The organism is Streptomyces sp. NPDC093109 (genome assembly GCF_040701725.1).
Lineage (GTDB): Bacteria > Actinomycetota > Actinomycetes > Streptomycetales > Streptomycetaceae > Streptomyces.
The window spans coordinates 230,137-287,807 of sequence record NZ_JBFBEZ010000001.1 but is presented as its reverse complement, the minus strand read 5'-3'; the positions used below and the strand labels follow the sequence as shown (position 1 = coordinate 287,807).

At 70.8% G+C, this 57,671-nt stretch carries 47 protein-coding genes and 3 pseudogenes (2 of these 50 only partly in view); 17 read left to right on the top strand and 33 right to left on the bottom strand.

Features of this window, described 5'->3' with window-relative positions; translation table 11 throughout:
* Positions 1-1,073 carry the 5' portion of an extracellular solute-binding protein gene (locus AB0389_RS01270; protein WP_366393211.1) on the bottom strand. Its footprint begins 145 nt before the window's first position, so the window shows 1,073 of its 1,218 coding nt (coding positions 1-1,073); the start codon lies at positions 1,071-1,073; the stop codon falls past the left edge of the window.
* A 232-nt stretch (positions 1,074-1,305) separates the two neighbouring features.
* The gene (locus tag AB0389_RS01265; RefSeq protein ID WP_366393210.1) at positions 1,306-2,421 is read right to left on the bottom strand and encodes an enolase C-terminal domain-like protein; all 1,116 of its coding nucleotides are present in this window, start codon (positions 2,419-2,421) and stop codon (positions 1,306-1,308) included.
* A 120-nt stretch (positions 2,422-2,541) separates the two neighbouring features.
* On the opposite strand from AB0389_RS01265, the gene AB0389_RS01260 reads away from it, so the two are divergent.
* Together AB0389_RS01260 and AB0389_RS01255 are read left to right on the top strand one after the other, a co-directional pair.
* Positions 2,542-3,309, top strand: coding sequence for a FadR/GntR family transcriptional regulator (locus AB0389_RS01260; protein WP_366393209.1), 768 nt, complete (start codon positions 2,542-2,544; stop codon positions 3,307-3,309).
* Positions 3,310-3,406: 97 nt separating this feature from the next.
* Positions 3,407-5,416 (top strand): right-handed parallel beta-helix repeat-containing protein, encoded by a 2,010-nt coding sequence (locus AB0389_RS01255; RefSeq protein WP_366393208.1) that lies wholly within the window; start codon positions 3,407-3,409, stop codon positions 5,414-5,416.
* Between the two features lie 13 nt (positions 5,417-5,429).
* Here the strand turns inward: AB0389_RS01255 and AB0389_RS01250 are convergent, their stop codons facing one another.
* Entirely contained in the window at positions 5,430-6,425 is a 996-nt protein-coding gene (locus tag AB0389_RS01250; RefSeq protein WP_366393207.1) for a helix-turn-helix domain-containing protein, read from the bottom strand.
* Positions 6,426-6,554: 129 nt separating this feature from the next.
* Entirely contained in the window at positions 6,555-9,935 is a 3,381-nt protein-coding gene (locus tag AB0389_RS01245) for a S8 family serine peptidase (RefSeq protein ID WP_366393206.1), read from the bottom strand.
* A 307-nt stretch (positions 9,936-10,242) separates the two neighbouring features.
* On the opposite strand from AB0389_RS01245, the gene AB0389_RS01240 reads away from it, so the two are divergent.
* Entirely contained in the window at positions 10,243-13,458 is a 3,216-nt protein-coding gene (locus AB0389_RS01240; RefSeq protein WP_366393205.1) for a glycoside hydrolase N-terminal domain-containing protein, read from the top strand.
* Between the two features lie 45 nt (positions 13,459-13,503).
* Here the strand turns inward: AB0389_RS01240 and AB0389_RS01235 are convergent.
* Positions 13,504-13,608: pseudogene (locus tag AB0389_RS01235) on the bottom strand (transcriptional regulator); the annotation flags it as partial.
* A gap of 217 nt (positions 13,609-13,825) precedes the next feature.
* On the opposite strand from AB0389_RS01235, the pseudogene AB0389_RS01230 reads away from it, so the two are divergent.
* Positions 13,826-13,951, top strand: a pseudogene (locus AB0389_RS01230) (SDR family oxidoreductase); the annotation flags it as partial.
* A gap of 60 nt (positions 13,952-14,011) precedes the next feature.
* Here the strand turns inward: AB0389_RS01230 and AB0389_RS01225 are convergent.
* From AB0389_RS01225 to AB0389_RS01210, 4 genes are all read right to left on the bottom strand, one after another.
* On the bottom strand, positions 14,012-15,031 hold the full coding sequence (locus AB0389_RS01225) for an aldo/keto reductase (RefSeq protein WP_366393204.1): 1,020 nt from the start codon (positions 15,029-15,031) through the stop codon (positions 14,012-14,014).
* Between the two features lie 29 nt (positions 15,032-15,060).
* Positions 15,061-15,960, bottom strand: a complete 900-nt coding sequence (locus AB0389_RS01220; RefSeq protein ID WP_366393203.1) for a helix-turn-helix transcriptional regulator — start codon at positions 15,958-15,960, stop codon at positions 15,061-15,063.
* Between the two features lie 239 nt (positions 15,961-16,199).
* Entirely contained in the window at positions 16,200-16,337 is a 138-nt protein-coding gene (locus AB0389_RS01215; RefSeq protein ID WP_366393202.1) for a hypothetical protein, read from the bottom strand.
* On the bottom strand, positions 16,334-17,125 hold the full coding sequence (locus AB0389_RS01210; RefSeq protein ID WP_366393201.1) for an acyl carrier protein: 792 nt from the start codon (positions 17,123-17,125) through the stop codon (positions 16,334-16,336). Before AB0389_RS01210 ends, AB0389_RS01215 begins: the two co-directional genes overlap by 4 nt.
* A gap of 146 nt (positions 17,126-17,271) precedes the next feature.
* On the opposite strand from AB0389_RS01210, the gene AB0389_RS01205 reads away from it, so the two are divergent.
* A complete protein-coding gene (locus AB0389_RS01205) occupies positions 17,272-17,715 on the top strand; it encodes an RlpA-like double-psi beta-barrel domain-containing protein (RefSeq protein ID WP_366393200.1) in 444 nt (147 codons plus the stop codon).
* 138 nt (positions 17,716-17,853) lie between these two features.
* On the opposite strand, the gene AB0389_RS01200 is transcribed toward AB0389_RS01205, so the two are convergent.
* The 5 genes from AB0389_RS01200 to AB0389_RS01180 form a co-directional block, all read right to left on the bottom strand.
* Positions 17,854-19,827 carry a hypothetical protein gene (locus AB0389_RS01200; protein WP_366393199.1) on the bottom strand — a complete coding sequence of 658 codons (1,974 nt, stop codon included), beginning with the start codon at positions 19,825-19,827 and terminating at the stop codon, positions 17,854-17,856.
* Positions 19,828-19,921: 94 nt separating this feature from the next.
* Positions 19,922-20,743: a carbohydrate ABC transporter permease gene (locus AB0389_RS01195; RefSeq protein WP_366393198.1), complete on the bottom strand. Its 822-nt coding sequence runs from the start codon at positions 20,741-20,743 to the stop codon at positions 19,922-19,924.
* 31 nt (positions 20,744-20,774) lie between these two features.
* Positions 20,775-21,704, bottom strand: a complete 930-nt coding sequence (locus tag AB0389_RS01190) for a sugar ABC transporter permease (protein WP_366393197.1) — start codon at positions 21,702-21,704, stop codon at positions 20,775-20,777.
* Between the two features lie 5 nt (positions 21,705-21,709).
* Positions 21,710-22,999 carry an extracellular solute-binding protein gene (locus AB0389_RS01185; protein ID WP_366393196.1) on the bottom strand — a complete coding sequence of 430 codons (1,290 nt, stop codon included), beginning with the start codon at positions 22,997-22,999 and terminating at the stop codon, positions 21,710-21,712.
* A 74-nt stretch (positions 23,000-23,073) separates the two neighbouring features.
* Positions 23,074-24,108 (bottom strand): substrate-binding domain-containing protein, encoded by a 1,035-nt coding sequence (locus AB0389_RS01180; RefSeq protein WP_366393195.1) that lies wholly within the window; start codon positions 24,106-24,108, stop codon positions 23,074-23,076.
* A gap of 123 nt (positions 24,109-24,231) precedes the next feature.
* Between AB0389_RS01180 and AB0389_RS01175 the strand changes: the two genes are divergently transcribed.
* Positions 24,232-25,842, top strand: a complete 1,611-nt coding sequence (locus AB0389_RS01175) for an FAD-dependent oxidoreductase (RefSeq protein WP_366393194.1) — start codon at positions 24,232-24,234, stop codon at positions 25,840-25,842.
* A 13-nt stretch (positions 25,843-25,855) separates the two neighbouring features.
* Here AB0389_RS01175 and AB0389_RS01170 read toward each other — a convergent pair whose 3' ends face one another.
* Both AB0389_RS01170 and AB0389_RS01165 read right to left on the bottom strand, forming a co-directional pair.
* Positions 25,856-26,893 (bottom strand): LacI family DNA-binding transcriptional regulator, encoded by a 1,038-nt coding sequence (locus AB0389_RS01170; RefSeq protein ID WP_366393193.1) that lies wholly within the window; start codon positions 26,891-26,893, stop codon positions 25,856-25,858.
* Positions 26,894-26,911: 18 nt separating this feature from the next.
* Positions 26,912-29,380, bottom strand: coding sequence for a glycoside hydrolase family 2 TIM barrel-domain containing protein (locus tag AB0389_RS01165; protein WP_366393192.1), 2,469 nt, complete (start codon positions 29,378-29,380; stop codon positions 26,912-26,914).
* A 736-nt stretch (positions 29,381-30,116) separates the two neighbouring features.
* On the opposite strand from AB0389_RS01165, the pseudogene AB0389_RS01160 reads away from it, so the two are divergent.
* Positions 30,117-30,176: pseudogene (locus AB0389_RS01160) on the top strand (hypothetical protein); the annotation flags it as partial.
* A 128-nt stretch (positions 30,177-30,304) separates the two neighbouring features.
* Positions 30,305-30,655 carry a hypothetical protein gene (locus tag AB0389_RS01155; protein ID WP_366393191.1) on the top strand — a complete coding sequence of 117 codons (351 nt, stop codon included), beginning with the start codon at positions 30,305-30,307 and terminating at the stop codon, positions 30,653-30,655.
* 232 nt (positions 30,656-30,887) lie between these two features.
* Here AB0389_RS01155 and AB0389_RS01150 read toward each other — a convergent pair whose 3' ends face one another.
* Both AB0389_RS01150 and AB0389_RS01145 read right to left on the bottom strand, forming a co-directional pair.
* A complete protein-coding gene (locus AB0389_RS01150) occupies positions 30,888-32,219 on the bottom strand; it encodes a metallophosphoesterase (protein ID WP_366393190.1) in 1,332 nt (443 codons plus the stop codon).
* 266 nt (positions 32,220-32,485) lie between these two features.
* Positions 32,486-33,001, bottom strand: a complete 516-nt coding sequence (locus tag AB0389_RS01145; protein WP_366393189.1) for a cyclophilin-like fold protein — start codon at positions 32,999-33,001, stop codon at positions 32,486-32,488.
* A gap of 100 nt (positions 33,002-33,101) precedes the next feature.
* On the opposite strand from AB0389_RS01145, the gene AB0389_RS01140 reads away from it, so the two are divergent.
* Positions 33,102-33,968, top strand: coding sequence for a helix-turn-helix transcriptional regulator (locus AB0389_RS01140; RefSeq protein WP_366393188.1), 867 nt, complete (start codon positions 33,102-33,104; stop codon positions 33,966-33,968).
* Here the strand turns inward: AB0389_RS01140 and AB0389_RS01135 are convergent.
* Positions 33,894-34,091 carry a hypothetical protein gene (locus AB0389_RS01135; RefSeq protein ID WP_366393187.1) on the bottom strand — a complete coding sequence of 66 codons (198 nt, stop codon included), beginning with the start codon at positions 34,089-34,091 and terminating at the stop codon, positions 33,894-33,896. The genes AB0389_RS01140 and AB0389_RS01135 overlap by 75 nt on opposite strands.
* Before the next feature lie 42 nt (positions 34,092-34,133).
* On the opposite strand from AB0389_RS01135, the gene AB0389_RS01130 reads away from it, so the two are divergent.
* A complete protein-coding gene (locus AB0389_RS01130; protein WP_366393186.1) occupies positions 34,134-34,505 on the top strand; it encodes a DUF2255 family protein in 372 nt (123 codons plus the stop codon).
* Positions 34,506-34,689: 184 nt separating this feature from the next.
* On the opposite strand, the gene AB0389_RS01125 is transcribed toward AB0389_RS01130, so the two are convergent.
* The 5 genes from AB0389_RS01125 to AB0389_RS01105 all read right to left on the bottom strand — a co-directional run bounded on the left by AB0389_RS01125 (position 34,690) and on the right by AB0389_RS01105 (position 39,922).
* Entirely contained in the window at positions 34,690-35,754 is a 1,065-nt protein-coding gene (locus AB0389_RS01125; RefSeq protein WP_366393185.1) for a zinc-binding dehydrogenase, read from the bottom strand.
* A 66-nt stretch (positions 35,755-35,820) separates the two neighbouring features.
* Positions 35,821-36,543 (bottom strand): nitroreductase, encoded by a 723-nt coding sequence (locus AB0389_RS01120; RefSeq protein ID WP_366393184.1) that lies wholly within the window; start codon positions 36,541-36,543, stop codon positions 35,821-35,823.
* 88 nt (positions 36,544-36,631) lie between these two features.
* A complete protein-coding gene (locus AB0389_RS01115; protein WP_366393183.1) occupies positions 36,632-37,618 on the bottom strand; it encodes an NADP-dependent oxidoreductase in 987 nt (328 codons plus the stop codon).
* 94 nt (positions 37,619-37,712) lie between these two features.
* Positions 37,713-38,825: an NADH:flavin oxidoreductase/NADH oxidase gene (locus tag AB0389_RS01110; protein ID WP_366393182.1), complete on the bottom strand. Its 1,113-nt coding sequence runs from the start codon at positions 38,823-38,825 to the stop codon at positions 37,713-37,715.
* Positions 38,826-39,049: 224 nt separating this feature from the next.
* On the bottom strand, positions 39,050-39,922 hold the full coding sequence (locus AB0389_RS01105) for a helix-turn-helix transcriptional regulator (protein WP_366393181.1): 873 nt from the start codon (positions 39,920-39,922) through the stop codon (positions 39,050-39,052).
* A gap of 272 nt (positions 39,923-40,194) precedes the next feature.
* Between AB0389_RS01105 and AB0389_RS01100 the strand changes: the two genes are divergently transcribed.
* The gene (locus AB0389_RS01100) at positions 40,195-41,040 is read left to right on the top strand and encodes an SDR family oxidoreductase (protein ID WP_366393180.1); all 846 of its coding nucleotides are present in this window, start codon (positions 40,195-40,197) and stop codon (positions 41,038-41,040) included.
* 417 nt (positions 41,041-41,457) lie between these two features.
* Here the strand turns inward: AB0389_RS01100 and AB0389_RS01095 are convergent, their stop codons facing one another.
* The 4 genes from AB0389_RS01095 to AB0389_RS01080 all read right to left on the bottom strand — a co-directional run bounded on the left by AB0389_RS01095 (position 41,458) and on the right by AB0389_RS01080 (position 48,767).
* Positions 41,458-42,981, bottom strand: a complete 1,524-nt coding sequence (locus tag AB0389_RS01095; protein ID WP_366393179.1) for an aldehyde dehydrogenase family protein — start codon at positions 42,979-42,981, stop codon at positions 41,458-41,460.
* Between the two features lie 147 nt (positions 42,982-43,128).
* Positions 43,129-44,391: a GAF domain-containing protein gene (locus tag AB0389_RS01090; protein WP_366393178.1), complete on the bottom strand. Its 1,263-nt coding sequence runs from the start codon at positions 44,389-44,391 to the stop codon at positions 43,129-43,131.
* Positions 44,392-44,481: 90 nt separating this feature from the next.
* Positions 44,482-45,879 (bottom strand): SWF or SNF family helicase, encoded by a 1,398-nt coding sequence (locus AB0389_RS01085; RefSeq protein WP_366393177.1) that lies wholly within the window; start codon positions 45,877-45,879, stop codon positions 44,482-44,484.
* Positions 45,876-48,767 carry a DEAD/DEAH box helicase gene (locus AB0389_RS01080; RefSeq protein ID WP_366393429.1) on the bottom strand — a complete coding sequence of 964 codons (2,892 nt, stop codon included), beginning with the start codon at positions 48,765-48,767 and terminating at the stop codon, positions 45,876-45,878. The genes AB0389_RS01085 and AB0389_RS01080 overlap by 4 nt, the downstream gene beginning before the upstream one ends.
* Before the next feature lie 254 nt (positions 48,768-49,021).
* Between AB0389_RS01080 and AB0389_RS01075 the strand changes: the two genes are divergently transcribed.
* The 3 genes from AB0389_RS01075 (at position 49,022) to AB0389_RS01065 (ending at position 50,971) form a co-directional block, all read left to right on the top strand.
* The gene (locus tag AB0389_RS01075; RefSeq protein WP_366393176.1) at positions 49,022-50,131 is read left to right on the top strand and encodes an acyl-CoA desaturase; all 1,110 of its coding nucleotides are present in this window, start codon (positions 49,022-49,024) and stop codon (positions 50,129-50,131) included.
* Positions 50,132-50,200: 69 nt separating this feature from the next.
* Entirely contained in the window at positions 50,201-50,383 is a 183-nt protein-coding gene (locus tag AB0389_RS01070) for a hypothetical protein (RefSeq protein ID WP_366393175.1), read from the top strand.
* Between the two features lie 117 nt (positions 50,384-50,500).
* Entirely contained in the window at positions 50,501-50,971 is a 471-nt protein-coding gene (locus tag AB0389_RS01065; RefSeq protein WP_366393174.1) for a GNAT family N-acetyltransferase, read from the top strand.
* A 70-nt stretch (positions 50,972-51,041) separates the two neighbouring features.
* On the opposite strand, the gene AB0389_RS01060 is transcribed toward AB0389_RS01065, so the two are convergent.
* Both AB0389_RS01060 and AB0389_RS01055 read right to left on the bottom strand, forming a co-directional pair.
* Complete coding sequence (locus AB0389_RS01060; protein ID WP_366393173.1) at positions 51,042-51,641, bottom strand: methyltransferase domain-containing protein; 600 nt, start codon at positions 51,639-51,641, stop codon at positions 51,042-51,044.
* 23 nt (positions 51,642-51,664) lie between these two features.
* Positions 51,665-52,093 carry a PPOX class F420-dependent oxidoreductase gene (locus AB0389_RS01055; RefSeq protein ID WP_366393172.1) on the bottom strand — a complete coding sequence of 143 codons (429 nt, stop codon included), beginning with the start codon at positions 52,091-52,093 and terminating at the stop codon, positions 51,665-51,667.
* 147 nt (positions 52,094-52,240) lie between these two features.
* Here AB0389_RS01055 and AB0389_RS01050 point away from each other — a divergent pair, with 147 nt between their 5' ends.
* Positions 52,241-52,654 carry a roadblock/LC7 domain-containing protein gene (locus AB0389_RS01050; RefSeq protein ID WP_366393171.1) on the top strand — a complete coding sequence of 138 codons (414 nt, stop codon included), beginning with the start codon at positions 52,241-52,243 and terminating at the stop codon, positions 52,652-52,654.
* A gap of 118 nt (positions 52,655-52,772) precedes the next feature.
* Entirely contained in the window at positions 52,773-53,738 is a 966-nt protein-coding gene (locus AB0389_RS01045; protein WP_366393170.1) for a DUF6397 family protein, read from the top strand.
* A gap of 52 nt (positions 53,739-53,790) precedes the next feature.
* On the opposite strand, the gene AB0389_RS01040 is transcribed toward AB0389_RS01045, so the two are convergent.
* Complete coding sequence (locus AB0389_RS01040; protein ID WP_366393428.1) at positions 53,791-54,534, bottom strand: carbonic anhydrase; 744 nt, start codon at positions 54,532-54,534, stop codon at positions 53,791-53,793.
* A gap of 199 nt (positions 54,535-54,733) precedes the next feature.
* Here AB0389_RS01040 and AB0389_RS01035 point away from each other — a divergent pair, with 199 nt between their 5' ends.
* A complete protein-coding gene (locus AB0389_RS01035) occupies positions 54,734-55,270 on the top strand; it encodes a GNAT family N-acetyltransferase (protein ID WP_366393169.1) in 537 nt (178 codons plus the stop codon).
* Positions 55,271-55,279: 9 nt separating this feature from the next.
* Here the strand turns inward: AB0389_RS01035 and AB0389_RS01030 are convergent, their stop codons facing one another.
* Positions 55,280-56,302, bottom strand: coding sequence for a LacI family DNA-binding transcriptional regulator (locus AB0389_RS01030; protein WP_366393168.1), 1,023 nt, complete (start codon positions 56,300-56,302; stop codon positions 55,280-55,282).
* Between the two features lie 65 nt (positions 56,303-56,367).
* Positions 56,368-57,671, bottom strand: partial view of a rhamnulokinase family protein gene (locus AB0389_RS01025; RefSeq protein WP_366393427.1) — the 3' portion only. Its footprint extends 139 nt past the window's final position; 1,304 of the gene's 1,443 nt are visible here — the last part of the coding sequence; the start codon falls outside the window, past its right edge; its stop codon occupies positions 56,368-56,370.

Here is a 57,671-nt window from a genome sequence, read left to right as displayed (position 1 = left end):
GCGGACCAGCCCGGCCACACCCGCTCGGCGGCCTGCTGGAGGACGGGGCCGATGTCACCGGCGAAGTAGCCGGTCGAGGCTTGGTTGGCGAGCCAGGCGGTGGCGGCCGGCTTGTAGGCGGGGTAGGTGCCCGCGGTGGCCTGGTAGTCGTTGGAGGTGGTCATCCAGGTCACCAGCCCGGAGGCCGCCTCGAGGTTCTGGCTGTGGGAGGAGACGAACCACAGACCGCCGCCGACGTTGCCGGTGTAGTTCGTGGTGTCGTCGGCGAACTTCGGGGGAGCGGCTGCCGCGATCCGGCCCTCGGGCGTCTTGAAGGTCGAGTGGAACAGCACCTGGCCGTACCAGGACGGGCCGGGGAGCATGAGCACCTTGTCGGCCTTGTCCTTGACGAAGCCGGCGCTGAAGACCGTCTCCTTGGAGACCGACCCCTTGGCGATCAGACCGTCGAGCAGTTTGGCCATCCGGGTGCACTTGGGGTCTTCGAGGTTCACCGTGACCTTCTTGCCGCCGGTGACCGTGCTCGCCGGACACCGGCTCGCCCAGAAGTACACCTCCGGGGCATAGGAGTCACCGACGGTGCCGACGAGATAGCCGGGGTGCTCGTCGGCGACTCTCTCCCCGAGGGCCTGGTACTCCTCCCAGGTGGCCGGGACGGAGTACCCGAACGAGTCCATCAGCTTCTTGTCGTACCAGAGGACGTTCTGGGCCAGGTCGTTGCGGACGCAGTAGGTACGGCCGTTGAAGACGCAGGGGTCCAGGGCGCCGTCGGCGAAGCCGCTGAGTGTGGCCTTCGGGATGATGCCCCGGTCCAGAGGGGCCGCGTAGGGGGTCCTGCCCCGGGAGGCCCAGGTGCCGTCGTTGACGTTCGCGGTGAAGGCGACGTCGGGCCAGCCGCTGCCGCTCCGGTCGAAGAGCTGCACCTTCGTCTGCAGGTCGTTGGCCCCGTTGGCGTCGCCGCTGTACGTGACGATCTTCATCTTCACGTCCGGATGCGCTTTCTGATACGCCTCCACGCCCGGTACGCGGGTGGCGTCCGCCCAGACGGTGATCTCACTGCCCGCTTTCTGGGGCACGGGCGAGAACTCTGCGGAGGCCCCGTCGGCCGCGGGGGCGGGATCCGCGTCGGCGCACCCCGCGAGCGGGAGCAGACACAGGACACCGACAGCCGCGACGGCCCCTCTGACACGGGGACGGGAGCGGTACGGACGGGAGGAGTAGCGAACACCGTTGTTCATTGCTGACCTCGTTCGCGCTGGGTTGCCTGGCGATCGTGCGGGACGGGTTCGTGGGCGGGACGCCCGGTGGTCATGCCCTGGGCGGGGTGGCTGTCGCCGCGTCGACGAACGGCCGGAGCGCGGCCGGGTAGTCGAGTCCGGCGGGCAGCGCGACGCCGGGGCCGGCGGGGGCGTGGACGATGCCCCCGGCGTCGATGCCGCTCTCCCTGGTGATGGGGTTCCCCATCACCAGGGATTCGTAGTAGGTCGTGTTGGAGATGGCCATGCACAGGTGCCGGTTGGGGATCTCGGGTCCGTGCACCTCGGCCCGCAGCCGGAAGGCGTCGGCCAGGTGGGCGGTGCGCATGGCGCCGGTGAAACCGCCCCGCAGCTGGGTGGAGGCGCGGACGCCGAAGGTGGCGGCGCCGGCCTGGATGAAGTCGGCGGAGTTCATGTGCGCCCCGTCGGAGGTCTCGGCGACGAGCAGGGGCACGCGCACCGCGTGTGCCAGGCGCCGGTACGCGGTGACGCTGAACTCGCGCATCGGCTCCTCGTACCAGAGATAACCGGCATCGGACAGCGCGTTCCCGACGTGCACGGCATCCGGCAGATCGAAGCCCGCGGAGCCGTCGAACATCAGGGGGATGTCGTCGCCGACATGCTCGCGCAGCGCCACGGACAGCTTGGCGTCGCGTCGCGCGTCGCCCCAGGCGTGCAGCTTGATGGCCGGGTAGCCGAGCTCCAGCGCCTGGTCGGCGATGTCCAGGTACTCGGCGACGCAGGAGTAGGTGACGGTGGAGGCGTACGCGGGGATGGAGGTGCGGTAGCCGCCCAGCACCTCCCAGGTCGGCCGGCCCGCGAGGCGCCCGGCCAGATCCCACAGTGCCGTGTCGACGAGACCGAGGAGGTACAGCGGCAGTTCCTCGATGCGGTCCAGCTCCCACAGCCGGTGCCAGAGCCATTCGCGCCGCAGCGGATCCTGCCCCAGCAACTCCTCGCGCAGCACCCGGTCCAGCAGATCGGCCAGCATGACGGCGGAGCCCCGCCGCGGGCTCATCGCCACACCGTCGACCCCTTGGTCGGTGCGGATGTGCAGTACGGCGGCCTCGCCCTCCGGCGGGCTGCCCCGCAGCCCGTGCCGCCAGACGAACGGCGGGTCGGCGGCGGGCACCCGGATCGGGTAGCTCGTGACATCGGTGATGCGCACTGGTGTCCCACCTCACAGAGAAGCCGGAAATGCCTGGGCAACATAATTCGTCATACGAATTCCGTCAAGCAATGTGCCGCTAGGATGCGGGCACCCATCGGAACGGAAAGGGCGGTCGCCATGACGGACAGGGGCACGGACAGTGGAGGCGCTCCGCCCGCGCTCCAGCCCTGGACCAGGCGCCCGGCCAGGCTGGCGTACGCCGTGGTGGAGGCGCTCGCCGACCGGATTGTGGCGGGCCACTTCCCTCCCGGCTCGGCGCTGCCCGTCGAGCCCGACCTGTGCGAGACCTTCGGGGTCAGCCGCACCACCGTCCGCGAGGCGGTCAAGGCCCTGGAGGCCAAGGGGCTGGTCCGCGCGAGACAGGGCTCAGGAACCACGGTCACACCGCAGGACTCCTGGAACCTGCTGGACCCCGTCGTACTGGCGGCCACCTTCCGGCACGACGACCAACTCGTGGTTCTCGACCAGCTCGTGGGCGTGAGATCGGCACTGGAGTCCCAGATGGCCGCCCAGGCGGCGATCCTGGCGACGGAGGACGATCTCCGTGCCGTCGAGGAGCTGCTCGTGCGGCTGGACGGGGAGACCGGGGCGCCGCACCGCTTCATCGAGACGGATCTCGTCTTCCACGGCCGGATCATGGAGGCGTCCCGCAACCGGCTCGCGGGCTCCATCGTCCGCAGCGTCCACACCCAGGCCAGAACCACCGCCCTGTACAGCGGCGCACCCGACACCCGCGCCTGTGAACTGGCCAACGCGGAGCACCGGCAGCTGATGCGGCGCCTGCTCGCCCGGGACCCCGAGGGGGCCGCGCAGGCCATGACGGCACACATCGAGGACGCCTGGCAGCGCCGCCGCTCACCGGCCGGCCGCCGCCCGGCTCCGTAACCGCGCCCCGGCGAAGTTACTGGGAAGTATCTGTTGCCGCAATTCGTATGACGACTAATGTAACTGCCGCTTCGTTCGGCCACTGGAAGGTGCCCACGTGCGGTTCACACATGCGTTTCCCTCGTCCCGGGGCCGGGCGGGCAGAGCCTGCCTGACCGCGATCGCGGTCCTCACCGCGGTGACCGCGACGGCGCTGGGCCAGGCGCCGCCCGTCCGCGCGGCACAGGCGGTGATCCTCCACGCCTCACCGGACGGCCGCGGCACCGCGTGCTCAGCCGCCCGCCCCTGTTCGATCGGGCAGGCCAAGGCGGGAGTACGGTCCCTCAACTCATCCATGAGGTCCGACATCGTCGTCCGGCTCGCGGGCGGCACCTACCGGCTCTCCGCGCCGCTGACCTTCACCCGGGCCGACTCCGGCACCAACGGGCACACGGTCACCTGGAAGGCCGCGCCGGGTGCCCGTCCCGTCATATCGGGGGGACGGAAGGCCACCGGCTGGACGCTGCGGGACCGCGCGAAGAACATCTGGAAGGCCGAGGTCGGCACGGGCTTCGACTTCCGGCAGCTGTACGTCGACGGCGTCCAGGCCACCCGCGCCCGTACCCGGCTGAACCGCGCCGACCTGACCTCCGGCGCGGCCGGCTACACCTTCACGAGCGGCGCGCTGAAGTACCTGAACAGCCTGGCCGATCCCGGCCGTACCGAGATCAACGCCCTCGGCTCCTTCACCAACCGCTACTCCCCGGTGGCGGACATCGCCGACGGCGTCATGACCATGGAACAGCCGGCCTGGAACAACAACACCTTCGGGTACGACACCATCGGCAGCCCCTTCCGGCAGGGGCCGCTGTACATCGAGAACGCGTATGAATTCCTCGACACGGCGGGCGAGTGGTATCTGGACACCCGCGCCGGGACCCTGTACTACAAGCCCCTCCCCGGCCAGAACATGTCCACCGTCGACGTGGAGATGCCACGGCTGGAGTCACTCCTCTCCGTGGGCGGCACCTACGGCGCTCCCGCGACCCGTATCTCCTTCTCCGGCCTGGAGTTCTCGCACACCAGCTGGCTGCTGCCGTCCACCGGTCAGGGGTATGCCAACCAGCAGACCGGCGCGTTCGTCCAGGGTGCCTGGGCCCGCCCGTCGGACGCGCTGAACTCCTGCCAGTACGGCTGCCGGCTCTTCGAGGCGACCCGTCCCCACTGGCACCAGATGCCGGCCGCCGTGCAGGTGTCGGCCGCCTCCCACATCAGCTTCACCGGCAACCGGTTCAGCCGGCTCGGCCAGGTGGCCCTCGGTATCGGCAACGACGCCAACGCACACACCACCGGAGTCGGGCTCGGCGCCGACACCATCAGGGTGACCGGCAACGTCTTCACCCAGGGCGCGGGGGGCGGTGTCGTGGTCGGCGGTGTCCAGGCCGACGCCCACCACCCGGGCGACCCCCGGATGACCGACCGGTCCATCACCATCAGCGACAACGTGATGCACCAACTCGCGCTGGACTACCGCGACATGACGGCCGTACTGGTCACCTATGCCACCGACGCCACCGTCTCCCACAACGAGATCTACGACATGCCCTACACCGGCATCGCGGTCGGCTACGGCTGGGGCACCAACGACCCCGGGGGCAGCCAGGACTACGTCAACCGCGGGCTGTACGACTTCCAGCCCGTCCACACCACCCCCACCACCCTGAAGAACCTCAGAGTCACCGGCAACTACCTGCACGACGTGATGCGGACGATGGACGACGGCGCCTGCGTCTACACCCTCTCCGCCGCGCCGGGCGCCCTCATCGACCGCAACTACTGCGCCGACAACAACGGCCACTACGGCATCTACCACGACGAGGGATCGCGCGACTACTCCGACATCAACAACGTCTTCCGCGACACCGGCGACTGGAACCACGAGAACTCCAACGCCACCAACAACACGGGCGCGCTCACGGTGACGGACAACTGGACGAGCAACGGCTCCATCAGCCTGAGCGACGGCCTGCGCGGCAACACCGTGACCGGCACCGTCGTTGTCGGCGACGGAGACTGGCCCCGCGCCGCCGAGCGGGTCATGGAGAACGCGGGCGTCCGCCCCGAGTGACCCGCCCGCCGGGTCAGATCCAGCCGCGTTGTGTCGCCCGCCAGCCCAGCTGGATGCGGTTGTCGGCGCCGGCGAGGTCCATCATGTGCCGGATTCTGCGGGTGACGGTACGCAGGGACACACCGAGCTTGCCCGCGACGGCGCGGTCGGTGAGGCCGGCCAGCAGGAGATCCAGGATCTTGGCGTCGAGGGAGATGAGCTGGGCCGGGTCCTGCGCGCCGTCCGCGTGAGGTATCGGGGCGCCTTCCCTGACCGTGCGGGAGTTCAGGGGATACGCCTCGTTCCACGTCTTCTCGAAGAGCGTGACGAGTGGGCTCAGCAGGCCGCTCGATGTGATGAGGACGGCCCGGGGTGTGTCCTGCGGGTCGGCGAAGGCCGGCAGCAGCGCGATGGACGAGTCGGCGATGACCATGGACACGGGGAGTTCGGCGGCGATCGCGATCTCCTGGCCCCGGCCGAGCGCCTGGTCGATGTCGACCCGTGCGTCGGGGTCGGCCAGATACGACTGCTCGATGACCGTACGCATGCGCAGCCCTCGTCCCGCGACGACGGCCTCGGCGGGGTTGTCCCTCGGCCCGACCGCGACCGGCGGGGCCTTGGTGAAGCCGCAAATCTCCCGGTCGGCCGATTCCAGGACCTGAAGGAAGCGCCGGCTGATGGGCTGCACTCCGGTCACGATCTCGATGAGGCCGCCCAGATCACGGCCGGCGGCGGCACGGTGGCGTTCCGCCAGTTCGGTGATGGCGAACTCGACCTGGTGCAGCACGTCCCGCTGGGCGGCGAGCAGCGAGCCGAGTGTGACGGTGGGCGGGCCGGCGACATAGCGGCAGGGTTCGTCGGGCGTGCCGGTGACCAGCCCGCGGCGGGCGAGCCCGCCGAGCGCTTCCACGACGGCGTCCGCCGGGTGGTCGAGGAGCGCACCGAGTGCGACGGCGGTGGCTTCGCCGCAGTCGACGAGGCGTAAGTAGACGTCTTCCTCGATGGGGTTCAAGCCGAGACCGGTCAGCACGGGGCCCGCCCTCCTTCCGGCCAGCAGTGGATGGATCAGCAAAGAGTAGGCCTCCGGCTGCCTCGTTCGACACGGCGCCCGGCCCGGCCTCTTCAGGAGGGGCCGGGCCGGGCGTGACCGTGGAGATGGTCAGTTGTCGAGCGGGGTCACAGTGAAGGCACGGATGATCGTCTGCTCGGCCGTGTTGCCTCCGCGGTCCACCGCCTTGGCGCGCAGCGACACCGAGCCGGCGTCCGCGGGGGGCCGCAGCAGCAGACTCCGGCCCGCGCTCACGGGCACGTTCTGCCACGTCTTGCCCGCGTCGTACGAGACATCCACGGTCAGCGACCGTACGCCGCCGCCGGCTCCCTCGACGGTGACCGGCACGCGGACCGGTTCACCGGCCGGCGCGCTCGAGTCCGCCGTGAGGCTCGGTGCGTAGCGGACGTTCAGCAGCGGGATCCGCTGGGTGCCGGTCGCCACCGTGGCGGAGCGGAACGTCCAGGTTGACATGATCCGGGAGGAGACGCCGGTGATGGAGGCCTGTTGGCTGAGGTCGGTGGACAGGGTGTAACGGGCTTCACCGGCAGGCACGTTGACATTGGTGGAGGGCGGGGCGGCGATGTCGGCGAGGGTGGAGCCGTCGGCGACGAGCGTGGTGCGGGCGCTGCCGCCGAAACGCAGTCCCGTGCTGCCCGGGTGGCCCTCGCCGTCGGTGTGGAGGGGGAGGCGCATCCGGAGTGTGTCCCCGGTGCGCAGGAGCCCCCAGCCCTCGTTGCCGAAACTGTCCCGGCCTTCGGCCAGACCGAGTCCGGGGCCGAAGACGCCCACTCCGTAGCTGGTCCGGTACGTCCGGCCGGCCCGGTACCGTCGTTCAGGGCTGTAGTAGCTGGCCTCGTTCTGCAGCGTCGGGCTGTTCTGCGTCACGATGAAGCCCCAGGAGACCGCGGCTTCCGTGTTGACGTAGTCGATCTGCGGACGGGGCAGGGCGGCGGTACTGCGAAGGGCGACCCCCGCGGAGCTCATACCGTCCGCCGCGTACGGTACGGCCGAGACGTCGGCCCGCTTGCCCGCGACGGAGGCGCCGAGGGTGCTGTCGATCCGGGCCAGGTCACCACGGGTGAGGTGCCGGGTGAGACCGGCTGCGCCGCGCCTGTCGGGGAGCGAGTAGGCGAGGCGGTAGTGGGGGGATCCGGTGGCGTCGGATGCCTCGGGACGGGACCAGACACCACCGATCATCGTCCGGAGCGATCCGGTGGTGGCCCGGCCGCCGATCTGCGCGAAGGAGAGCCGGTCGAACGCGCCCAGCCAGGAACTCGTCAGGCGGCCCTGCCCGTCGTCCGTGGTCCTTCGGACGGCCAGCACACCGCTGGCCGCCGTGGCCTCGCGATCGGGCAGAGTGACGCTCACGGGCTTGGCGACACGGGCGTCGAGCGTCAGGGACGTGTTCCTGTCCATGACGATCTGCGGCCGGTAGAGGACCGCCCGCTCGTACGAGCCGTCCGCCCGGCGGGTGGAGACGGTGCTGGTGAGGTGGTAGGTGCCGGGGGGAAGGCGCACTGCCGACGTACCGTCGGACCGCATCGAGAGCGAGTACATCTCGCCGGTGGTGACCTCGTAGAGAGTGTCGCTGGTCAGGGGGGACGGGGTGTTCCCGTCCGCCCCGATGTGCCCCAGTGTCAGATCGTAGGCCTCGTTCTCCCGGACGGTCCCGAGCGGGGTGCGGGCGACCACGGCGGAGGCCGTGGTGGCGGTCACCGCGCCGGACAGCTGGCCGAGGGCCGGGCCCACGCGGGTGTCGCTGGTGACGGTGGCGGTCGCGGTGCCGCCGGCCGGGACGGTGACACGCTCGGGGGAGACTGTGAACGTGCCGTCGTTGACCGGCCGGCCGGAGCGGTCGGCCGTCGACGCGGTCAGGTCGAGCACAACGTCCTCGTCGCCGCTGTTGCGGTACGTCAGGGTGGCGCCGGCCGGCACGTTGTCGGTGTGCGGATACGTGGCCAGACCGAAGCTCAGGGAGGCCGGGGAACTGGTCACCCGCCCGCTCATAGCGGCGGCGACGTCGACCCGGCCCGCGCCCTGCTGGAACGCGCCCTGATCGGCGGTGGGCCGGGCGGAGGCCATCAGCGCGCCCTTCAGCCGCTCCCCGGACCAACCGGGGTGCGCGCCGGCCAGGAGCGCCGCCGCGCCGGCGACATGCGGCGTGGCCATGGAGGTGCCGGACGCCGAGGTGTGGTTCTCGTCGACCGGCCCGTCACCCGGCTGTACACACGTGTTCTGGCACATCGTCGTGCCGGACGCGCGGGCGGCCACGATGTGCACACCGGGGGCGGTGATATCGGGCTTGACGGCGTTGTCGCCCACCCGGGGCCCCGTGCTGGAGAACGACGCCAGGGCGTCGGAATCGTCGACGGCGCCCACCGTGAGCGCGGCGTCCGCGCTGCCGGGGCTGCCGACCGTACTGTCACCGTTCCTGCCGTCGTTGCCCGCGGCGACGACGAACAGGGTGCCGTGCTGGGCGGACAGGTCGTCGACAGCGGCTTCGAGAGGGTCGGTTCCCGCGCTGTCCGGGCCACCCAGGCTCATGTTGACGATGTGCGCGCCCTGGTCGACCGCCCACTGCATCCCCGCCAGGATCCCCGAGTAGCTCCCCTCGCCCTTGTCGCCCAGCACCTTGCCGTTCAGCAGGCCGGCATCGGGGGCGACGCCCCTGAACGTGCCGTCGGACGCGGCACCACTGCCCGCTATGGTCGACGCCACGTGGGTACCGTGCCCGAAGTGATCCTTCGCGTCGGCGGCGGTGGAGAAGTTCTTCTCAGCGACGACACGGCCGGCCAGGTCCGGGTGAGCGGTGTCGATGCCGGTGTCCAGCACAGCCACCTTGACATCCTTGCCGGTGTAACCGGCCGCCCACGCGCTCGGCGCTCCGATCTGCGGCACACTCCGGTCCAACGTGGCCTTCACCTTGCCGTCGAGCCAGATCTTCCGGATCCCGGCGGCTGCGGAGCGCTGCCCGTCCGACGCGAGGGAGGCGGCCGGGCGGGTCAGAACCTTCCACAGCTCACCGGCCCGCTTCCTGTCGACCTCGACGGCGGCGCCGCGTACGGCCGACAGCTTCCTCGTGACGACCGTCCCGTCGGGAACGGGGCGCGAGCCCAGCCGGGCGGAGGACAGCGAGGTGGACGTGGTTCCGCCGAGGATCAGGGGGAGTTGACCGAGGTGCGCGTCGTCGTACCCCGCGTCCAGCAGAGCCTTCAGATCGAACAGGCTCCGGTCCACGGTGTCCTGGGCGAGCATCCGCTCCGCGTCCGCGGGGATGGCGTACAGGTGCTCGCCGGAGCTCTCGACCCGGAAGCCGATATCCTCGCGGCCTTCGGCGGGCGTGACCGACACCAGGTCGTCGTTGTGGTCCACCAGGAACCGGTCCCCGGTGATCAGCGTCACCGCCCGCGGTTCGAGCGTGCTGTGCGACTTCTGGGCGGCTCCCGCCGGGGACGCGGCGGCCGAGGAGGACACGGCAGTTGAGGACATCGATGTCACGAGCGCCAATGCTGTGCAGAACGTCAGACGGACAACCTGCGGTCTGCGAAGGGATAACACGTGTCGGCCTCCGTAGCGGTGAAGGGTGTGCACACGCATCACAAGGTGGCAGACGGTTGAACTCACAACAACGATGTGTCATGACGCGTCTGCGCCATGGCGCGAACAAGCCACGTAATAAGCCGGAAAGATGGTCTGCGCTTCCCTTCCCCGGCGACGATGATGGTGTCTCCGACGGGGATCGACGGGGCAGCGCTTCCTCGGAAACGAGCCGATGAACGGGCCGGGAGAAATTACTGTGACCGATGAATCCCAACCGCAGCGACGACGCGTCCTCAAGTTCGGCGGTGCTCTCGCTCTCACCCCCCTGGTCGGTCAACTGACCGACGGAATGCCCGCGGTGCAGGCGCAGGCCGCCGCCGCGGGGAGCGGCGCGCCGGCGGCTGTCCGGTGGCCGGCCCTGTCACGCGAGGCACTGACGTACGCCGTGCCCGCCACGGACTGGGAGTCGGGGGCCCTGCCGATCGGCAACGGCCGGCTCGGCGCCATGCTCTTCGCCGATCCCTACGAGGAGCGCGTGCAGTTCAACGAGCAGAGCCTGTGGGGCGGTGTCAACAACTACGACAACGCACTCGCCGGCAAGCCGGACAGCGATTTCGACACCGGCATGACCGGCTTCGGCTCGTACCGGAACTTCGGTGACCTCGTCGTCACCTTCACTCCCGGCGCACACCCGAAGATCACGGCCCCGGGGGGACCGTACAGCAGCTCCTCGTCGGAGGGCGTCGACAAGACGTACGACGGCGACTCGGCCACCAAGTGGTGCGTCGAGGGACCCGGTTCGCAGGTGCGGTGGCAGGCCGAGCTCCCCGAAGCCGTCACGGTCGCGACCTACCGTCTGACGAGCGCGAACGACGAGCCGCGGCGCGATCCGCGGGAGTGGACGTTCTCAGGATCCGCCGACGGCGCGACCTGGACCACACTGGACAGCCGCGTTCTGGAGGCGCCCTTCGAGAGCCGTCTCCAGACGAAGGAATTCACCTGCGCCGACGCCGCGGCCTACCGATTCTACCGGTTCGACTTCGTGCCCAAGGCGGGCGTCAGCCACTTCCAGGTGAGCGAGATCGGACTGTCCGGCGTCGACCTCGACGCGGGCGGCACGGTCTACCTGTCGTCGCCGAGCGGCCACTGTGAGGGAGCCGGCGCCGGTGCCCGGAACGGGGCCCGCACCACGGACATATCGCGTTCTGTGGACGGCGATCCGGCCACGGTCTGGCGGGTCGACGCCGCCGCCCCGGCGGTCGTCTGGCAGGCCGACCTGCCCCGCGCGGCCGTCCTCACCTCGTACGCGCTGACAGCGGCCCCGGACCGGCCGCGGGACGACCCCCGACGGTGGGTGCTGGAGGCGTCGCAGGACGGGCATGCCTGGACGGCCCTCGACACACAGCACCCCGGAGCCCCCTTCGCGGGCCGCGGTGAGACCCGGACCTTCGGGGTCACCAACACCACGGCCTACCGCGCCTACCGGCTCACACTGACTCCCGGCGCCTCCGCCACCGGCTTTCAGATCGCGGAGATCGCACTGGCGGGCAGGGGCTTCGGCACACGTACGCGGCGGACGGTCGTCGACTACCGGCGCAGCCTCGACTTCGTGGAGGGCGTCCACGTCACCCGCTTCGGCGCGCCCGGACGGCGCATGCTGCGCGAGGCCTTCGCCGGCCGGTCCGCGGACGTCATGGTCTTCCGGTACACGTCGGAAGCCGCCGGGGGACTCTCCGGAGCGATATCGCTGACATCCGCACAGGACGACGCCCCGACAACCACCGGCACCGGGCGGATAGCCTTCAGCGGTGTCATGGGCAACGGCCTCAAACACACCTGCACCGTCCGGGCCGTGCACACCGACGGCGACGTCCGCGCCGACGGGCCGGTGCTGCGGTTCAGCGGCTGCACCACACTGACCCTGTTCCTCGACGCCCGCACCGACTACCGGCCCGACGCCGCCGCCGGATGGCGTGGAGCCGATCCGGAACCGGTCGTCGCCAGGACGCTGGCCGAGGCGACCGCCCGGTCCTACGACGAGCTGCGCGACGAGCACACCGCCGAGACACGCGCCCTCATGAACCGGGTCTCGGTCACCTGGGGCACCTCCGACCCCGCCGTCGTCGCCCTGCCGTCCGACGCCCGGCTGGCACGTTACGCGGCGGGCGGCGAGGACCCGGCACTCGAGCGGACGATGTTCGACTACGGCCGGTACCTGCTGATCAGCTCCTCCCGCCCCGACGGCCTGCCCGCCAACCTCCAGGGCCTGTGGAACGACAGCAACCAGCCGGCGTGGGCCTCCGACTACCACACCAACATCAATGTCCAGATGAACTACTGGGGAGCCGAGACGACGAACCTGCCGGAGTGTCACGAGGCACTCGTCCGCTTCGTCGAGCAGGTGGCGGTGCCCAGCCGGGTGGCGACCCGCAACGCCTTCGGCGAGGACACACCCGGCTGGACCGCCCGCACGAGCCAGAGCATCTTCGGCGGCAACTCGTGGGAGTGGAACACCGTCGCGAGTGCCTGGTACGCCCAGCACCTGTACGAGCACTGGGCGTTCACTCAGGACCTGGTCCACCTCCGCACCGTCGCCCACCCGATGATCAAGGAGATCTGCGCGTTCTGGGAGGACCAGCTCAAGGAGCGCGAGGACGGCCTCCTCGTGGCACCGAAGGGCTGGTCCCCCGAGCACGGGCCGCGCGAGGACGGCGTCATGTACGACCAGCAGATCATCTGGGACCTGTTCCAGAACTACCTCGACTGCGAGGCGGAGCTCAACGCGGATCCCGCATACCGGGACAGGATCGCGGACCTGCAGGCGCGCCTCGCCCCGAACAGGATCGGGGCGTGGGGCCAGCTGCAGGAGTGGCAGGAGGACAACGACAGCCCCACCGACCACCACCGCCACACCTCGCACCTCTTCGCGGTCTATCCGGGCCGCCAGATCACCCCGAAGACGCCCGACTTCGCCGCCGCGGCCCTCGTCTCGCTCAAGGCCCGGTGCGGTGAGAAGGAAGGCGTCCCGTTCACCGCCGCGACGGTCTCGGGCGACAGCCGCCGCTCATGGACCTGGCCCTGGCGGGCGGCTCTCTTCGCCCGCCTCGGCGACGGGCACCGCGCCGGGATCATGCTGCGCGGACTGCTGACGTACAACACACTGCCCAACATGTTCGGCAACCACCCGCCCTTCCAGATGGACGGCAACTTCGGCATCACGGGCGCCGTGGCGGAGATGCTCCTGCAGAGCCACGACGGCGCCCTCCACCTCCTGCCCGCCCTGCCCGACGGATGGAAGGCCAAGGGCTCCTTCACCGGGCTCCGCGCCCGGGGCGGCTACGAGGTCAGCTGCGCGTGGCGGGACGGGAAGGTCACGTCCTACAGAATCGTGGCCGACCGGGCGCGGAACCGGAAGGACGTCACGGTACGGGTGAACGGCGTCGACAAGAAGGTGAAGCCGGTCAAGCCGTGACGGCGGCACCGTCTCGCGTGCCGGAGAAGCGGGGTCAGGGGCCGCCTACGCACCCTGTTCGAGGGTGGCGGCCCAACTGGCCAGGAGCCTGAGGCCGTCGTGGGAGGGGGTGCCGGGTTCGGCGCTGAGAGCGGTGAGGGTGAGGCCGGGGTCCTCGTGGGAGGGCGACGAGGTCACCTGGCTGGAGCACGTCACCGACGCCGAGTACGGCGGTCCGTGCACCAGCCCCCGTACCTCGCACTGACCACCGCCGACGGAACGCGAGTGGCGCCCCGCCCGCAGGACATCGCCGCACCTCTGATCCGCCGGCCCACGATTGCCGGGGGAACTGACGGCAGCCGAGGCCATGGCCGAGATCATGAAGCAGCAGCCGATCGGGCGGCTCGGCCGGGCCGAGGAGATCGCCGCGGCCGTGCTGTGGCTGTGCAGCCCCGCCGCGAGCCTCGTCGTCGGTGTCGCCCTGCCGGTCGACGGCGGATACACCACGAGCTGACCGGCCGACGTTCCGCGCGGCCGGCCGGCCGTGGACGCGCTCGCCGTGGACGCGCTCGTGTCAGCGGCGTCGCTGGTCGGCGCGCAGCTCGAAGTCGCCGTAGCTGTTGTCGACCGGGTTGACCGTGACGCCGGGCGCGACGATCTCGTCGATGGCGTCGAGCACGTCGGACGGCAGTGTGACATCGGCGGCCGGCAGAAACGCCTCCAGCTGCTCCATGGTGCGCGGACCGATGATCGCCGAGGTGACGCCGGGGTGGTTGATGACGAAGGCGACGGCCAGCTCGATCAGGGTGAGACCCGCTTTCTCCGCCAGGAGCGCGAGCTGTTCGACGGCGTCGAGCTTGCGCTGGTTGGCGGAGGTGCTCATGTCGAAGCGGGCCTGGGGGCGTGCCGCGGAGGCGGGGCCCTCGGCGGCGTCCTTGCGGTAGCGGCCCGAGAGCCAGCCGCCGGAGAGCGGGCTGTAGGTGAGGGTGCCCATGCCGTGGCGGCGCGCGGTGGGCAGGACGTCCTCCTCGATGCCGCGGACCAGGAGGGAGTACGGCGGCTGCTCGGTCACGAACCGCTCCAGGTGGCGTTCCCGCGAGGTCCACTGGGCCTCGACGATCTGGGAGCCGGAGTAGGACGAGGAGCCGATGTAGCGGATCTTGCCCTGGTGTACGAGGTCGGAGAGGGCGCCGAGGGTCTCGGCGACGTCCGTGCCGGGGCTGGGGCGGTGGACCTGGTAGAGGTCGATGTGGTCGGTGTCGAGCCGGCGCAGGGAGTTCTCGACCTCGCGGATGATCCAGCGCCGTGAGCCGCCTCGCTGGTTGGGGTCGTTCTGGTCCATCGGCATGAAGAACTTGGTCGCCAGGAACACGTCCTCGCGGCGGCCCTTGAGCGCCTTGCCGACGATCTCCTCCGAGACGCCGGCGGAGTACACGTCCGCGGTGTCGACGAAGTTGATGCCCGCGTCCAGGGCACGGTGAATGATCCGGATCGAGTCGGCCTCGTCCTCGTTGCCCCAGGGGCCGAACATCATCGCGCCCAGACAGAGCGGGCTGACCTGGACACCGGTGCGGCCGAGCGGTCGGTACTGCATGAAGGGTTCTCCTCGGGTGTGTTCAGTCGTCATCGGTCGTTCGGGGCCGGGACGGCGGTCCCGGTGCCCGCCCAGTTGGCGAGGAGGCCCAGGGCCTCCCTCGCCGGGGAGTCCGGCTCGGGCGTGCAGAAGTTGAGGCGGAGTCCGGGATCGGCGGGCAGATCCATCGCCTCGTAGGGCAGGGCGAGATCGCCGACCAGAGGGTGGTGCAGGTTCTTCACCCCGGAACGGTGGAACTTCACGTCGTGGCGGGCCCACCGGAGGGCGAAGTCGTTGCTCTTGGAGGTCAGTTCCCCGATCAGGTCGGTCAGCGCCTTGTCGTGGGGTGTCCGGCCCGTCTCGATGCGCAGGAACGCGACCGAGTCGTCGGCGACCTTGTCCCAGTCGACCCAGAAGTCCTTGCTCATGGGGTCCAGGAACAGGAAGCGGGCGCTGTTGACCGGGCCGCGCTGCGCGAACAGCGGCGAGTCGAAGAGGGGCGCGTACAGCGCCCGCCCCAGTGTGTTCGCGGCCAGGATGTCGAAGCGCGCGTTGCGTACGTACGCCGGCACATCCGCCATCGAGTCGAGCAGGCGCAAGATCGTGGGCCGCACCCAGGACGCCGTCGCCGCGGGGCGCCGGCCCGAGGGGGTCGACGCGTGGGCCAGGTCGTAGAGGTGGGTGCGCTCGGCCTCGTCCAGCCGCAGCGCGTGCGCGAGGGATTCCAGTACCGAGTCCGAGGCGCCGGAGAGGTTCCCGCGCTCCAGGCGGACGTAGTAGTCGACGCTCATACCCGAGAGCAGCGCGACCTCCTCACGGCGCAGGCCCGCGACGCGCCGGTTGCCGCCGTGGACCGGCAGCCCGGCCTGCTCGGGCGTGATCCGGGCCCGCCGGGTGCTCAGGAACTCGCGGACCTCGGCGGCCACGCTCTTCCTGTCTCTGTCTGCCATCGTCCGGATCCCCGCAATCGCTCCGCCGCCGGCGACCGCGCCCCGTGGGACGATCCGACCCGACCTGCGACGGCGGTCCCCGCCGTGACCTCCACCGTAGGCCCGTCCGCGATGACCTGCGAGGTACTGCCAGTACCTGGAAGACCAGTGACTGCCATCTCTGTGCCCGCACACCAACGTACGACGGGACCGGCGGCGTCGCCACAGCTGTCGGCCGGGGCGTTGGCGTATCCGGCATGTCACCGCGTCGGAAGCGCTCCGGCAAGGTAGTCGCGGCGGGTGGCGCGGCGGGCGAGCTTGCCGCTGGAGGTGCGGGCGACACCGCCGGGTGCTGTCAGGACGATGTCGTCGGCGCGCAGGTCGTGGCGGGCCTTCACGGCGGTGCGTACCGCGCCGATGAGGGCCTCGGGTGCGTCGTCGCCGTCGTACTCGATGACGACGACGAGGCGTTCGCCGTCCGCTCCGGGTGCGGCGAAGGCGACGGCTCGGCCGGGGCGGACACCGGGGTGGGCGGTGTGGACGGTCGCTTCGATGTCCTGGGGGTAGTGGTTGCGGCCGTCGAGGATGACGAGGTCCTTGATGCGACCCGTGACGTAGAGCTGGTCGTCGTAGAAGACGCCGAGGTCGCCGGTGCGCAGCAGGCCGTCCTCGCCGAAGGTGTCCAGGGAGCGCCGGGGGGCGCGCCAGCGATGTCCGGATCGCCCTGCGGCTGCCGCGATTCCCGCGGCGCACGGGGCGCGGCGGGCGCGTCCGCCAGCAACCCGTCGACCAGCAGATCCACCGTCGGGAACTCCCAGACCAGAGCCGGGGACAGTGGACGTCCGAGAAACTCCTGCACAGCCGCGATGACAGTCACCGCACCACGGGACGACAGCCCGAACTCCTGCGTGGGCCGGTCCGTTTCGACATCCTCGGGCCGCAGCTCGCACTGTTCGGCGATCCGGGCACACAGAAAACCACGCAACTCGCTCGCTGACGGCACTGACAGAAACCCCCACCCCCCGGCCTGCCAGGACGAGGAATATCCGACTGAACGTCGGTAGTGATGAGGTACGTCCGGTTGGAGCACACTGGTGAGGATGTCAACGAGATCCACCCGGCCCGATCGAGCCCCGTCCACCGGGAGCTTCCGCGTGCTGTGCGGCGGTCCGACCCACCTGCCCATGGCCAAGGTTGGAGGTGGCTCGATATCTGATCACAGCTTGGCCTTGAAACATCTGTGACGTGAGTGGGTCCATGGGAAAACATGACCGTCGCCGGGCAGCCCTGCCCCGCATTCCTTGAACCACCGTTCTTCAAGGAGCTGATCACGTGTCCCGCCTCACGAACGTCATCAAGGGAAGTGTGCGCAGCCGCGCCGTACTGGCCGGCATCGCGTCCGTCCTGGCCGTGGGAGCCACCGGTGTCACGGCCGGCCCCGCCGCCGCCGCGGATGACGTCTCGGTCCAGTACGTCCACTACGGGGACGGCACGTACTACAACACCGGTCTCGGTGCCTGCGGGTGGAGGAACAACGACAGCCAGCTGGTGGTGGCTGTCTCGCAGCGGTGGTACGGCACCGCTCCCAACCCCAACAACTCGGCCGCGTGCGGCAAGCAGTTGAAGGTCCGCGGCCCGCTCGGCGTGGTGTACGTGACGATCGTCGACAAGTGCATGGGCTGCGCCACGGACGATCTGGATCTCAGCCCCGCCGCCTTCCGCCAGATAGCGAACATCAGCCAGGGCCGGGTGTCCATCCGTTGGGTCTGGGCGTAGTCACCTCGCACGGCTGACGGCTGACGGCTGACGGCAGTACGCGTACACCGTCGCCGTCCGCGTCGGCGGCCAGGTCCGAGGACGGGATCTGGCCGCCATCCGGGGCGACACACCGGCCCGTGCCCGGGTGGTCTCGACTCAGCTCACCGGCTCGACACGGAGATCCACCGAGAGCGTCCCGGAAAAGCTGATGGTGAGAATGCGATGGGTGCGATTGCCCAGGTAGGACCGGTCCAGCGGCGCGTACTTCGCTTCACGGTTCACTCCCCAGTCGATGATGAACCGCATGCTTCCGCGGGTGACGGTGAGCCCTCGGGTGACGGTGATCGTTTCCTGTCCGTAGGGCGCCGGTGTGCCGTTGGCGAAGGCCACTTGGTCTCCGGTGCCGATGATGAGGGGGATGCGTTCGCGGGACGCTCCCGGCGTGGTCAGCACACGCCCGATGCCATCAGCACGGTGTGTCACGTCCGTTGTCACGGCGCCGTCCTCGGTCACGTACCTCGTGGTGAACACACCCGTGTATCCGGTCAGCGCGTCCGCCGGGATGACGGCACCGGACGCCGTCGACCCGGCGTGGTGCGTCGCGTTCACCGGGCCACGTGAGGAGGCGGTGCCGACGGTGTCGGCGACGGTCGTCCAGTCATCCGGCCCCGTGCTGTTGACGGTGAGGGCGAGCATGCCGGCGACGGGGTGCCAGAACGCGTTCGTCCCCATCCGCTGGAGCGAGTTCTGCCGCACACCGTAGAGGCCGGCGGTGTAGTACCCGGGACGGCGCACGAACACGTACTGCTGGTCGAGGGTGCCCTTGCGGAGTTCGGTGAACGTGGACTCGCGCAGATAGCGCAACGCGGCGACCTGTGCGTCGCGCTGGGCGCCAGGGATCCCGAGCGGGGCCTGCGGGACGTGCATGTGCAGCCGCGGCGACGAGTCCTGCTTCTGCCGGGGGGAGACCGGCGCCGTGGAGGCGCTCCAGGCGTCGCGCGCCTGTGTCTTCTCCTCCGCGCCGGCGAAGAACGCGCCCAGCGCGGGCACATGGGGCACCAGGGTCCGCGCGAGCGCGCTGCGGTCCAGGTCGTCCACCGGAGTGGTGACGAACGTCGCGACGATGTTGCGCGCGCTCGTCCCGGAGAGGATGAAGCCCTCGTTGCGTCCGGGTTCCATGACGACGATGTAGCCGAACCAGGCGGCGAACCGCTCGGCCAGCTGGATGATGGCCGGGTCCGGCAGCCGCTTGTACAGCGCGCCGAGGTCGGGGAGCATCACGTCGAAGTTGTACCCGGCGTCCGGTGCGACGGGCTCGTGGAAGAACCCGGCGGGTGCCTGTCCGTCCTTGAGGATGATCTGAAGCCGGTTCGGTACGGAGGCGCTGACGGCCGGTTCGCCGAGGATGTGCGCCGCTTCGACGACGCCGGAGAGCCCCGCGACGACCTGGTTGGCGTACTGGACCGGGCGGTTCCAGTGCGGACGGGAGGTGTCGACGAGCCATGCGGAGCTGGCGCGGATGGCGTCGCGGATCCGCAGCCGGCGGTCGTACAGCTCACCGGCGGCGCGGAGGTCCCGGAGGACGGCGGAGAGCGCGACGGTGCCGAACCCGGTCGGGGAGAGGTGGTGTTCGGTCGGCGAGTACTCCGGGTACGACCCGTCGGGGTGCTGCAGGGAGAGGTAGAAGCCGAGGGCGGCGTCCAGGCGCGCGAGGAGCGCGGGGTCGCGGTAGTACGGGTTCCACGGCCGGTCGTTGGCGTAGAACCACGAGAGGGTGGCGACATGCTCCATGATCCGGGAGTTGTACGGCTGGTTGGGCGTGCGCTGCCAGCCGTCCTCCATCCACCCGTAGTTCGGCGCGACGTCCCGGACGCTGTTGGCGAGCGGAGCAACGATCATCAGGTACGCGGCGAGTACCTGCTCGTTGGGCGCGAACTGCGTCCGTACCGGCCGCCCGGCCGGGAGCGGGGCGACGAGCGGCAGCACGGTGCCGTCCGAGGTCGCCAGCGCGGGCGCCGCTCCCGCGCTCCCCATCCCTATCACCGCCGCGGCGGTGCCGACGCCGACCAGGAAGTTCCGTCGGCTGAGCGGCGGCAGCATCGGTGGGCGTGTCTGATCCTCATGCGTCATCTCGACTCCTTTGTCGTGCGACCGGGGCGATGAGGTCAGCGGCGGCGTCCGGTCCGCGTCGTCGCTGTGGTGGGTCAGCTCATCCCGGGTCGGCTCATCCCTTGAGCCCGGTCTGGGCGAGACCCTGGACGAACTGCTTCTGCGCGATGAGGAACACCACGAGGATCGGGACGACGGTCAGGGACGCGGCGCCGAGCTGTGTGTTCCACATCTGCTCGCCGTAGAAGTCCTGATAGCGCGTGATCGCGAGCCCGAGCGTGAAGTTCTCCGGGGTGCGCAGGAAGATGAGCGCTTCGAAGTACATGTTGAACGAGCGCAGGAACGCCATGATCCCGACCGCCGCGACCGCCGGCGTCGCCAGCGGGAGGGCGATCCGGAAGAACACCCCGGCGCGTGACACGCCGTCCAGCCGCGCGGCCTCCTCGTACTCCTTCGGGAAGCTGAGGAAGTGCTGCCGGAAGATGAACACGGAGACGACCGCCGTGGGCCCGAAGACCGGCAGGATGATGAGCGGCCAGTGCGTGTTGGTGAGGCCCATCGCCCGGACCGCCGTGAAGATCGGGATGATCGTCACCTCGGTCGGCACCATCATCGTGGCGAGCATGAGCGTGAACGCCGCGTTGCGCAGGGGGAAGCGGATGCGGGCGAAGGCGTAGCCCGCCATCGCCGACAGCAGGATCGATGCCAGGGTGACGACCACCGCGATGTACATCGAGTTGCCGTACTGCCGCAGGAACGGCTGCGCGGTGAAGACCTGCGCGAACCCGTCCAGCGTCCACTCCTTGGGCAGCAGCGTGGGGGGCTGGACGAAGATCTCGTTCGCCGGCTTGAACGACGAGAAGATCATCCACAGCGTCGGATAGAGGAACGGGAGGGACGCGACCACAAGCAGCGCGTACAGCGTGACGGTCGTCACCCGTGAGCGGCTGCGTGCCGCGCTCGACGCATCAGACCTCATCGTGCACCCACTTCCGGCGGGAGGTCCACTGCAGCATCGTCAGGGCCAGGATGATGGCGAAGAGCACCACGCCGATGGCGCTGGCGTATCCGAACTGCTGGCTGACGAAGGCCGTGCGGTAGAGGAAGAACGGCAGGACGTTGGTGGCATTTCCCGGCCCGCCGTCGGTGAGCAGCTGTACGGGAGCGAACACTTCGAGCGAGCCGATGGTGGTGAGGATCCCGGTGAGGAGGATCGTCGGCGCGATCATCGGGACGGTGATCGACCGGAACGATTTCCACGGCGACGCGCCGTCCAGCTGGGCGGCCTCCCGGATCTCCTCCGGGACACTCTGGAGAGCGGCGAGGAAGAGCACCATGTTCATGCCGACGCCCTTGAACACCTGGACGACGACGAGGGAGATGAGCGCGGTCGAGGAGTCGGCGAGCCAGCTGGGTCCGTCGATGCCGAGGAGCCGGAGCGCGCCGTTGATGCCTCCGTTGGGGGCGAGGAGGAAGCCCCATGTCACGGACCAGGCGACCACGGACACCACGACCGGTGAGAAGAAGACCGTACGGAACGCGGTGATGCCCTTCATCCGCCGGTTGAGGAGAACGGCGAGGCTGATGGCGATCACGAGGTTCAGCACGAGGACGCCCGCGCTGAAGAACAGACTCGCGACGACCGACGCGGAGAAGGTCGGATCGGCGAAGAGGCGGGAGTAGTTGCCGAGTCCGGTGAACTCCATCTCGCCGGTGAGCGGACGCCACTCGTTGAGGCTGTACCAGATGACGAAGAGGAAGGGGACGACGCCGAGGATGATGACGCCGAGGACCTGGGGCGCGACGAAGGCCACGCCGAGCCAGCGGTCCCGGTCAGGACGGGGGCGCGGGTTCGGCACGACCTTTCGGTCGTTCGCTGCGGAGGTACGTGCGGTCACTGGGGTCAGCCCTTGAGCGTCGGCGAGATCTGTTCGCATATACCGGTGACGGCGGCCTTCACGTCGCCTCCCGACCACACCGAGTCGAGGCCCGCGCGGACCTTGTCGGAGAACTGTGAGAGCACCGGGTGCTGCGGCTTCACCGAGGCCTTGGGGACCACGTCGAGAATCGCCGACTGGATCGCCTCGGGTGAGAGCTTCGGCGCTGCCTTGGAGAGCGTCTCCACATTGAGGAGCGACTTACGGGGCGGCGGGAAGAACTGCGCGAGCAGCTCGGCGTTCGTGGGGTTCGTCAGGTAGGCGAGGAAATCGGCCGCCTGCTCCTTGTGGGTGCCGCGTTCGAGCACGCTCACCCCCGCCTGTCCGACGATGGGGTGGTAGCCCTTCGGCCCTGCCGGGAGGGGGAGGAACGACCACGTGAAGCTGTCGTCGAGGCTCCCCGACTGGCTGAGCTGCGCGATGCTGAAGGCCACGTCGCCGCTCGCGAACGCCGCGGGCTCCGCGTTCCCCGAGACGGCGGGGATGGCGCCGCGGCTGATCTGCTTCTGGTACCAGGTGAGGTACTCGGTCATCTCCGGCGACGCGAACTCGCATGTCGCGCCGTCCTCGGACCACGGAGCGGCACCCCATCCGCTGCCGAGCATGGTCACCGTGCTCCAGTTCGTGGGGTTGAACGTCGGGATGTTCAGCCCCACGGCCTTTGTCTTGCTGTGCGTCGCCGCGGCGATGTCACTGACCGTCTGCCACGTGTACTCCGGGGTCCCGACCAGTGCCGCCACATCGGGCTGGCCGGCGGTCTTGAGGAGGTCCTCGTTGACGTAGAGCGCGAACGGCGAGTTGGAGAACGGATACGCGTAGACGCCGCCCTTGTCGTCCTGCCACGGAGCGAGCGCGGCGGGGAGGATGTCGTCGAGGCCGTAGCCCTCGGTGCCCTTCAGCGTGTCGCGGACATCGTGCAGGACGCCCGCGTCGACGAACTCGGGGCCGCTCGCCTCGGGTATCCAGGCCAGGTCGGGAACGTCGCCACCGGCGATCTGCGTCGTCAGCCCGGCTATGTAGTCCGGGTTCGTGACGGGCTCGAAGGTGATCGACGCGACCTCGTCGCTGTGCTCCGCGACATAGGCGTCGCCGACCTTCTTCAGCAACGCCAGGTGATCCTTGTTGGACGACCAGAGCGCCATCTTCAGGTCCGCAGGACCTGACTCACCGGTGTCACCGCCGCTGCACGCGCTGAGGAACAGGGCCAGAACTCCGGTGAGCGCGATGGCGGCTCTTCGGGATCGGGTAGCTCGCATGAAGTACTCCTTCGTACTCATTCCGCGCCTCGCAGCGCTCCGCGGAAAGTAAAGTACCAGCGCTACCGAGAAAATCAAGCCATATTTTCGAGAACTTGTGGAGCCGCTGTCGAGTCCCGAACGATCAGCTCTGTCGCGAGATCGGTGTGGTAAACGGGAGGCGCTCCGCCGAGCAGCAGCTTGTGCGCGACGTCCACCGCGTACGACCCCATCGCTTCCGACGGCTGCCTGATGGTCGTCAGCCTCGGCGCCGTCATCCGCGCGACGGGTTGATCGTCGAACCCGATGACACTGAGGTCGCGCGGGACGGAGACGCCGGCGCGCCGCGCGGCTTCCAGGACCCCGGCCGCCTGCGCGTCACTCGCCGCGAAGATCGCCGTGACGCGGTCCGGCCGGCCCAGGAGGGACTCCGCGGCCAGCAGTCCCGATTCGTACGTGAAGTCGCCTTCCTCGACGATGTCGGCGCCGGGCCGGATCCCCGCGGAGGCGAGCGCGGCCAGGTGCCCGTGCTTGCGCGCGATCGACGCCTGTGTGTCGGACACGCCGCCGAGGAAACCGATGCGCGTGTGCCCGAACGACAGCAGATGCTGGGTGGCCGCCATGCCGCCCGCGAAGTTCGTCGCGCCGACGGAGTACGAGTCGCTGTCCGGCAACCGGTAGGTGTCGACCTCGACGAGGGGGACTCCGTTCTTCGTGAGCTTCGCCCGTTCCTCCGTCCTCAGCCGTGATTTCACCGCGATCACGGCCACCGGCCCGTTCCGCTTTGTCCGCTCGATCCATCCCGCGGCGGGCACTCCGTCGGGAAGGTCGAGAAGGACCAGCTCAAGCCCGGCCTCGTGGGCCGCGCGCATGGCGCCGCGCAGGATCTCCACGGTCAGCGGCGACGACATGCTCGAACTCGCGAGCACGACCACCACCGTCGCCAGATCGCGCCGGGAGCGCTGCTTCGGCGACAGGTACTGCTTGTCGCGCAACACGGACTCCACCCGCACACGGGTGTCGGGGGCGACGTCCGGCGCCCCGTTCACGACCTTCGAGACGGTGGAGACCGAAACACCCGCCTCGCCCGCCACCTCGGCGAGCGACGGTCGACGCTCCTTGTCACGCATGAGTATCCCTTCGATCACTTCGAGTTCTGGAAGTCTACGGCGAACGACGTCGCCTTGAGAGATTTCACTTCAGTATGATCGGGAAACTTACCGAGAGTTCTCGGGAAAGAAAGGTGTTCTCCCGTGACAGGACAGCAAGCCGACCTTCTCATCGTCGGCGGTGGCGTCGGCGGCGTCTCCGCCGCGCTCGCGGCTCTGCGCCGCGGCAGATCGGTGATCATGACCGAGCAGACACCGTGGCTGGGCGGACAGTTGACGGCTCAACTGGTGCCCAGCGACGAGCACCGGCGCATCGAGACAACCGGCCGCAACCGCAGCTACGCCCAGTTCCGCGAACTCGTACGCGAGCACTACCGGACCTACTATCCGCTCACCGCGGCCGCGAGAGCCCACCAGCACCTCAACCCCGGCGCGGCGTGGGTCAGCCCGCTCAGCGTCGAGCCGAAGGCCATCCTCTCGGTGATCCACAGCATGCTGCGCCCGTACGAGGCGTCCGGACGGCTCACACTCATGCGGGAGACGTCGCCCGTCGCCGTCCACACCGACGGCGACCGCGTCACCGCGGTGACGGTGCGCGACCGCGCGGGAGAGGTGCGCGACCTCTCCGCGCCGTTCGTACTGGACGCGACCGAACTGGGCGACCTCCTGGAACTCGGCGGAGTCGAGTTCGTCACCGGCCGCGAGGCCCGCGGCGAGACGGGCGAGCCGGGCGCACCGGAGACCGGCGATCCCCTCGACATGCAGAGCGTCACCTGGTGCTTCGCGGTCGAGCACCTCGCCGGCCAGGACCACACCATCGACCGGCCCGACGACTACGGCTTCTTCCGCGAGTGGCGACCGCCGCAGCTCGACGGCGAGAAGATGCTCGGGTTCCGCCGCGCCGCCCACGACGGATCGATCGCCAGGGAGTACACCCTGCGCGTGAACGACGACGACGACCCGTTCGCCATCGACGTGGACCACCGCAACATGGGCAAAGCCCCCGAGCTGTGGAACTACCGCCGCGTCGCGGCGCGGCGCCAGTTCGAGGACGGAGCGTACGAGAGCGACATCGTCATCGTGAACTGGCCGATGAACGACTACGTCGGCGGTACGTTGTTCGGCAGCGACGGCGCGGCGGTCCACTGGGACCGGTCGAAGGCGCTGAGCCGGTCGCTGCTCTACTGGCTCCAGACGGAGGCGCCGCGACCCGACGGCGGCGTCGGCTGGCCCGGACTCCGCCCAGTGCCGCGCGTCACGGGGACGCCGGACGGTTTCGCCATGATGCCGTACTTCCGGGAGTCACGCCGTATCCGGGCGGAGCGGACGATTCTGGAGCAGGATTTCGACCGGGACCTCCGCGACGGCCGGGGCGCCGAGCGCTATCCGGACACCGTGGGCGTCGGTCACTACTACTGGATCGACCGGCACGCCACCACCGGTGGCAGCGCGGGCGGCGGCGGCCTGCCGGAACCGTTCGAGATCCCGCTCGGCGCCCTCCTGCCGCGGCGCGTACGGAACCTTCTCCCCGCCGCGAAGAACATCGGCACCACGCATATCTCGAACGGCAGCTACCGGCTGCAACCCGTCGAGTGGTCCATCGGCGAGGCCGTGGGAGCCCTCGCCTCGTACTGCCTCGACCACGGCCTGGAGCCGTCCGCGGTGCGCTCCGACGCGCGCCGGCTCGACGACTTCCAGCGCGACCTCGAACGCGGAGGTGTGCAGCTGCGGTGGGATCCCGCGCTCCGCTGGTAGACCGCCGCGAAGGTCAGGCCCCGACCGGCGCACGACCGGTCGAGGCTCTGACCCGCAGTGTTGGGGTCGCGTCCTGATGAGTGGACGGGGCCGCACCGTCGATGACATCGAGGAGCCGGCGCGCGGCATGGGCGCCGAGCGCGACGATGTCGTGGCCGAGCGCCGTCAGCCCCGGCGTCACGAGGCGGCAGAGCAGCGAGTCGTCCCACGCGACGAGGGAGACGTCGCCGGGGACCGAGAGACCCAGTTCGTGTGCGGTGGTCAGCGCCACGACCGCCATGACGTCGTTGTCGAACAGCAGACCCGTCGGCGCCCGGGGCGACGACAGTACGGCGCGCGTGGCCGCCGCACCGGAATCCGGCGAGAGATCGGTACGCACGATGTCGTGTTCGAGGCCCGCGGCGCGAGCGGCGTGCTCGAACGCGTCGTCGCGGATGGCCGTGTACGCGTAGCGGTGGGGACCCGCGACACGGGTGATACGCCGATGGCCGAGGGCCGCGAGATGCTCGACCGCCCGCCGCATCGCCTCGGCGTCGTCCGTCCACACCGTCGTCAGCCCTGCCGCGACGCTCGGGTCGCCGACGACGACCGCGGGGACACCACCCTCCGACACGACGGAGATCCGCGGATCGTCCGGGACCAGATCGGTGAGCAGGACGCCGTCGACACGACGCGACCTGTGCCATCGCCGGATCGCCTCGGCCTCGGCGTCCGCGTCGGGCACGACCTCCAGCAGGAGCCCCATCGAGCGGGACGCGAGCGTCGCCTCCACCCCGGCGATGAACTGCATGTAGAACGGCTCGACGGAGAGATCACGAGGGTCCTTGGCGAGCACCAGACCGATCGTCTCCGCGCCCGCACCCGCCAGCGTGCGGGCGGCGCTCGCCGGCGACCAGCCGAGCCGGGCCGCCACCTCCAGGACCCGTTCGCGCGTGGCCGAAGACACACCGGACCGGCCGTTCAGAGCATAGGAGACGCTCGCGGTCGACGTCCGCGCCTCCCGCGCGACGTCCGCGATGGTGACCCGCCGGGGCTGCGGAGCACTCGTCATCACCGATGCCAGCTCCCGTCAGTCGGAACCGATGATATCCCGCAGCGAGGCGACGACGAACGCCGCCTGCGGCGAGGCGGGATCGAGCGGTTCCGGCGCGCGCACACGGAAGATCTCGGTCTCTCCCGGCAGCACGGTGGTGAAGCCGCGGTCGACCGTCGCCCCGGGATGGATCCGGTCCGGCTGGACGAGCACATCGCGCGCGAGGTGACGCGAGCGGACACCGATGTCCAGTCCACCGGCGACGGCGGTGACCGTGACCTCCAGCGGCGTTCCGTCGAGCCGTACGTCCCTCGGCGGAGCGAAGTACCAAACGGCCCGCTCGCCGTCGACCGTCGCGATGATGAACTCGGCGCCCGGATCCGACGGATCGGCGACAGCCGACGGCAGCGTCACGCGGGTCACCGAACGCGGCGGAACCGAGAGCGCGTACGACCGCTCCGCGACGGGCACACCGTCGATACGCCGCCGAGCCAGATGCGCCCTTGTGTCCCACGCCTTGTCGTCGTCGTTGATGACGCAGAGTTCCAGTGCGCCGTCACACGGCTCGATGGTCACGACCCGCGGCGCGTAGATGTCGCGCAGAGCGAAGTAGAGCGGCTTGCGGCGGCCGGCGCTGTCGATCGCCGACCACGACGTGACGGGCCAGAGGTCGTTGAGCTGCCACACGATGGTGCCCGTGGTCCGCGGCCAGCTCGCGCGCCAGTGCAGCACGCCGGTGCGGACCGCCTCGACCTGCATCCACTGCGTCTGCAGGTGCCACCGGTCGAAGTCCTCCGTCGGCGGGAGGTGCCGGGCGAGGTTGCGCGCGAGCTTCGCGTGTCCGTCAATGGCCTTCTGATGGTGGCGCACGTTCTCCGCGTCGATGCGCAGCTCGCGGTCGGTGATCGCGTCCCGGAGCGTTCTCCAGGCCGCCGCGCCCTGCCAGCCGAACTCGGACACGAAGCGCGGAGAGCTGTCCCGGTAGACCGCGTAGTCGTCCTCGTTCCAGGCGTCCCAGGAATGGAACGTCTGGTGGCCGGTGTCGTTCGGGTCGTGCGCCCAACTGCCCGACCAGGGGCTCCCCTCCGTGTAAGGACGGGTGGGGTCCAGCTCGCGAACGAGGTCCGGGAGCCACTCCAGGTAGTACCGCTCGCCCCAGGTCAGCTCACCTCCTGGCTGCGCCGCCCAGTCCTTGTCGAGGCGCATCCAGAGGTTCTCGTTGTTCCCGTTCCAGAGGGCGAGGCTGGGATGAGAGCTGAGCCGCACGATGTTCTCGCGGGCCTCGGCGAGCACCTCGGAACGGATCGGCTCCTCCTCGGGGTAGGCGGCGCACGCGAAGAGGAAGTCCTGCCACACGAGCAGGCCGAGTTCGTCGCACGCCCGGTAGAACGCGTCGCTCTCGTAGACCCCTCCGCCCCATACGCGGACGAGGTTCACGTTCGCGTCGGCGGCCTGTTCCAGACGGGTCCGGACGCGGTCGGCGGTGACCACCCCGGGGAAGACGCTCTCGGGGATCCAGTTCACGCCCTTGACGAACAGAGGGCGCTCGTTCACCGTGACGACGAACGGGGTGCCGTGAGCGTCGGGTGCCCGGTCGACGGCGACCGTTCGGAAGCCGACCCGTGTGCGGTACTCGTCGAGCCGCTCCTTCCCGGACCGGAGCGATATACCCACCGGATACAGGTGCGGTTCGCCGAGTCCTCGCGGGTACCACCGGCGCACGTCGGGAACGGCGACGACGACGGTCGCGGAGTCCTCGCCCGGCTGGACCTCGGCGTGGACTGCCTGCCCGGCGATCTCGACCTCCAGGTGGAGCGGGAGTGCTGCCCCCGAGCCGGTTCGCTCAAGGTCGATGTGGGCGGTGAGGATGCCGGTGTCCTCGAACAAGCCGACCAGGGGACGCACCGCGGCGATCCGCGCCGTGCTCCACGTCTCCACCTTGACGTCGCGCCACAGTCCGCAACCCGGGAGGGTCGGTCCCCAGTCCCAGCCGAAGCTGCTCGCCATCTTCCTGATGAACGCGAAGGGCTGTGGGTAGGCGCTGGGCCGGGCTCCGAGCGCGCGCTCCCACTGCTCCGCCTCCGTGTACGCGGACGTGAACCGGACGTCGACGGTATTCGCCGCGGCCGCGACCGCCGTGATGTCGAACCGGGAGGAACGATGCATGTTCCGGGTACTTCCGACCGTCCGCCCGTTGACCGCGACGGACGCGACGGTGTCGACACCGTCGAGGACGAGATCGATCCGCTCTGCGCCAAGGGCGGCGGTGAACGTGCGGCCGAGTCCCCAGTCGCATCTCGACACCCATGAGACTTCGTCCTCGTTCTGGTCGACGAAGGGGTCGGGGATGAGGTCCGCTGCCAGCAGGTCGAGATGGACCGCCCCCGGAACCTGCGCGTCGATGGCCCGGCCGATGAGCGGTATGGCCGCTTCCGGCACCGGAGTCCGGCCGTCGGCGACGACTGTCCACGTCCAGCGTCCTGCCAGGTCCAACGTCGTGCGCATGCGGGCTTCTCCTCGCCGAGGCAGGTGGCATTCGAGCGTAGCCTAAGCGCTTAAGGTCCGCCGGGACAGGACTCGGACGCTCCATGCGCGCATCTGCGTCTGTCCGTCGTCGCCATCCGGTGACACCGGATGCCGGCCTCACGGCCGGCGGGGCGGCAGTGCGGAGGACGCATGAACCGCGCCTTGGCCCGGAAATGCCCCGGAACAGCTGGTCAGGGGTGGGATAGCAGTGGGGTATATCGGCAGTTGCTCTGCACTTCACCCCGTGGCTCAGATGCCCGCCAGGAAGGGCGCCTGTCAGGTGAATTGCCTGTTCAGGCGCCCTTTTTTGGCGTCTAGAAGAAGCCCAGCTTCTTCGGCGAGTACGACACCAAGAGGTTCTTCGCCTGCTGGTGGTACAGCGCTTGCGAGCCCCTGAACTGCAGTGATGGTGTAAGAGGTGGCCTTTGCGGCTCGCGCGTGAGACGTGGCGAACCCCCACCGGCCTCTGCCGGCGGGGGTTCGCCTCGCGGACCTGGCCGGCATCAGCGTCGAGTACTACGCCCAGCCCGAACGGGGCAACCTCAGCGGTGTCTCCGGCGGCTTCCTTGATGCCCTCGCCCGAGCACGGCAGCTCGACGAGGCAGAACGGGCACATCTGGCTGACCTCGCCCGCGCGGCCGGCCCGCCCCCCTGTGCTCGTCGCAAACCCCCCACACGGCAGGTCTGGCCCGGCGTGGCACGCATTCTTGAGCTGATGACCGAGGTACCGGCCTTCGTGACCAACGCGCGCCTCGATGTCCTCGCCGTCAACCCTCTCGCCCAGGCACTGCACGCGCCGTTCTTCGGGGACCCCGGCCCTCCGGCCAACCGGCCCGCTTTGCGTTTCTCGACTTCCGTGCCCGCAACTTCTGGCTCAAGTGGGAACAGGTCGCCGACGACACCGTGGCCGTGCTGCGCACCGAAGCCGGCTGTGACCCGTACGACAGGGCGAAGACCGTCCTCATTGGCGAACTGTCCACCCTCAGCGATGAGTTCCGTGTCCGCTGGGCCGCGCACGATGTGCGTCTGCACCGCACCGGACTCAAACATTTCCATCATCCTGTCGTCAGTGACCTGCACCTGAACTTCGAGACCATGGAGCTGTCCGCCGACCCCCGCCTGCCCCTGACCGCCCTGAGCGCTGAAGCCGGCCCATCCCACGAGGATGCCCTCCGGACACTCGCGAGATGGGCCACAACTCACCACCCGGCCGACGCTCTTGCCGAACAGGGTGCGAGCCACAGGCACTGCTGAGCGGCTGGCCGGCCTCGCACACCCCCGACACCGGCAGCCCGCTGGAGAGCGCCCGCCGGGTCATCGTCAAGTACGAGACGGAGGACCGGGGTTACCACGCCGGTATGGCCGCTCTGCTGGGCCGTGACCCCCAGGGGCCAGTGGTTCGACTCACCTTCCCGTCACCCTCCCACGACAACCTGCGGGAAGGTCACGACTCACGACCTCCCTCTGCAGCCGAGGGCTCACAGCATCAGGCGTTTCTCGAGGCAAGCTCGACCACGGTGATGTCGGACGGGGCGCCCACGCGGACCGGTGGGCCCCAGGCACCTGCGCCTCGGCTCACGTAGAGCTGGGTGTCGCCGTAGCGTTCCAGGCCCGCGAGCGTGGGGTTTGCCGGCTCGGCGATGAGGTTGCCGGGCCAGAGCTGGCCGCCATGGGTGTGGCCGGAGAGCTGCAGATCGACGCCGTGGCGGACGGCGTCGTGGATGACGATCGGCTGATGAGCCAGAAGGACGGCGGCACGGGAGCGGTCGCGGTCGCCGAGGGCCTTGCCGAAGTCGGGGCCCTCGCCCTCCTCTTCGCCCGCCACGTCGTTGACGCCCGCCAGGTCGAAGCCGGGCATCTCCGCGCGGGCGTTCTCCAGCGGGCGCAGCCCCAGGTCGCGCACCTTCTCGACCCATGGTTCGGCGCCCGAGAAGTACTCGTGGTTGCCGGTGACGAAGTACGTTCCGTGGCGAGCCCGCAGATCGGCGAGCGGCTCGACGGCGGGGCTGAGGTCTTCGACGCTGCCGTCGACCAGGTCGCCGACGACGGCGATCAGGTCGGGCTGGGTCGCGTTGATGGTGTCGACGACCCGCTGGGCGAATCCGCGGCCCAGAATCGGGCCCAGATGGATGTCGCTGACCACGGCGATCCGGAACCCGTGTGCGCTCCGAGGCAGTTTCGCCAGCGGGACGGTGAGGCGCTTCACCTGGGGACCGCGCAGCACACTGTAGGTCCCGTGGCCGACGGTACCGACGGCCACGGCCGCTGCCGTACCGCCCACGACGCGCGAGACGAAGAGGCGGCGGGACAGGCCCGCCGGGCCGGGGAGCGAAGGCGCGGACGCCGGTGGACGCGGGTGCTCGGCCACGGCGTCAGGCTCCCGCATGTCCCCCGCGATACCGGACCCGCAGTGCTCTGTCGCCAGGGACTGAGCCGGGCCGACGGCGACGAGTTCCCCGCCCCGGTGCGCCCGCTCCTTCGCATGTGCTCCGGTGTCCCGTCGTGCGAGCCACCAGCGCAGCAAAGGCCGGACCGCCTCGCCTGCCAGCAGCGAGAGCAGCACGTACAGGAACACCACCATCCACAGATATCCGGGCCAGGCCAGTATCTGTTGGAGGAGGAAGGGAACCCACGGTCTCTCGGCCACGAGCGCGCCGCCCGTCAGCAGGGGCCCGGCCACGAAAATGACGCTCCCGGCGCGCCGCTGGAGCGAGCCCCGGGGCATCGTGTCGCGCACCAGGCGGCGCCACGCGTACCAGTGGAGCGCACCGAACGCCGCCAGCACGACGAGTCTGACAAGCATCAAGACGAAGATCATGGCCGAGCAGGCCCTTCCTGGAGACGTCCTCGGGACGGATGAGTCCGCTACGGCCTGATAACACCCGTATCTCATGACCCACAACGCGGCGTGCCCGCAACCCGCGGAACCTCACCGCCAAGTGGGACACAACGCCGTACGCAGCTTGGCACGGGACGTACGCCGCGTGGGAGGGAGAGTTTTCTACCTGGTCGCTCGGGTCGCGATGACGGCATCACGGCCGATGTACCCGTATGAGTGTCCCTGGCGCACGGACAAGTGGAGCGTCACTCGGCCTCGATCCGCATGTCCACGTTCGCGGGCAGGTCTTCGAAGACGCTCACATCAGAAGTGATCTCGCCCATCTTCGTGAGGGTCGGGACCGAGGAGGTCGGCTCGTAGATGATGGTCACACTGTCACGCGGATTGTAGTAAACAATGTCACCGGGCTGGACATCCGTATAAAAAGGCCCTGTCTCGGTCAGCGGGTCGGACAGCTCGGAGATGTACTCGATATCCAGGTTCCGGAACCACGGCAGAGTGACCGGCAGCATTTCTTCGAAGTCCCGGGCGGCGTCACTGCCATTGAGCCTGGCCCTGATGACGCGGTCTCCGACGGTGAACGTGATGGGCGTGCCGTCGTTCACCGACGCGTCCGCGCTCGTGGACGAGCGGGACCCGGGTGAGGAGACCTCGGCGGTCTCCGAGAGCGATCCGGTGGAGTCTGCGACTGTGCTGGAGGAGCACGCGGCGAGGGCGACCGCGGTCGCGGTCCCGGTCACGGAGGCGAGAGCTTTCTTCATGGCCCCAGTCGATCTCAGTCCGACCGGGCGAGGAAGTCACTGCTGAAGGGCGTACTGACAGCACACCTCTCAGCGGACGGGCTTCTTCTAGGCTGAAAGCGTGGACAACCGCGAAGAGGTCAAAGCGTTCCTCAACTCCCGACGTGCGAGGATCACCCCCGAGGGCGCCGGCTTGACGTCCCACGGCCGCGCCAGGCGTGTGCCGGGCCTCCGTCGCAGCGAGGTGGCCGAGCTGGCCGGTGTCAGCGTCGAGTACTACGCGCAGCTTGAGCGCGGCGACCTCAGCGGCGTCTCCGACAGCGTGCTGCACGCCCTCGGCCGAGCGCTGCGGCTGGATGAAGCCGAGCGATCGCATCTGGCAGAGCTTGCCCGCGCCGCCGGTGCCCCGCGCCGTGCCCGCCGTCAGCCTTCCGCCCAGAAGATCAGGCCCGGCGTGGCGCGCGTCCTCGACGGGATGAGCGCGTTGCCGGCCTTCGTCCACAACGGGCGTCTGGATGTCCTGGCGGCGAACCCCCTCGCGGAGGCGCTGTTCGCGCCGGTGTTCGCAGAACCGGCCCGGCCGGTCAACCACGCCCGCTTCAACTTCCTCGACCCGCGTGCCCGCGACTTCTGGATCGACTGGGAGCGGGCCGCCGACAACAGTGTGGCTCTGCTGCGCACCGAGGCCGGACGCGACCCCTACAACAGGGCACTGACCGATCTCGTGGGGGAGCTGTCCACCCGCAGCGAGGCTTTCCGGATCCGATGGGCCTCGCACGACGTACACCTGCACCGCACCGGGCTCAAGCACATCCGCCACCCCGTCGTGGGCGCTCTGCACCTGTCTTACGAGGTGTTCGACCTGGCCGCCGACCCGGGGCTGGCCCTGGTCGCCTTCAGCGCCGAGGCGGGCTCATCCGACGACGACGCGCTGCGGTTGCTCGCCGGTTGGGCCGCTACCCACGGGAGACAGCGCAGCGGTTCCTGACCGGAGGAAGCGCAGCCCTTCGTGGCACGGAGTGCCCGGCTCCGCGGTCAGGATGACAAGCTGCTGGTCGGGGTCGGTGGGGCAGGTGAGGGCCTCCCGGTCGAGGGACATGTCACCGGCCACCGGCCCCAGGAACAGTCCCGCCTCCCTGAGAGAAGGATCAGCATGAGCTCCTGGAGCCCTGCACAACTCCGCGCGATCGCCGAGAACGCGGATCTCTTCGTCTCCCCGTTCCGTGAGGACGGTGCCACCTACGGCACCCCGACCCAGACCTGGGCACTCGTCGTCGACGGCGACGTGTACGTGCGCGCCGCCAACGGACAGCAGTCGAAGTGGTATCAGGCCGCCATTCGCCAGAAGGCCGGCCGCGTGCGCGTTGCCGGTACGTACCACGAGGTCATCTTCGAACCCGCAGACAGCGGCGTCGACGCCGCCGTCGACGCCGCCTACGAGGAGAAGTACCCGGGCAGCTCCGCGGTGCCGATCATGCGGGGTGACGGACCGAGATCGGCGACGGTCCGCATCTCACCCCGCTGAATTTATGACCACCATCGTCATCGTGGGAGCGGGACGCGGCCTGGGAGCCGCCGTGGCCCGGCAGTTCGGGCACGGCGGCTTCGATGTCGCGCTGGCTTCCCGGAGCCGGGAGCGGCTCGACGCGCTGGCGGCCGAACCTGGCCGCGGAGGGTGTGACCGCACGCGGCTTCACCGCCGGCGGCGGTCAGCCGACGACAACCACCGGCTTCACGACGGTCTGATTGCGGCTGCGCATCAGTTCGAGGCTCTGCCCGACCGCGTCCCAGCCGTGCAGGACGTGTGTCGCGAGGGGCTGGGTGTCGAGCTTGCCGTTCGCGATGAGGAGCAGGAGGCGCTCCATGTAGTCGCGGCCCTGGTTGGCCTGGGCGGCGGTGAGGAACTTCTCCATCACGCCGTAGTTCCAGACGTTCATCGGGAGGGTGACGGTCTCGTCGTCGAAGAAGCCCGAGACCACCGACACGTGGCCGCCGAACTTCGTGAGTCTCATGGCCGTGCCGATCTGGTCGCTCGCGTTGCCGCCGCTGGCGACAAGGACGCTGTCGACCTGTACGCCGCCGGTCAGTGCCATGATCTGCTCGTGGACGTCGCCCTTCTTGTAGTCGACGAGGTCGGTCGCCCCGTACCGCGTGGCGAGGGTCATGGTGTTCGGGCGCGAGCCGACGGCGATGATGCGGCCGGCGCCCCGGAGCGCCGCGGCGGCCACCCCCATCAGCCCCACGGGCCCGACGCCCAGGACGACGACGACCTCACCGAACTGGATCTCCATCCGTTCGACGCCGGTGAATCCGGTGGCGGCCATGTCGTCGACGGACACGGCCTGGACATCGGTGACCGTGTCGGGGATGTGCGCCAGGTTCGAGTCGGCGTCGAAGCACTTCACCAGCTCGGAGAACCACCCTCCGTTGGTCGGATCGTCGGAGAAGTAAGGGCTCTTGCTCTGGTGGAACTTGCCCTCGCCGCGCTGCGCCCGGGGGTGGCGCCAGTCGGCCAGCCCGGCGGGAAGAACGACACGGTCTCCGGGGGCGAAGTCGGTGACCAGCTCGCCGATACGTTCGACGACGCCGACCGCCTCGTGGCCGATGACCTTGCCCAGCGCGTTCGGCAGCGAGAGCGAGTCGATGAGATGCACGTCTGTCGTGCAGGTCGCGACCGCGGTCGGCCGGACGAGGGCGTCGTACGGTCCGATCTCCGGCACCGGGACCTCCTGCCAGTCGGCGCGGCCCTTCTCCTGGATGACGTAGCCCTTCATGGCGCTGTTCCTTTCGTGTGGTCGGTACGGGCCTGATCGGCCCGTGGTGGCGCTGTCGGCCACCGGTCAGGCGGGGGCGGGGGATGGGTGGTTGCCGAACAGGCCGGGGGTGCCGTGGGTGATGACGTTCTCCCGGGGCGGGACCCTGTCGAGGCGGTAGCTGTTGTCGGGGGACGCGTGGTCTTCGTGTCCGAACGAGATGCCGAAGAACAGCTTCAGATCGTCGGGAACGTTCAGGACTTCGCGGACGGTGCCGGCGTACAGGCCCAGCACGGTCTGCGGGATTCCGCCCAGGCCGCGGGCGGCGAGGGAGAGCAGGAAGGTCTGGGCGTACATGCCGATGTCGCCGCCCACGCGCACACCGTCGCCGAAGACGGGAGCGAAGAGCAGGGCCACGTGGGGAGCGCCGAAGAACGCGAAGTTGCGCCGGTCTGCCACGCGGCGTGCTTCGCGGTCCGACCGGGCGATACCCAGGGCGTCGTTGCGGGTCTTGGCCTGGTGCGCGGAGCGCTGCGCGTACGGGCCGAAGTACTCGTTCTGGTCGAAGGTGAAGTCGCCCGATACCTCTCCCGCGGCTTCGGCCCGCAGAAGCTCCTCGCTCAGCAGATCACGCTGCCGGCCGGAGACGATGTGGATCTGCCATGGCTGCGTGTTGCAGTTGGAGGGGGCCATCCGCGCGTCCTCCAGCACGCCGCGGATCTGCGCGGCGGGCAGCGGATCCGGCAGGAACGCGCGAACGGCGTGACGGGCCCGGACGGCGTCGGCGAAGGGAAGGGTGTCGCCAGACACAATGCTCCTTGTACGGACGGGGTGGTAGCAGGGCGATGCCCGTGAATGAGTGGGACGACGCTCGGTCTCCGTACTCCCGCGACGCCTTTCACATGGCTGCTGAGGGCGGGAATTCGAGGATGAGCCGACCCCGCAGGCCGCCCTTCTCAAGCAGCCGATGGGCCTCGGGAGCCTGGTCGGCGGGCAGAGCGGCCGCGACCCGGAGGGTGAGTTCACCTGACTCGGCCTGTTCGCGCAGGCGGGTGATGGCTGCGGCGTCGGTGACGCGTGTGCGGACGTTCACGGGGTGCACGGTGATGCCGCGGCCGGGGTCGCCGTCCCAGAAGCGGAGGACCGCGATCCGGCCGTTGTCGCGGATCGCCGGTGTGATCAGGTCGTGCAGCATCGCGCCGTCCGCGACCGCGTCCGCTCCACCGGGGACCACGTCCAGGAGGCGCTGCGCGAGATCCTCGCCGCGTACGACGAAGGTGTCGGCGCCGCGGGAGCGCAGCCACTCCTCGTCGTGTGCCGACGCCACCGCGATCACGCGCAGGCCCTCGGTGGCGGCGAGTTCGACGACGTAGCCGCCGACGGCGCCGCCGGCTCCCGTGACGACCAGGGTCGAACCGGGCGCGAGGGCGAGGGTGTCCAGGACGCTGCGGGCGGTCAGCGCGTTCATCAGGAACGACGCGGCCTCGGGGAACGTCGTGCCGGCCGGCCGGCGCGTGACGGACTCGGCCGGCAGGACGACGTACTCGCTGTAGCCGCCGTGCCGGCCGTGGTTGTCGACGATGCCGATCACCGGCTCGCCCTCGGACAGCCCGTACGCGGCCTTGACGTCGTCGTCGGCCTCGTCGATCGTTCCCGCCACGTCCATGCCCGCGATGAACGGGGGTTCGAGGCCGCGGTACCACTCGGCGAGGGAGCCGTCGCGAAGCATGGCGTCGGCCGGGTTCACCCCGGCGGCGCGCACCCGTACCCGTACCTCGCCGGGGCCGGCGTGCGGCTCGGGGAGTTCGACGGTACGCAGCACTTCCGGGCCGCCGTAGGTGTGGACGCCGATCGCCTTCATGGAGGGGGACTGGCTTGTACTCATGGAGGTGTTCCTTCCGGTCATGGGTGGTCGCGGATTCCCGCCTGTGCGGGGTGGGACGGCTCCCCGCGCGTTCCGAGCGCGGGAGCCCGTTCTCTCAGCCCTTGCCGCGCCGACGGACGGCGTAGCCGTACTGCTCGGGCCAGCGGGGCTCGGCGCCGAGTTCGAGTGCCGCGTGCTGCGGCCAGTACGGCTTGCGCAGCAGTTCGCGGCCGAGCAGGACGGCGTCGGCCTGGCCGGTGGCGACGATGTCCTCGGCCTGGGCGGGTTCCAGGATCAGGCCGACGGCGCCGGTGCGGATGCCGGTCGCCGCACGCGCCTCGGCGGCGAAGGGCACCTGGTAGCCGGGGCCGACGGGGATCGTGGCGTCGGGGACCATGCCGCCGGTGGACACATCCAGCAGATCGACGCCGTGGGACTGGAGTTCCTTGGCGAGGCGGACGGTGTCGTCGCCGGTCCAGCCCTCGCGTTCGTCCTGCGGATTCTCGGTCAGCCAGTCGGTGGCCGAGGTGCGGAAGAAGACAGGCAGGTCCTCCGGCCACACCTCGCGTACGGCGTCGACGACCTGAAGGGGGAAGCGCAGACGGTTCTCGAAGCTGCCGCCGTAGGAGTCGGTGCGGTGGTTGGCGGCCGGAGAGAGGAAGGAGTTGATCAGGAACCCGTGGGCGCCGTGCAACTCGACCACCTGGAAGCCCGCGGCCAGCGCGCGCCGCGCCGACTCGGCGAAGTCGCGTACCAGTTGCTGGATCTCGTCCAAGGTGAGCTCGTGCGGTACCGACCGCCCGGTGAACGGCACCGGGCTGGGCGCGACCGTCTGCCAGCCGCCCTCGGATGCGGGTATGTACTCGTTGGTGAGCCAGGGCTTGTCGACGGATGCCTTGCGGCCGGCGTGCCCGAGCTGGATCGCCGGGACCGCTCCGTGGGAGCGGATGGCCGCGGTGACGCGGGCGAACGCTTGCTGCTGGCGGCCGTTCCACAGGCCCAGGTCCCAGGGGGTGATGCGCCCGTCGGGCCGTATCCCGGTCGCCTCGGCCATCACCAGCCCGGCGCCGCCGGCGGCCCGGCCTGCCAGGTGGGTGAGGTGGAAGTCGGTCGGCACTCCGGTCTCCGGCCCGTCCGAGGCCGCGGAGTACATGCACATCGGGGATGTCCAGACGCGGTTGGGGATGTCGAGTGACCGCAGGGTCAGGGCGGTGAACAGGGCACTCACGGGGTTCCTCATCGATCGGGATGTACTGGCCCGTAGGGGCGGGCCATGGGCTGGGGCGCCACGAGGGGAGAGGCGCTACGAGGTGCTGCGGACGGTCCGGCCGCCGCGCGCCACGGTGCGCCACGACACAGCCTTCGCGTGGGACGGACAGCGTGGTTGTGGATCACCGATCGTCGGTGTACCGCATTCCGTCGGTGGTCCACGGCCGGTCCGTACGGGTGTGATCAGGCGGTGGTGCCGGGTGCGGGCTGCTGCTGTTGGTCCGTGGTCCAGGAGGCGAGGATGCGCAGTGCGTCGTGGGACGGGGTGCCGGGCTCGGCGGTCAGTACGACGAGTTGCTGCTCGGCGTCGATACTGGCGGTGAGGGTGTCCCAGTCGAGAGTGAGCTCACCGGCCACGGGGTGGTGGAAGGTTTTGCTGCCCATGGTGCGGGCGGCGACATGGTGGTCGCCCCACCAACGGCGGAAGTCCGGGTCCCGCACCGACAGTTCTCCGACGAGGGCGGCCAGCCGGGGGTCGTCGGGATACTTGGCGGCCTGCATCCGCAGCTGCGCCACGGTGGTGTGGGCGACCTCCGCCCAGTCCGCGTACAACGTCCTCATCGCGGGGTCGGTGAAAAGAATCCGCGTGTGGTTTCTTTTCTTCTCCGGGATTTCCGTGTAATCGGACATCAGGGCGGCGGCCAGGGAATTCCAGGCGAGGATGTCCGTACGGCGGCCCATCACAATGGCCGGAGTGTCGATCAGGTTGTCCAGGAGGCGCTGCAGCGTGGGCTGCACCTTCTGTACGGTGCGACGGCGCGGCCTGGCCTGGTCCTTGCCGGCGAGCTCGAAGAGGTAGTCCCGCTGGTCGTCGTCCAGTCGGAGTGCCCGCGCCAGAGTGGCCAGCACCTGCACCGAAGCCTGGATACGGCCCTGTTCGAGGCGGGTGTAGTACTCGGTGCTGATGGCGGCGAGCTGAGCGACTTCCTCACGGCGCAGTCCCTTGACCCGGCGCAGGCCGCCCGTCTCGGGCAGGCTCACCGCGCGGGGGCTCAGTTCGGCCCGGCGGGTCTTGAGGAACTCGCCCAGCTCGTTGAGATGCGCGTTGCGAGTCATATTGCCAGTGTGACACCGAATCGACCGGCAATGAGGGGTAGGAATTTATACCCGGAACCTTTCCTCCGGGTAGGGAATTCTCCCCTTTGTGGATGCGCGTGAAGGTGCGAACGTTGAATGAGGCAGTCGGAAGGAACCGCCCGGGGCACGGGCGGCCTCGGCCGCGCCCCTGATCGCGCCCGCCGAAGGCCGGACGCACGACCCCGTTGACGGTGCCACGCATCAGCACCGCACCACACACGGGTGTCGTTACGGCATCTGAAAGGAATCTCATGAGCAAGGTCATTTTCGTCACCGGCGCCGGACGCGGTCTGGGCACCGACATCGCCCGAGAGGCCCTGGCCGCCGGCCACCAGGTCGTCGCCACCGGTCGCCGCCCCGAAGAAGTCGAGAAGACCCTCGGCGGTGCCCAGGACAACCTGCTGGTCACCAAGCTGGACGTCACCAGCCTGGAAGACGCCGAGGCCGCCGTGAGCGCCGCTGTCGGCCGCTTCGGCCGCATCGACGTACTGATCAACAACGCCGGCAACTTCTTCGCCGGCTACTTCGAGGAGATCACGCCCGCGCAGATGCGGCAGCAGATCGAGACCAACCTCTTCGGCCCCATGAACGTCACCCGCGCGGTCCTCCCCGTCCTGCGCGCGCAGCGCGCCGGGCACATCATCACCCTCTCCTCCGCCGCCGGTCTGATCGGCCAGGAGTTCTGCGTCGCCTACGCCGCCTCCAAGTTCGGCGTCGAGGGCTGGATGGAATCCCTGCGCTACGACGTCGCCCCGTACAACATCCACACCACGGTCGTGGAGCCCGGCTTCTTCCGCACCGAACTTCTCGTGGACGGCTCCACCATCTGGCCCGAGCCCACCATCGACGACTACGCCGAGCGCACCACGGCCACCATCGCCGCCTGGAAGAGCATGAACGGCCAGCAGACCGGAGACCCCGCCAAGCTCGCCCGCGCCCTGCTCACCATCGCCGGCCAGGACGAGCCCCTGCTGCGCTTCGTCGCCGGCGCCGACGCTATCGAAGGCGTGACGGCCAAGGCCCAGGAACTCCTCGCCCAGGCCGAAGCCTCCCGAGAACTCGGCGCCGACATGGGTTACGACGACACCCACGCCTGAACGCCCCGAGCGGCCACCTGTCACGCTGCCGTGTGAACAACAGCGGCGGCCGGCACTCTTCGAAGAAGGCACGATGGAGATCCTCAAGCAGCCGCCGACCACCAAGGGCCCGGCCGACATGTTCGCCGGCGCGAAGCACGTGCTGCTCCGCGTCATGTTCGCTGGAGGAAGCACGGACACGCATGTTCCAGGAAGTGGTGAGGTCCACACACGAAGACGACCGCCGCCAGAACGCGTTCGTTGTCGGCCGCTCCGTCATCGACTTCCGCGCCCCACTGCACTGCCGCGACTGGTCAGGAGCGGTACAGATGTGGGAGGAATTGGGAGTTAGCGCGCAAGCCGGGCTCGGCTGAGAGCAAGCTGCGGGAAAGGCGCCTGACGGGCAAAAGTCCAGGTCAGGCGCCTTTTTTCGTGCGCCTAGAAGAAGCCCAGCTTCTTCGGCGAGTACGACACCAAGAGGTTCTTCGTCTGCTGGTAGTGGTCCAGCATCATCCGGTGGTTCTCGCGCCCGATGCCCGACTGCTTGTAGCCGCCGAACGCCGCGTGGGCCGGGTAGGCGTGGTAGCAGTTGGTCCAGACGCGGCCCGCCTGGATGGCGCGGCCCGCGCGGTACGCCGTGTTCGCGTCGCGGGTCCAGACGCCGGCGCCGAGACCGTACAGGGTGTCGTTCGCGGTCTTGATCGCGTCGTCGAAGTCGCTGAAGGACGTCACCGCGAGGACGGGGCCGAAGATCTCCTCCTGGAAGATACGCATCCGGTTGTGGCCCTCGAAGATCGTCGGCTGGACGTAGTAGCCGCCGGCCAGTTCGCCGTCGTACTCGATGCGCTGACCGCCCGTCAGGAGTTTGGCGCCCTCCTGCTGTCCGATGTCCAGATACGAAAGGATCTTCTGGAGCTGGTCGTGGGAGGCCTGGGCGCCGATCATCGTGGCGGTGTCCAGCGGATGGCCGGGGACGATCGCCTCGGTGCGGGCCACGCCCGCCTCCAGGAACTCGTTGTAGTGGCCGCCCTGGATCAGCGCCCGCGACGGGCAGGTGCAGACCTCGCCCTGGTTCAGGGCGAACATGGTGAAGCCCTCCAGGGCCTTGTCGCGGAAGTCGTCGTCGGCGGCCCAGATGTCGTCGAAGAAGAGGTTCGGGCTCTTGCCGCCGAGTTCCAGGGTGACCGGCTTGATGTTCTCCGAGGCGTACTGCATGATCAACCGCCCCGTCGTGGTCTCGCCCGTGAAGGCGACCTTCGCCACGCGCGCGCTGGACGCCAGTGGCTTGCCCGCCTCGACGCCGAAGCCGTTGACGATGTTGACGACGCCGGGCGGCAGCAGGTCGGCGACCAGGCTCAGCCAGAAGTGGAGGGACGCAGGGGTCTGTTCGGCCGGTTTGATGACGACGGTGTTGCCCGCTGCCAGCGCGGGCGCCAGCTTCCAGGTCGCCATCAGGATGGGGAAGTTCCACGGGATGATCTGCGCCACGACCCCCAGCGGTTCGTGGAAGTGGTACGCGACGGTGTCGTCGTCGATCTCGCTGAGCGTGCCCTCCTGGGCGCGCAGCGCGCCCGCGAAGTAGCGGAAGTGGTCGATGGCGAGCGGGATGTCGGCGGCCAGGGTCTCCCGTACCGGCTTGCCGTTCTCCCAGCTCTCCGCGACCGCCAGCTCCTCCAGCCGCGCCTCCATCCGGTCGGCGATCCCGAGGAGCACCTGGGCCCGGTCGGCCGCCGACGTCCTCGCCCAGCCGGGAGCCGCGCCGTGCGCCGCGTCCAGCGCCCGCTCCACGTCCTCGGCGGTGCCGCGCGCGATCTCCGTGAAGGGGCGGCCGTTGACCGGGCTCGGGTTCTCGAAGTACTGGCCTCGGGCCGGCGGGACGTACTCCCCGCCGATCCAGTGGTCGTAGCGGGACTCGTACGAGACGATGCTGCCCTCACTGCCGGGCGCTGCGTAACGGGTCATCTCCAGGGCCTCCCGATATTCCGCACTCCGCGCCGCCCGCCATTGGACGGCGCCGGGGCCGACGCTAGGGGCGGGAACGTTGCGAGCGGGTTGCCGGGTTGCCGGGGAGCCGGAGAGGTGCCGGGCGGGTGGTGGGCGGCTTCTGTGTCAGCCCCCTTGCCAGGCGTCCAGCTCCCGTACGCGCGCGAGCGCCGCCGGACGCTGCGGTCCTGGCAGTACGGCGGCGAGCGCCCGCCACACCGCCAGGTCGTCCTCGCCCCACGGGCTGTACGCCCAGTCCGCCAGCAGGCCCGGATCCCCCCGGGCGATCAGCGCCGCGCGCAGCTGGTCCGCCAGCCGGCGGCGCAGCCGTACCACCGTCGGCGCCTGCGAGCCCGGCAGCAGCGGACCGGCGTACGCGCGCATCGCCGAGGTCACCGCGCCCGACGCGAGCCGCCGTGCCACGGCGGTGAAGTCCGCGTCGACGGGCGCGGCCAGCCGGTACGGGCGCGACCGCAGCAGCCCGGGGCCGAGCAGCGCGCGCAGCCGGGAGAGTTCGGCGCGCAGCGTGACCGGCGTGACCGACTCCTCCTCGTACAGCTCCACCAGCAGCTCGTCCCCGGCGATGCCCTCCGGACGGCGCGCCAGCAGGGTCAGCAGCTCGCTGTGTCGCGGGCTGAGCCGCACCGTGCGGCCGGCCGTCAGCAGCAGCGCCTCGTCCCGGCCCAGCGCGGACAGCCGTACGGACCCGGCGACGGGCGGCGGGGCGTCCAGCGCGAGCTGCGACTCGGCGGCGCGCGCGACCGCGGTCACGAAGGCCAGGCTGTGCGGATGGGCCAGCCGGTCCCCGCCGGTGATGTCGACCGCGCCCAGCAGCCGCCCGGTGCGCGGGTCGTGGACAGGAGCCGCCGCACACGTCCACGGGTGCACGGGCCGCTGGAAGTGCTCGGCGGCGAAGACCTGTACGGGCCGGTCCACGGCGATCGCGGTGCCCGGCGCGTTCGTCCCGGCCACCCCCTCCGCCCAGCGCGCCCCCGGCACGAAGTTCATCCGGCCCGCAAGCAGCCGGGTCGCCCGGTGACCCTCGACCCAGAGCAGCCGGCCGTGCGCGTCGCACACCGCCATCAGATGCTCGCCGTCCATGGCGTACGCGCCCATCAGCTCACGGAAGAGCGGCATCACGCGGGAGAGCGGGTGGGCGTCGCGGTACGCGGCGAGTTCGTCGTCCGGCAGCTCCGCGCCCGGTACGCCCGCGCCGCCCTCGGGGCAGACCCTGGCCCGGGCGGAGCGCCGCCAGGAGTCGGCCACCACCGGCCGTACTGGCCGCTCCACCCGCCCGCCGGCCGCGAACGACTCGTAGGCCCGGCACAGCGCACCGCGGCGCTTCGCCGGGTCGGCGCCCGCCTCCAGCGCCACCCATGGGTCGGTCAACGACGTCTCCCCGGTCGGAGTTCACCGGACAGGGCCATCGTCGCGCCGTCGGCCGGGCGGGGCAAGCGGCTTGCGGTTTCCCGTGCGCGCTCACCCGTCGGTCATGCCGTCCAGCGCGGCGGCGGGGTCGTGGGTGCCGGGTCCGGCCGGGGTCCAGCGACCGTGCGCCACGCGGTAGGGCCACCAGCGGCCGTCGCGCCCGTACCGCAGCCCCGCCGGGACCGGAGCGGAAACCACCGGTTCCTGAGCCCCGGTCACGGCAACGGCTCCGGCAACGGCTTCGGCCACGGCTCCGGTTACGGTCACGGTCCAGCGGGCCGCGCCCGCGTGCGCCGGCGCCGGACCCGGCCGTCCGCCGTCCGCCCACGCCGTGTCGAGGGCGGCGCGCGCCCGGGCGAGGTCCGCCGGGCCCGGCGTCCACTCCTCGTCCAGTACGGCCAGGGCCCCGGCGCCCCCGTACCGCCACGCGCGCACCGCGAGGTCCAGCTCCGCGGGCGGGCGGCCCGTGCCCGACGCCAGCCGTTCGTCGATCAGGGCAGGGCGTGGTGACACGGTGGTGGCGGCGAGCCGTATCCCGTCCTGACGCAGCGTCAGTTCCGCTTCCAGCGGCTGGTGTTCATGGTCCGGCCTGAGCGCGTCGGACAGCAGCCGAAGGGCGCGCGCCGCCGTGGCGGCGGCCAGGAACTCCAGGGCCGCCGCGTCGGTCCCGGCGGGCGGTGCGGTCTCCGTGCCGAGGGACGGTGGCGGACCCGGCTCGGCCGGCGCCCGTGGGGGAGCGGGCAGCGGCGGCAGGATGTCACGAGCCGCGAAGGCCGCCGCCGCGTCCACCCCCGCCGGCGCCCGGCCCTCCCCGGCCGCGCGCTCCGTACCGGCGGCGGCCCGCGCCGCGCCGCTGGACTGGAGGCCTGTCAGCAGCCGCCGCTCGGTCCGGCCGCGCAACAGCAGCAGTACGAAAGGATCCTGGTCCAGCAGCCGGGCCAACTGGTAGCAGAGCGCCGCCGTATGGGGACAGTGGTCCCATGCCCCGCAACCGCACTCCGCCTCCAAGTCGCCCATACCCGGCAGCAGTTCCACCCCGGCGCTCGCCGCGTCCTCCACCAGGTGCGGCGGCATCTCCCGGTCGAGCAGCGCCGCGACATGGCCCGCGCTGTCGACGGCCATCTCCACGAAACGGTCCCACTCGTCGTCGGTCAGCCGCCGCAGCAGCACATCGCTCCGGTGGGCGGTGCCGTCCCGGTCGCGTACGACAGCGGTGATCCGGCCGGGGCGTACGGACACCGCGCCCACCGCGCCGTCCCGGGCCCGCGCCCGCCCCTTCTTCAGCTGCTGGTTGTCCAGGGCGGTGTCCTCCAGCGCCTGGAGCCAGGCCCGGCCCCACCAGGTCACCGCGAACCCCTGCCCCCGGGCGGGCGGTTGGGCATCGAAGGTGCGCACCTCGTCCTCGGCCCCGTCCTCCGACCCGTCCTCCGTACGGTTCGTATCGCTCATCGCGCGCCTCCTCGCAGCTCCACCAGATCCGCCAGTTCGGCGTCGGTCAGTTCGGTCAGGGCTGTCTCGCCCGAGCCCAGCACGGCGTCCGCCAGCCGCTGCTTGCGGGCCAGCAGACCGGCGATCCGGTCCTCGATCGTGCCCTCGGCGATCATCCGGTGCACCTGGACGGGCCGGTCCTGCCCGATCCGGTACGCCCGGTCCGTCGCCTGCGCCTCGACGGCGGGGTTCCACCACCGGTCGAAGTGCACGACATGTTCCGCGCGGGTGAGGTTGAGTCCGGTGCCCGCCGCCTTCAACGACAGCAGGAACACCGGCACTTCGCCGTTCTGGAAGCTGTCGACCATGGCCTCGCGCTCCGGGATCGGCGTACCGCCGTGCAGGAACCGCGTCACCACCCCGCGCGCCGCCAGATGCCGTTCCAGCAGCCGCGCCATCGCCACGTACTGCGTGAACACCAGCACACTCGCCCCCTCCGCCAGGATGGTGTCGAGCAGCTCGTCCAGCAGCTCCAGCTTTCCCGACCGGTCCGCGAGGCGCGGCGCCTCCTCCTTCAGATACTGCGCCGGGTGGTTGCAGATCTGCTTGAGCGACGTCAGCAGTCTGACGATCAGCCCGCGCCGCTCGATGCCGCCCGACCCGGCGATCGCCGCGAGGGTCTCGCGTACCACCGCCTCGTACAGTCCGGCCTGTTCGGCGGTGAGCTGGACGGCCCGGTCGGTCTCGGTCTTGGGTGGCAGCTCGGGCGCGATCCCCGGGTCGGACTTGCGCCGGCGCAGCAGGAACGGCCTGACCAGCGCGGCGAGCCGCTCGGCCGCCGCCGGATCCTCACCGCGCTCGACGGCGTCGGCGTAGCGGGTACGGAAGGTGCCGAGGCGGCCGAGGAGCCCCGGGGTCGTCCAGTCCAGCAGCGCCCACAGCTCGGAGAGGTTGTTCTCCACGGGCGTGCCGGAGAGCGCGACCCTGGCCCGCGCGCCGATGGTCCGCAGCTGCCGCGCGGTCGCGCTGTACGGGTTCTTCACGTGCTGCGCCTCGTCGGCGACGACCAGCCCCCAGTCCACGCCGGCGAGCCGCGCCGCGTCCAGCCGCATCGTCCCGTACGTGGTGAGGACGAACTCGCCGTCCGCCGGCGCCTCCAGGGTGCGCGAGGCGCCGTGGAAGCGGCGTACGGCCGTACCGGGGGCGAAGCGTTCGATCTCGCGCTGCCAGTTGCCCATCAGGGAGGCGGGGCAGACGACCAGGGTCGGGCCCGCCGCCGACGGATCGCTCTGGCGGTGCAGATGGAGCGCGATGAGGGTGATGGTCTTGCCGAGCCCCATGTCGTCCGCGAGGCAGCAGCCGAGACCGAGCGAGGTCATCCGGTGCAGCCAGTTCAGACCGCGGAGCTGGTAGTCGCGCAGCGTCGCGGTGAGCGCGGCCGGCTGGTCGATCGGCGGCTCCGCCGCCTGCCCGGGGCGCTCGGGGTCGGCCAGCAGGGCGCGCAGGCCGGCGAAGGGACCGGTGGGCTGGACGGCGTACCGCCGGCCGCCGATCTCGGTGGAGCCGGTGAGTACGGCTTCGAGCGCGTCGACCGGGGTGAGTGTCCGGTCCCGACTCTCGCGGGCGCGCCGGACCTGCGCGGGATCGACCAGGACCCACTGGTCGCGCAGCCGGACGACGGGGCGGCTCGCCTCGGCGAGCCGGTCCAGCTCCGCCCGGTCGACGGTCCGGTCTCCCAGCGCGAAGTGCCAGACGAAGGAGGCGCGGGAGTCGGCGGAGAGGAAGGAGGGCAGCGCGGCACCGGCACCGGATCCGGCTCCGGTGGAGGCGCCGTCGCCGGGCAGGCCGATGGACGCGCTCGCGGTGAGCGTGCGCGTCAGCTCGCGCGGCCAGTGCACCTGGACACCGGTCGCGGCGAGCGCTTCCGACGCCTCGCCCAGCAGCTCGGTGACCTCCTCGTCGGCCAGTTCGATCCCGTCGGGTACGGCGGCGGAGAGCAGCGGGGCGAGCGGCGGCCACGCGCGGGCGGCCCGGCGCAGGGCGAGCAGGGCGTCCATGCGGGCGCGCGGGCCGAAGGCCGTACCGGCGTCGCCCGACCACACGTCGCCCGCGTCCACGACGGCCGTCGGATCGCTGACGCTGTGCATCTGGAGGACGGCGCGGAAGGCCGACACCGGTACGGCCGGTTCCGCGCCCGCCGGCAGGGAACCGTCGCCGATGCCGGGCAGTTCCACACGGAGCGAGAGCCGTACCCCCGCGTCGTGCCCGGCGGCCACCTCACCGGCCCACTCCCGCAGTTCGGGGAAGCGGCGGGGCGGTACGGCGGCGAAGGCGGCGCCCCCGGTGACGACCGGCGCGGCCGGGGTGCGCGGCAGCCCGTCGACGACCGCGTCGAGGAACTCCCGCAACAGCCGCTCGGGGTCGGGGAGCAGTAGCGGATCCTGCCCGGCGTCGAGCGGTACGGCGTGCGCGGTGGGCGGCATCGAGGCCGCCAGCGTACGGATCCGGTCGAGGTCGTCGGCGGTCAGCGGCCCTGCCCGCCACGCGTCGTGGCCCGACTCGGTGATGCCCGGCAGCATCCGCCCCTGGGCGGCCAGCCGCAGGGCGAGCAGCGCGGCCGAGCCCCAGAAGGCGGCCGACGGCGAGGCGTCCGCCGCCGTGCGCCCCCTCGTCAGGAGGGGCAGTGCCCGATCCACGGGAACCAGCAGCGCACCGACCGTGAGAAGGCCGCCGTCGGTGTCGACGACGACGAGTTCCTCCCGGGAACCCGGGACGGACGGCGGTCGCGCGCCCTCGGCGTGCCAGTAGGCGATCCGGCCGGCGCGCGCCGGATCCGCGGGAAGGAAGACGGCGGAACAGCGGGCGAGTCCGGCGATCCCGGAGGGTGTTGCCGCGGGGAGCCTGTGCACAGCGAGACGCATTCCTCAAGTTTGACTACTGCGGGTCGGAGCCGCCGAGGGTACCTCACAACGACGCGTCGCGGGCGCCCGGCTGCGGTCACCACCCCCCTCCGCCTCCGTGAAACCCCCGCCCCGTCCGGGGGGATTCCCTCATGGTCCCGGCCGGTCGCGCCGCCGTACGTTGCAAGAGGTCGAGCGCGGTCCCGCGCGAACCCTTCCCGGCCCCGCCGGCCCTCACCTACGCCCACAGACCGGAGACAGCCATGCCCCGAGCCGCTGCCGCGCCCCCCGACGCACACCCCGCACCCCCTGCCGCGCAGCCCGTACCCGGCCCCGCGACCGGCACCGGCCGCGCGGGCGGCAGCGACTTCGCCCCTCTCCTGCGGGTGGTGCGGGAGCAGGGCCTGCTGGAGCGCCGGGCAGCCTGGTACGCCCGGGGAATCGCGGTGAACCTCGTGCTCCTGGCCGCGATCGTCACCGGCCTCGTACTCCTCGGCTCCTCCTGGTGGGCACTGCTCCTGGCCCCGCCGCTGGCGGTCGTGTCCGCCAGGATGGCGTTCATCGGCCACGACGCGGGCCACGGCCAGATCACGGCCGACCGGGGCCGGGGCCGTGCCATCCAGCTCGTGCACGCCAATCTGCTGCTCGGGATGAGCCAGGAGTGGTGGAACGACAAGCACAACCGGCACCACGCCAACCCCAACCACCTCGACAAGGACCCGGATGTGAAAGCGGACATCCTGGTCTTCTCCGCGGACCAGACCGCGGGCCGCACCGGGCTGCGCCGCTGGCTCACCCGTCACCAGGCATGGCTGTTCTTTCCGCTGACCACCCTGGAGGGCATCGCCCTCAAGGTGTACGGCTTCCAGGCGGTCTTCTCGCGCGCCGACAACGCCATGCCGCTCCGCCGCCGCGCGGTGGAGGGGCTGCTGCTCCTGGCCCATGTGGCCGGCTACGCGGCTCTTCTCCTCGCCACCATGAGCGCCGGCCGGGCGCTGGTCTTCGCCCTGATCCACCAGATGCTGCTCGGGCTGCACCTGGGCATGGCCTTCGCCCCCAACCACAAGGGCATGGAGATGGCCGACGGGGAGAACGGCGCGGGCTGGGGGCATCTGCGCAAGCAGGTCCTCACTTCGCGGAACGTCCGCGGCGGCCTCCTGACGGACTGGGTCCTGGGCGGGCTGAACTACCAGATCGAGCACCACCTCTTCCCCAGCATGCCCCGCCCCCACCTGCGCCTGGCCCAGCCCCTGGTCCGGCGGCACTGCCTCGCGCAGGGGCTCCCGTACACCGAGACCGGGCTGATCGAGTCGTACCGGCAGGCCCTCGGACATCTGCACGAGGTCGGCGAACCGCTGCGTGTCGGCGCATAGTGGAACTGGCGGCCGCCCGCGTACGTTCACCGGACATGGAGCGGCCCGGCCGCAGAGGAGGCGTGGAAGATGTCGACAAACGCGAAGATCGCCATCGGGGGAGTGGCCGTTGGCCTTCTTCTCTGGCCGCTGATCGGATTCTGGTTCGCCCTGCTGGTGGTGATCGGGGTTCCGGCAGCCGCGTATCTGATGCTGGACCCGTCGCAGCGCCGCAGGCTGCGCCGGATCAACCGCAAGGAGATCGGCCGCTGACGCGCTGAGGGCCGAGGCCCAGAAGCGCGGGGTGGCCCGGGGCCCGTACCGTCCGTTCCGCGGCGGTCCGGGCCCCGTACGGATGTCCCGCCACCGTGGTCCGTAGAGTCCTGAGCTGTGAAAATCATTCCCGTCGCCTACGACCACCCCGACGCCGTCGCCCTCGGCGAGCAGGTACAGGCGGAGTACCGGCAGCGATTCGGCTACGACGACGCGACACCCCTGCACCCCTCCTACTTCGAGCCGCCGGGCGGCCTGTACCTCCTCGGGTACGACACGGACATCGCCGTCGCCTCCGGCGGCTGGCGCGCGCAGGACAGCGAGGAGGAGGGGTACGAGCCGGGCGACGCCGAGGTGAAGCGCATGTTCGTGTCCCCGAAGGCGCGGGGGCGCGGGCTGGCCCGCCGGATCCTGGCCGCCCTGGAGGAGAGCGCGCGGACCGCGGGGCGGACCCGGATGGTGCTGGAGACCGGCCATCTGCTGCCCGAGGCCGTCGGCCTGTATGTGTCCAGCGGATACGAGCCGACCGCGGGGTTCGGACTGTACCGAGGAAATGCGGACAGCACGTTCTTCGCGAAGCCGCTGTAACCGGCACCCGAAGGCGTTCGCAGGCACCTGTGGGCCGACACCCGCGGACCGGTGCCGCGGGACGCGCCGCTCATCCTCGGCGGACGGCCAGGGCCAGGAAGCGACCGGGCTCGTCGGCGTACGATTCCAGCCGCCAGCCCGCACCGGCCAGCAGGGGACGCAGCCGTGGCTCGGCCCGCAGGTCGTCGTCCGTGATCCGGCGGCCCTGCCGGGCGGCGAGCGCGGCCCGGCCGAGGGGGTGGAACAGCGCCAGCCGGCCGCCGGGCCGCACCACCCGGGCCAGCTCACCGAGATTCCGCCCGGGCTCCGGCAGATGGCCGATCAGCCCCGCGCCGAAGACCGCGTCCAGCGCGCGGTCGCGCAGCGGCAGCCGCGCCACATCGGCGAGGAGCAGCCCTCCGGCGCGCCGCCGGCCCGCTCGTACGGCCTCGGCCAGCATCTGAGGGGTGAGATCGGCGCCCAGCACCGTTCCGCCGTCACCGACCGCCGCCCGCAGGGCCGGCAGCGCGCGTCCCGTTCCGCACCCCGCGTCCAGCACGGTGTCACCGGGGCACAGCCCCAGCGCGGCGACGGCGGCGGTGTAGGCGGGGCCGTCGTCGGGGAAGCGGCGGTCCCAGCCGGCCGCGCGGGCGCCGAAGAACTCCTGGACGCGGGTGTGGTCGTGGGTCATGGGGACATGATCCCCCGGACCGGTCAGCCGGCCATGTCCGCGTAGGCCGTGACCCGCTCGACCCGGACGCGCACCACCAGTTCACCCGGTACGGCGTTGCGCCGGCCGAACTCCGCCGCCCGGTCCTCTCCCATGTAGCGCGCCGCGATCCGGGTGCTCCACCGGAGGAGCTCCGCGGGATCCTCGTCGGTCTCGGCCCGGCCCTGGACGACCGCGAAGGAGAACGGCGGGCGCTCGTCGTCCACACAGAGGGCCACGCGGCCGTCCCGCAGCAGGTTGCGGCCCTTCACGGTCTGCTTGCCGGTGTTGAAGACGAGATCGTCCCCGTCCATGACGAACCAGACCGGCGCGATGTGCGGGCTTCCGTCGGCCCGTACGGTGGACAGTTTCCCGGTGCGCGTGCCCTCGGAGACGAAGGCCTGCCACTCGTCCTTGCTCATGTTTGTCGGCATGACCGTATTTTCCGCCGGTGGGACAATCGGCGCGATGTGTGACTCATGCATCGCGCCCGATCCGGAGGCCGCTTGCGTCGAGGCGGCGGGTACGGAACGCTACGGGCGTTGCGGATACGGGAACATATGAACGGGGAGGGGCGGGAAATGTCACTCGAAAAGGGCCTTGACTGGCTGTTGGACGACCTGACGGAACGGGTCGAGCACATCAAACACGCGCTGGTGCTGTCGAACGACGGTCTGGTGACGGGGGCCAGTTCGGCGCTGGAGCGCGAGGACGCCGAGCATCTCGCGGCGGTCTCCTCCGGGCTGCACAGCCTCGCGCGCGGCTCGGGGCGGCACTTCAGGGCGGGACAGGCCAGACAGACGATGGTGGAGTTCGACGACGCGCTCCTGTTCGTCACGGCGGCGGGGGAGGGCAGCTGCCTGTGTGTGCTGACGACGGCGGAGGCCGATGTCGGCCAAGTGGCGTACGAGATGACGCTGCTGGTCAACCGGGTCGGTGAGCATCTCGGCGTGCCGGCGCGGCAGCCGGACCACACGAGCCTGAGCGGGCTCTGAGTACGTCGCGGGCCGGTTCTCCTGTGCGCGGCGAGTTATCCACAGGCCCGGCGGGGGGCCTCCGTGTCGCGCTACGGTCATCACCGAGAGTAATCGCTACTCGCGGGGGAGGACCATCATGTCCATCAATGAGGCAAGGACGCGGCAGCCGGAGACGGTCGCAGCCGGCACGGCCGCTCAGGAACTGGAGCTGAGGCGGGGCGAGTTCACGCTCGCCGCCCAGCTCGGCCACATCCGCACCACCGCCGGGGCGGCCGGGGCCGGCGGCCGGCGCCGGGTCAGCCGTCAGGAGATCGAGCGGCTGCGGGCCGCCGAGGGATTCCCGGAGGCGCTCAGGGAGCGGGTGCGGACCGTGGGCACGGCCGAGGGCGCGGAGCTGCTCTCCGTCAGCCAGGGCCGGTTCACGCGGCTGGCGCGCGCCGGCCTCGTCGCACCGGTGAGCTTCTATCTGAACCGGTACCGGGCGGTCGTGTGGCTCTATCTGGCGGACGACCTGAGGTCGTTCGCCGCGACGGAACCGGTCCTGCTCACCGGCCGGTTCCCGGAGGCCCTGCGTGCGGGCCTCGACGCGGGGGAGGACCGGAGGCCGCGCAACTGGCGCGGCAGGCGCGTCGGCCGGCTGCTCCACGAGAGCGACGATCCCTGGGAACGGGCGGCCGTCGCCGGCTGCGTCCTCGACCCGGCCCACCTCGCCGAGCTGGTGGGCGACCCGTACGAGCGCGCGTATCTGAACCGGCTGCGGCCCCGTCTCGCGTTGGCGCACCCGGAGTCCGAGGCGGCGCGGGAGACGGTACGCCGGCTGGTGGTGGCGGACGACCCGGACGAGATTCAGTGGCACCGCGCGGTGCTGGAGAGCCTCCTCGCGGAGGCCCGGTCCGCACGGCCCGCTCCGCGTCCCGACGGTGACGGACACACTTCTCCCGCCGCCCGTCTTCCCGGTGCGCGCGAAACGCCGTACGGAGCCCGTCGGGGCGGGCTGCTGGCCCGGCTGCGGATCGGTCGGGTCCTGTTCCCCGGCCGAGGGCAGGGAGGAACCGGGGCCCGCGGCGGGGGCGTTGACGCTGGGGAAGGGCCGCGCGGGTGACGCGCCGCCGCCCGGCTCCGGCGGGAGCGGGACGGCGGCGCGGGAGGCGGGATCAGCCGATGCGGTGGACGAGCTGGGTCGTCAGTTCGTAGCGCGCGCCGACGATGGCCAGCGTGCCCTTGGCCACCCGGTCCGCCAGATCGGGCTCCGCGGCGAGCCGCTTGCGGACGGCCTCGACCTGGGCGCTCACGGTGGAGTCGACCCGCTCGGCGCCCTCCTTGCTGTGGTCGATCACCGGACGGATCTCGTCGGCCAGATACTGGATGTGGGCCGGAAGGTGCTCCCCGCTCTCCTCCGTCTCGACGGCCGCCTTGACGGCGCCGCACGACTGGTGCCCGAGGACCAGGATCAACGGGATGTCCAGCTCCAGCGCGCCGTAGCAGACGGAGCCGAGGACGGCCTCGTCCAGCACCTGGCCGGCCGAGCGCACGGTCATCAGATCGCCGAGCCCCTGGTCGAAGGCCAGCTCCGGGGGGACCCGGGAGTCGATACAGCCGAGAACGAGGGCGAAGGGGTGCTGGCCCGAGACGAGAGCCTCGCGCACCGTCTTTGTCTCGTGCGGGTGCTGCTCCCGGAAGGTGCGCCAGCGGTGGTTCCCCTCCGCGAGCTCCTGGAGCGCGGCGTCCGGGGTGGCCGGGCGGGGGCGCTCGGCGCGGGGCCGGGTGGCGGCTCCCGCGGAGGGCGCCGTCAGTGCCACACCTGCCGTCGCGGCCGTCCCCGCGAGGGCCGCGCGCAGCAGGGAACGGCGGGGAGTGCCGATAGTGGGGGTGGTGGAGTGTGCTTGTCTGGTCGATATCACGGCCGGAGACTATCCGTGACATCTTTGGCCATGGATTTCTGTTGGTGATTTATTGACCTGATCTTGAACCAACTACCGTTCTCGCACCAGGTATTTGGCGTGAAGTCGCCGTCTCTTCGCTTTTTGGTTTGAGCGGCAACGGAACATGCGCGCGCCCCTGACCACGGTGTGGTTGCATGATCCGGTGATACGACCGATGGATTCCCTGGACGAGAGAGCCGACCCGCCGCACCGTATCCGGCCACGGGAGAAGGGTGACCTGGAGGCGTGCGCGCAGGCGCTCGCCGAGGTCCACCGGGGCGACGGATACCCGGTGAACTGGCCTGAATTCCCTGCCGATTGGCTGGCGTCCCCCGGACAGCAGGCCGCCTGGGTCGCCGAACTCGACGGCAGGGTCGTCGGACATGTGGCGCTGTCCCCGGCGGGCGACGGCGACGCGGCACCCGGGCTGTGGAGCGAGCGCACGGGCCGGCCCGCCGCCGGCGCCGCGGTGGTGAGCCGGCTGTTCGTCTCGCCGTCGGCGCGCGGCCACGGCATCGGCGCGCTGCTGATGGACCGGGCGGTGCGGGACGCCGCCGCGCGCGGACTCCACCCCGTACTGGACGTGGTCGCCTCCGACACCGCGGCGGCGGCGCTCTACGAACGCCTCGGCTGGCACCTGCTGGCCGTCGTGGAGCAGCGCTGGAGCCCGGACCTGACGGTCATGGTCCGCTGCTACGCGGCGCCCGCCTGAGCCGTACGGTCAGCGCGCCGGGCGGCGCGTCGAGCTGCGTACCACCAACTCGGGGCGGAGTACTACCGAACGGTGCGTGTGACGCTCCGCGTCGGGCCCCGTCTCGTCCATCAGCATCTCGGCGGCCGTGCGCCCCATCGCGTCCGCCGGCTGCCGTACCGAGGTGAGCGGGACGACCGCCGCCGCGGCGAACTCGATGTCGTCGTACCCGACGATCGAGACATCGCCCGGTACGTCGACCCCGGCCCCGTACATCGCCTGGAGCACCCCCAGCGCCAGCAGGTCGTTGGCGCAGAAGACCGCGGTGGGACGCTCGGCGAGACCCAGCAGCCTGGCCCCGGCGTCGATGCCCGAGGCGACGTCCAGCCGCGCCGACTCCACATGCAGCAGGGACTCGTCCGGCAGCCCCGCCTCGCGCAGGGCGCGCAGCGCGCCCGAGTGCCGGTCCCGGCACTGGGGCAGCGACATCGGGCCGCTGATGTACGTCACCGAGCGGTGCCCCGCCGCCAGCAGATGCCGCACCGCGAGCGCGCCCCCGGTGACATCGTCCACCGAGACCGAGCAGCCCTCGGAGGCCGGCACGGCCCGGTCCACATGGACGAACGGAATGCCCCGGCGCGCGAAGTCCCGCACATTGCGGCCCGTCGCGTCCGCCGGGGTCAGCAGTACCCCGCGCACCCGCTGCTCGGCGAAGAGCGACAGGTACTCCGCCTCCTCGGCCGGGCTCCCCGCGCTGTTGCAGAGCATCACCCCGAGCCCCGTCTCCCGCGCCGCGCGCTCCGCGCCCTTCGCGACGGCGACGAAGAACGGATTCGCCATGTCGAGCACCAGAATCGCCAGAATGCGGCTCGTACCGACCCTGAGCTGACGGGCCGTCTCGCTCCGCACGAAACCGAGCTGGTCTATGACCGCCCGCACCCGCACCCGGGTGTGCTCGGACACCTTCTCCGGCCGGTTGAGCACATTCGAGACGGTGCCGACCGAGACACCGGCCATCCTGGCCACGTCCTTGATGCCGACCGTCTGCGCCACGCGTCCTGCCTGTCCTGTCGCATCCCGTGGGTCACCTCACGCGGTGTCCCTGCTCGCGCGGGTCATCATATCGGCGGACGGTTACCGAGAGCCGCCGCACGGTCCCAGTCCCGCCGGGCGCCCCGGTCGCGCGTCGGCTCGTACCGGCGGGGCTCCACCGTGGCACGCAGCAGCGCGCGCAGATCGGACAGGCCACCGCGGACGGCGCCCGCGGCACGCGCCTGTACGAGGACGTTGCCGAGCGCCGCCGCCTCCGCCGGTCCTGCCACCACGGGCAACCCGCAGGCATCGGCGGTGAGCCGGCACAGCAGCTCGTTGTGGGCGCCGCCGCCGACGATATGCACGGTGTCCACGGCCCGGCCCGACAGCCGCTGCGCGTCCTCGATCGCCCGCCGGTGGGCGAGTGCCAGCGAGTCCAGCACACAGCGGGTGATCTCGGCCGCGCTCTCCGGCGCCTTCCCGCCCGTGCGGCGCGCGGCGTCGGCGATCCGCCGCGGCATGTCCCCGGGCGGGAGGAACGCGGGGTCGTCGGCATCGACGTACGACCGCAGCCCCGGCACCTCGGCGGCCTCGGCCAGCAGCCCGTCCAGCGACCGGGGCGTGCCCTCCGCCTCCCAGGTGCGCAGGCACTCCTGGAGGAGCCACAGCCCCATGATGTTCCGCAGATAGCGGACGGTGCCGTCCACCCCCAGCTCATTGGTGAAGTTGGCCCGCCTGCTCTCCTCGGTCAGCACCGGCGCGTCCAGCTCAAGGCCGGCCAGCGACCAGGTGCCCGTGGCGACATAGGCGAAGCGGTTCCCGGACGCGGGGACCGCCGCGACGGCCGAGGCCGTGTCGTGCGAGCCGACGGCCGTCACCGGCACCGGGCCGCTCAGCCCGGTCTCGGCCAGCACGTCCGGCAGCAGGACGCCGGCCGGGTCGCCGGGGCCGCGCAGTGGTGCGAACAGCCCCAGATCGATGCCGAGCGCGTCGGCCACCGGCAGCGACCAGTTCCGCGCGCGCGGGTCGATGAGCTGCGTGGTGGACGCGTTGGTCAGCTCCGTACCGGCCTCGCCGGTCAGCCAGTACGAGATGAGGTCGGGGATCAGCAGCAGCCGGTGTGCGGCCTCCAGCGCCGCGGTCCCCCGGGCGGCGGTGAGCTGGTACAGCGTGTTGAACGGCAGGTACTGGAGCCCGGTGGCCGCGTACAGCGCGGCGGGCCCCAGCACCGCGCCGGCCTTCGCGCCCTCCCCCTCGGTACGGGTGTCCCGGTAGTGCACCGGATTTCCGAGCAGGGCGCCCGACGCGTCGAGCAGCCCGTAGTCGACGGCCCATGTGTCGACGCCGACGCTCGCCGGCGCGCGCCCGGCGGCCGCGCCGGCCGCCCGCA

Bases quoted from the DNA above. Each gene is read 5' to 3' on its own strand.
- AB0389_RS01260 (WP_366393209.1), top strand. From the start codon at position 2,542: ATGACGGACAGGGGCACGGACAGTGGAGGCGCTCCGCCCGCGCTCCAG.
- AB0389_RS01245 (WP_366393206.1), bottom strand. From the start codon at position 9,935: ATGTCCTCAACTGCCGTGTCCTCCTCGGCCGCCGCGTCCCCGGCGGGA.
- AB0389_RS01225 (WP_366393204.1), bottom strand. From the start codon at position 15,031: ATGCAGTACCGACCGCTCGGCCGCACCGGTGTCCAGGTCAGCCCGCTC.
- AB0389_RS01220 (WP_366393203.1), bottom strand. From the start codon at position 15,960: ATGGCAGACAGAGACAGGAAGAGCGTGGCCGCCGAGGTCCGCGAGTTC.
- AB0389_RS01210 (WP_366393201.1), bottom strand. From the start codon at position 17,125: ATGGGCAGGTGGGTCGGACCGCCGCACAGCACGCGGAAGCTCCCGGTG.
- AB0389_RS01200 (WP_366393199.1), bottom strand. From the start codon at position 19,827: ATGACGCATGAGGATCAGACACGCCCACCGATGCTGCCGCCGCTCAGC.
- AB0389_RS01185 (WP_366393196.1), bottom strand. From the start codon at position 22,999: ATGCGAGCTACCCGATCCCGAAGAGCCGCCATCGCGCTCACCGGAGTT.
- AB0389_RS01180 (WP_366393195.1), bottom strand. From the start codon at position 24,108: ATGCGTGACAAGGAGCGTCGACCGTCGCTCGCCGAGGTGGCGGGCGAG.
- AB0389_RS01170 (WP_366393193.1), bottom strand. From the start codon at position 26,893: ATGACGAGTGCTCCGCAGCCCCGGCGGGTCACCATCGCGGACGTCGCG.
- AB0389_RS01165 (WP_366393192.1), bottom strand. From the start codon at position 29,380: ATGCGCACGACGTTGGACCTGGCAGGACGCTGGACGTGGACAGTCGTC.
- AB0389_RS01150 (WP_366393190.1), bottom strand. From the start codon at position 32,219: ATGATCTTCGTCTTGATGCTTGTCAGACTCGTCGTGCTGGCGGCGTTC.
- AB0389_RS01145 (WP_366393189.1), bottom strand. From the start codon at position 33,001: ATGAAGAAAGCTCTCGCCTCCGTGACCGGGACCGCGACCGCGGTCGCC.
- AB0389_RS01130 (WP_366393186.1), top strand. From the start codon at position 34,134: ATGAGCTCCTGGAGCCCTGCACAACTCCGCGCGATCGCCGAGAACGCG.
- AB0389_RS01125 (WP_366393185.1), bottom strand. From the start codon at position 35,754: ATGAAGGGCTACGTCATCCAGGAGAAGGGCCGCGCCGACTGGCAGGAG.
- AB0389_RS01115 (WP_366393183.1), bottom strand. From the start codon at position 37,618: ATGAGTACAAGCCAGTCCCCCTCCATGAAGGCGATCGGCGTCCACACC.
- AB0389_RS01105 (WP_366393181.1), bottom strand. From the start codon at position 39,922: ATGACTCGCAACGCGCATCTCAACGAGCTGGGCGAGTTCCTCAAGACC.
- AB0389_RS01100 (WP_366393180.1), top strand. From the start codon at position 40,195: ATGAGCAAGGTCATTTTCGTCACCGGCGCCGGACGCGGTCTGGGCACC.
- AB0389_RS01095 (WP_366393179.1), bottom strand. From the start codon at position 42,981: ATGACCCGTTACGCAGCGCCCGGCAGTGAGGGCAGCATCGTCTCGTAC.
- AB0389_RS01085 (WP_366393177.1), bottom strand. From the start codon at position 45,879: ATGAGCGATACGAACCGTACGGAGGACGGGTCGGAGGACGGGGCCGAG.
- AB0389_RS01075 (WP_366393176.1), top strand. From the start codon at position 49,022: ATGCCCCGAGCCGCTGCCGCGCCCCCCGACGCACACCCCGCACCCCCT.
- AB0389_RS01070 (WP_366393175.1), top strand. From the start codon at position 50,201: ATGTCGACAAACGCGAAGATCGCCATCGGGGGAGTGGCCGTTGGCCTT.
- AB0389_RS01060 (WP_366393173.1), bottom strand. From the start codon at position 51,641: ATGACCCACGACCACACCCGCGTCCAGGAGTTCTTCGGCGCCCGCGCG.
- AB0389_RS01055 (WP_366393172.1), bottom strand. From the start codon at position 52,093: ATGCCGACAAACATGAGCAAGGACGAGTGGCAGGCCTTCGTCTCCGAG.
- AB0389_RS01050 (WP_366393171.1), top strand. From the start codon at position 52,241: ATGTCACTCGAAAAGGGCCTTGACTGGCTGTTGGACGACCTGACGGAA.
- AB0389_RS01045 (WP_366393170.1), top strand. From the start codon at position 52,773: ATGTCCATCAATGAGGCAAGGACGCGGCAGCCGGAGACGGTCGCAGCC.
- AB0389_RS01035 (WP_366393169.1), top strand. From the start codon at position 54,734: ATGGATTCCCTGGACGAGAGAGCCGACCCGCCGCACCGTATCCGGCCA.